The 41273-nt window shown below is 37.6% G+C and carries 25 protein-coding genes; 10 read left to right on the forward strand and 15 right to left on the reverse strand.

The annotated features are described in order from the left end of the window. Positions 1 to 192 precede the first annotated feature (192 nt). Complete coding sequence (locus ACIQXI_RS20800) at positions 193 to 2121, forward strand: S-layer homology domain-containing protein (RefSeq protein WP_402928278.1); 1929 nt, start codon at positions 193 to 195, stop codon at positions 2119 to 2121. Positions 2122 to 2287: 166 nt separating this feature from the next. Here ACIQXI_RS20800 and ACIQXI_RS20805 read toward each other — a convergent pair whose 3' ends face one another. The 3 genes from ACIQXI_RS20805 to ACIQXI_RS20815 form a co-directional block, all read right to left on the reverse strand. After that, positions 2288 to 4177 (reverse strand): N-acetylmuramoyl-L-alanine amidase, encoded by a 1890-nt coding sequence (locus ACIQXI_RS20805; RefSeq protein ID WP_402928281.1) that lies wholly within the window; start codon positions 4175 to 4177, stop codon positions 2288 to 2290. Between the two features lie 243 nt (positions 4178 to 4420). Further along, positions 4421 to 5365 (reverse strand): C40 family peptidase, encoded by a 945-nt coding sequence (locus tag ACIQXI_RS20810; RefSeq protein ID WP_402928283.1) that lies wholly within the window; start codon positions 5363 to 5365, stop codon positions 4421 to 4423. A gap of 672 nt (positions 5366 to 6037) precedes the next feature. Continuing rightward, positions 6038 to 7222 (reverse strand): ATP-grasp domain-containing protein, encoded by a 1185-nt coding sequence (locus tag ACIQXI_RS20815; RefSeq protein ID WP_402928285.1) that lies wholly within the window; start codon positions 7220 to 7222, stop codon positions 6038 to 6040. Positions 7223 to 7698: 476 nt separating this feature from the next. On the opposite strand from ACIQXI_RS20815, the gene ACIQXI_RS20820 reads away from it, so the two are divergent. Beyond that, positions 7699 to 8583: a helix-turn-helix domain-containing protein gene (locus ACIQXI_RS20820; protein ID WP_402928287.1), complete on the forward strand. Its 885-nt coding sequence runs from the start codon at positions 7699 to 7701 to the stop codon at positions 8581 to 8583. 17 nt (positions 8584 to 8600) lie between these two features. Here ACIQXI_RS20820 and ACIQXI_RS20825 read toward each other — a convergent pair whose 3' ends face one another. From ACIQXI_RS20825 to ACIQXI_RS20835, 3 genes are all read right to left on the reverse strand, one after another. Then, positions 8601 to 9677 carry a CAP and S-layer homology domain-containing protein gene (locus ACIQXI_RS20825; protein ID WP_402928288.1) on the reverse strand — a complete coding sequence of 359 codons (1077 nt, stop codon included), beginning with the start codon at positions 9675 to 9677 and terminating at the stop codon, positions 8601 to 8603. A gap of 150 nt (positions 9678 to 9827) precedes the next feature. Beyond that, positions 9828 to 10475 (reverse strand): S-layer homology domain-containing protein, encoded by a 648-nt coding sequence (locus ACIQXI_RS20830; protein WP_402928290.1) that lies wholly within the window; start codon positions 10473 to 10475, stop codon positions 9828 to 9830. Between the two features lie 51 nt (positions 10476 to 10526). Continuing rightward, positions 10527 to 14018: a hypothetical protein gene (locus ACIQXI_RS20835; protein ID WP_402928291.1), complete on the reverse strand. Its 3492-nt coding sequence runs from the start codon at positions 14016 to 14018 to the stop codon at positions 10527 to 10529. Between the two features lie 374 nt (positions 14019 to 14392). On the opposite strand from ACIQXI_RS20835, the gene ACIQXI_RS20840 reads away from it, so the two are divergent. Then, the gene (locus tag ACIQXI_RS20840) at positions 14393 to 15070 is read left to right on the forward strand and encodes a hypothetical protein (RefSeq protein WP_402928292.1); all 678 of its coding nucleotides are present in this window, start codon (positions 14393 to 14395) and stop codon (positions 15068 to 15070) included. Continuing rightward, positions 15070 to 16323, forward strand: a complete 1254-nt coding sequence (locus ACIQXI_RS20845) for an efflux RND transporter periplasmic adaptor subunit (RefSeq protein WP_402928293.1) — start codon at positions 15070 to 15072, stop codon at positions 16321 to 16323. The genes ACIQXI_RS20840 and ACIQXI_RS20845 overlap by 1 nt, the downstream gene beginning before the upstream one ends. Before the next feature lie 93 nt (positions 16324 to 16416). On the opposite strand, the gene ACIQXI_RS20850 is transcribed toward ACIQXI_RS20845, so the two are convergent. The 3 genes from ACIQXI_RS20850 to ACIQXI_RS20860 form a co-directional block, all read right to left on the reverse strand. Beyond that, on the reverse strand, positions 16417 to 18255 hold the full coding sequence (locus tag ACIQXI_RS20850; protein ID WP_402928294.1) for a glycosyltransferase: 1839 nt from the start codon (positions 18253 to 18255) through the stop codon (positions 16417 to 16419). A gap of 263 nt (positions 18256 to 18518) precedes the next feature. Further along, entirely contained in the window at positions 18519 to 20012 is a 1494-nt protein-coding gene (locus ACIQXI_RS20855) for an S-layer homology domain-containing protein (protein ID WP_402928295.1), read from the reverse strand. 527 nt (positions 20013 to 20539) lie between these two features. Beyond that, positions 20540 to 23455, reverse strand: a complete 2916-nt coding sequence (locus ACIQXI_RS20860) for an S-layer homology domain-containing protein (RefSeq protein WP_402928296.1) — start codon at positions 23453 to 23455, stop codon at positions 20540 to 20542. A 600-nt stretch (positions 23456 to 24055) separates the two neighbouring features. Between ACIQXI_RS20860 and ACIQXI_RS20865 the strand changes: the two genes are divergently transcribed. Further along, a complete protein-coding gene (locus tag ACIQXI_RS20865; RefSeq protein WP_402928297.1) occupies positions 24056 to 25480 on the forward strand; it encodes an MBOAT family O-acyltransferase in 1425 nt (474 codons plus the stop codon). Positions 25481 to 25490: 10 nt separating this feature from the next. Then, complete coding sequence (locus ACIQXI_RS20870) at positions 25491 to 26672, forward strand: alginate O-acetyltransferase AlgX-related protein (RefSeq protein ID WP_402928298.1); 1182 nt, start codon at positions 25491 to 25493, stop codon at positions 26670 to 26672. 628 nt (positions 26673 to 27300) lie between these two features. Here the strand turns inward: ACIQXI_RS20870 and ACIQXI_RS20875 are convergent. After that, positions 27301 to 28299, reverse strand: coding sequence for an acyltransferase family protein (locus ACIQXI_RS20875; protein ID WP_402928300.1), 999 nt, complete (start codon positions 28297 to 28299; stop codon positions 27301 to 27303). 202 nt (positions 28300 to 28501) lie between these two features. Here ACIQXI_RS20875 and ACIQXI_RS20880 point away from each other — a divergent pair, with 202 nt between their 5' ends. The 4 genes from ACIQXI_RS20880 to ACIQXI_RS20895 all read left to right on the forward strand — a co-directional run bounded on the left by ACIQXI_RS20880 (position 28502) and on the right by ACIQXI_RS20895 (position 32867). Then, positions 28502 to 29194 (forward strand): response regulator transcription factor, encoded by a 693-nt coding sequence (locus ACIQXI_RS20880; RefSeq protein WP_402928302.1) that lies wholly within the window; start codon positions 28502 to 28504, stop codon positions 29192 to 29194. Continuing rightward, a complete protein-coding gene (locus tag ACIQXI_RS20885) occupies positions 29191 to 30165 on the forward strand; it encodes a sensor histidine kinase (protein ID WP_402928304.1) in 975 nt (324 codons plus the stop codon). Before ACIQXI_RS20880 ends, ACIQXI_RS20885 begins: the two co-directional genes overlap by 4 nt. A 100-nt stretch (positions 30166 to 30265) precedes the next feature. Next, complete coding sequence (locus ACIQXI_RS20890; protein ID WP_402928305.1) at positions 30266 to 31027, forward strand: ABC transporter ATP-binding protein; 762 nt, start codon at positions 30266 to 30268, stop codon at positions 31025 to 31027. Next, complete coding sequence (locus ACIQXI_RS20895; RefSeq protein WP_402928307.1) at positions 31017 to 32867, forward strand: FtsX-like permease family protein; 1851 nt, start codon at positions 31017 to 31019, stop codon at positions 32865 to 32867. Before ACIQXI_RS20890 ends, ACIQXI_RS20895 begins: the two co-directional genes overlap by 11 nt. Before the next feature lie 95 nt (positions 32868 to 32962). Here the strand turns inward: ACIQXI_RS20895 and ACIQXI_RS20900 are convergent, their stop codons facing one another. The 5 genes from ACIQXI_RS20900 to ACIQXI_RS20920 form a co-directional block, all read right to left on the reverse strand. After that, complete coding sequence (locus tag ACIQXI_RS20900) at positions 32963 to 34186, reverse strand: SH3 domain-containing protein (protein WP_402928308.1); 1224 nt, start codon at positions 34184 to 34186, stop codon at positions 32963 to 32965. Positions 34187 to 34251: 65 nt separating this feature from the next. After that, entirely contained in the window at positions 34252 to 34641 is a 390-nt protein-coding gene (locus ACIQXI_RS20905) for a hypothetical protein (RefSeq protein ID WP_402928309.1), read from the reverse strand. Between the two features lie 445 nt (positions 34642 to 35086). Beyond that, entirely contained in the window at positions 35087 to 35308 is a 222-nt protein-coding gene (locus tag ACIQXI_RS20910; RefSeq protein WP_402928312.1) for a hypothetical protein, read from the reverse strand. Then, on the reverse strand, positions 35295 to 35843 hold the full coding sequence (locus tag ACIQXI_RS20915; RefSeq protein ID WP_402928313.1) for a DUF3990 domain-containing protein: 549 nt from the start codon (positions 35841 to 35843) through the stop codon (positions 35295 to 35297). The genes ACIQXI_RS20910 and ACIQXI_RS20915 overlap by 14 nt, the downstream gene beginning before the upstream one ends. A 180-nt stretch (positions 35844 to 36023) precedes the next feature. Beyond that, positions 36024 to 40781: an endonuclease gene (locus ACIQXI_RS20920; protein WP_402928315.1), complete on the reverse strand. Its 4758-nt coding sequence runs from the start codon at positions 40779 to 40781 to the stop codon at positions 36024 to 36026. Between the last annotated feature and the right edge of the window lie 492 nt (positions 40782 to 41273).

Consider the following 41273-nt stretch of genomic DNA (forward strand, 5'->3'; position numbering starts at 1 on the left):
CACTATTATATTCTTTAGTTTTCCCTACAAAAACAAAAGTTATTATATCATAAATACCGCTAGACTTATAGAAAGGATTAAGTCGATTTTACATAAAACAGCTCAATATTTTCATTTTCACCTAAATCTCTACTAACTAGTAAATATTTAGATGTATGATAAGGATAAATAAAAAACAAGGATGTGGATTTATTGAAGAAATTCGCCATTGCACTTATTGCATTTTGCTCTTGTATGCTTGTTGTCGTTCTAGTACCGATGCAAACGCAAGCAACTACTCAAAAAATCGGTATTGTTTTCTCAGAAAGTAGTGAGAAATATGCCAACACTACTCACCCAGGTGGTACATATAATGGCCAAACGGTATCTCCAAAGCTCGACTATAGCTCAACATATAATAAGGAACTAAAAGCATACCTACTCTATCAGCAACAAGGCTTCCATGTAGAGAAAATTTACGAAAAGGACTTACGTAATTTAGATAGTTTAAGTCAATATGATGCCATCGTCTTTCCATATACAGTGATGATGAATCATCAGCAACGTGAAAATGTCAAAATGTACGTACGCAATGGTGGCGGTGCAATATTTGCGTTTCAAACTGGCCGTAACGAATCAGCAAAATTTCCGCAGGTTGGTCAAATGGATCTATCTCCCTTAATCTATGATGTCGACTCATGGGTCATGGAATGGGATAACCTTTCAGAAGTTTTTAATTCTCGCTTTATCGATGATATCGTGCTAGGTAATGCAACAATTAGCAATTCTAGTGCAACGCATCCAATTATTCAAAACGCGACAAAAGAGCTCGGCAAAAGCACCTTAAGTTTGACAAAATCCGATCATGAGTGGGTTGAGGTAATTAAACCATGGCAAGGTGGCGCTGCTTCACCGATTTTATATTTTACAAATTACGATTATACAGACAAGCCACAAACAATGAGGAAAAATGAGTTTGGTGCTGCACATGCCATTGACTATGGCAAAGGCAGAGTCGTACAAATCGGATTTAAAATTTATGATTACATTACAATTAATGAGCAAGCAGCTTGGCAAGATAATGAAAACGGTAGTGCCTACGCCACAACACGTGGCGATTTGGATGCTCAAGTATTTTTGAAACACGCTTTACATTGGGTTGCCGAAGACCATGATGGTCATGTGCCACGTCGCTATAATCTATCACTATCCTCTGACGGTGTGCAAAGTTATGTAGCGCCTTCTGGTCAATTCGTTTTCTACTCTACTGTAACAATAAAGAACAATGGCAATGTGCCCGCTCGTGGTACGTTGAAAGTAGAAATTCTTGACGCAAACGATCGCGTTGTCGGTAAAGGACACGAACGCTATATACCAGGTTTAGCTGCCGATGCGACAACAACGAATGCTGACCGCAAAGATATTAGTACCCACTCGGAAAAATATCAAATTTTCATGCCTGGAAATTTAGCCGCTGGAACATATACGATACGAACTTCCTTTATAGAAGGTCGCGATGATCGTCAAAATGTTGACGAAAAGTTTGCAACCGTGGCAGAAATTAAAACGCTCACACGCACAAAAGGTTCCAACAAGGCTTCGATTGGAGTCGCCCCATTTTTTCAAGATGTGTCAGCGTCAACTGATGCATATTATGATATTAAAAACTTACACGCACTTGGCATAGTGAAAGGTAGTAATGGGAAATTCAACCCTCAAGGCACATTAACACGCATACAAGCTACCGAAATGGTGTTACGTGCTCTAGGTATCACCGCTTCAAGTTCAGCTATGTTGAATGCCAGTGATATAAAAAAAGAAGACTATGGTTATGCAGTACTCGCAACAGGGGTACGCTATGGCATCATTTCTTTAGAAGATGGGAAAATCAATGCCCATCAACCAATGACGCGTGCTGCCATGGCACATGCACTTGTAAAAGGCTTTAAGCTACAAGGCTATGCTAAACATACCTTTATAGATGTCCCTGCATCACATATCTATTTTAAAGATATTCAAGCGCTTTATGCACTAGGTATTACAACTGGCTATGCTGATCAAACGTTTAAACCAAACAATACGGTAACTCGTCAAAACTTTGCTCAATTTGTCAATCGTACACTACATGCAAACGCTAAATGACTTTCGTGTTAGAGTTGATAGAATTTTTGTATCGCGGATAGAAGACCATGAATCGCGGGTAAGAACTCTTATAGCGCCACTGAAAACGGCTATGTGGCCTTTATAGTACGCAGCTATAAAAAAAGAGCTATATCGTTCATCAATTGAACGATATAGCTCTTTCATATTATTGTTTTGCGTAGTATTGATAAATTCCTTTGTAGATAGCTTCAGCAAATAATTCGATATATTGATCATCTGTCATTTTGCCTCGGTCTTCGCTATTCGTTAGGAATCCTAGCTCTACTAGAATCGCTGGAATTAGAGTGTTGCGGATAACATAGTATTGTTGTTCTTTCACTCCGCGATTTTTCATGTTTAAGTTATTAACAATTTGGTTATTTACAAAAGTAGCAAGATCTATATCTTCTTGATACATATCTCCTGTTGTCACAGCATAATATGTTTCAGTACCAGTTGCAGCGGTGCTAGATGCAGAGTTTACATGGATACTCACAAAGATTTCACCGAAGTTTGCATCGGTAAAGTCAACGCGATCTTGTAATGATGGGTACGTATCACCTGTACGTGTCATCTTTACATTTGCTCCAGCTGCTTCTAGTTTTTGTCTTACTAATGTACCAACTTTTAATGTAATAGCTTTTTCTGAATTGGAACCTACTACAGCTCCAGGGTCTTTTCCACCGTGACCAGGGTCAAGAATGATAATACGATTTTTAAGTGGATTACCGCTTTGATTTAATAGTTTTAAGTAAGATTTATGCACATAGCCTGTTTGACCATCATAAGTAACTTGAGCCCAGTAGCCGCTAATGCTATTAACATGGACATAATCACCTTTGCTTAATTTACCTAATACCGTAGAAGTATTGTTCGCTTCTTTACGGACATTTAAACTATCAACTGTTGTGCGGCCTAGTAAGTCTCCTGCAACTGGTGGAGGCGTTGGAATTGAAGGTTGTTCTACTTCCACATCTTCTGTACTATTTGCCACAATATATCCTGGCAAACCATTCACAACTGTTAAATAGTAGCCATTAACTGTTTTGTAGACAGGCAGTTTGACATTGCTATTGATTGTTGAAATGATTTTAGAAGACGAAGTAGCCTTCACATAAAGATTCATGCCTTGTGTTGTCTTTACTTCTTTTTGAACTTTGCCTAATGCATTACCGTCCGCATCTAAAAACTGAGCGTACGTTTTATAAATATAAGCATAAGCACCTTTATACGTTACTTTTAACCAGTCTCCTTCTACTGCATAGACTGATAGTTTGCCGCCTTTATTGACTGTACCTACAATGTTGTTACTAGAAGTTGAATCTTTTGATTTACGAATATTCAAGCCATCTGTTGTCACTTGAATTAATCCAATCACCTGTGTTGTATCCGGAACAGCAGTACCTTTTACAGGTAGCTCTAAGCGATATTTTTCACTTTTAGCGCGCGCAACAAATAATGCAAACTGCGCACGTGTCACTTGACTATTTGGATTATAGTTTTGACCACTACCCTTTGTAATACCATTATAGTAAATAGTATTAATGTATTGAACGTATGGGTGTGTAATCCCAACGTCAACAAAAGGAGAATCAATGTTTTCATATTCACTAATATCAAGCTTAAATGCCTTTGTTAAGACATAACTCATTTCATCGCGAGTTAAAGGCTTGTTCGGTAAAAACTGTCCAGTTGTATTCGTTTTAAAGAACCCCAATTGGATGGCACGTTCAACGTAACCTGAAAGCTCGGTACCAACCGTTACATCCGAAAAGTTGGACTTGCTAACAGTTAATGGTTTGTTGCCTGAAGCGACAACTGCCATTTTGGCAACTTGTCCACGCGTTACGTTATTATAAGGCTTATAATACGTTTTACCGTTTTCCGTATATCCTTTGATTACACCTAAACTAACTAAATAATTGATCTCTTCATAAGCTTCATGCTTTTGGGGTACATCTTCGAAACCACCACTTGCATTGGCACTATGTATCGTAAACATAGAAGCTGAAATGAATAAGACGCATAATATAAGACTGATTTTTTTAAAGTACAATGTCTTATTTCCTCCCTTCATGTCTCGTGTTCTGTGTTCATTTTAACAAAAATTCACATGTAAAACTATCATAGATTGCAACTATTCGACAATTTTTTATATCACCTCATTTCATAAAAGATTCATAAAAAGAAGAAGAGCCTGCAAGTGCAAACTCTCCTCCATTTATACGTTATTTAAAAGAACTTCCATGCATTGCTTCACTTCAAACGTAGCCCTTGTCCGAAGCGAAGTAGAAATTGATTACTTATTCACTTGCTTAGCACGCTCGATAAAAGTCTCAAGTTGAGAAATTTTTAACATATCATTATAACCGAAGTCACCATTATCTTTGCCTGCTGTAATACCATTTGATGCGATAATTGAAATATATTCTGAAGCCCAGTAATTTTCAGGAACATCTGCAAATGTCACTACATCGCCCTTATGCTCAAGACCAAATGCAACAACTAAAACTTTTGCAATTTGTGCACGAGTCATCGGAGAAGATGGATTGAATTTGCCGTGATCATCACCTGCAAAAATGCCTAACTTCGCTACAGCAGCAATTGCCCCTGCATGTGCATAAGTAGGTTTAACATCTGCAAATGTTGTATTTTTATCTGATGTATCTAAATTTAAAGCTTTTGCAATTTGAACAGCAACTTCAGCACGTGAAGCATATACTGTAAAATCGATAGCAGCGTCTTTTACTTCAGACGTCGCAACTTTTGTCACTTCTGCTTGTTGTTCAGCGTCAAATTGTGCAACGCGTTTTGCACCAACGTAACGAGAGCCCCAATAATAAGGATCATTTACATTAGAGTAGCTAACACCTTTACCAGTTTGAGAGTGAATCATTTTACCATCACCTATGTATATCGCCACATGTGAGATACCACTACCACTCGTGTTAAAGAAAAGTAAATCGCCAATTTGTAGATCACTCTTTGCAACCGCAGTGCCTTGCTGATATTGTGAGCTTGATGTACGGTTTAATTTAATGCCTAAATCACTGAAGACTTTAGATGTAAAGCCTGAGCAATCTAATCCGCTAGTAGTTGTACCACCGTAAGCATAAGGAATACCTAAATATTTCGAAGCTGTTTCAGTGACATCAGAAGGAGTCGCTGCTTCAGCATTATCTATTTGAACTGTTGAAAATAACATAAAAGATGCAAAAATCGGTAATAACCATTTTTTCTTCATTCGTTTGTTACCCCTCTCAAGGAACTTTTTAGCCTATACATAGACTATCACAAATGAGGGTATTGTAATTTTTCAATTGTGTAACGGTTTTGAAAGTTAGAAAAAACGTTGATATACCAATGTTTTTTGGTTTACAAACACTAAAATATGGGTATTAATTAATGGGTATTACGGCTTTTTGTAACATTGCTGTAATATTAGCCATGCTTTGTTACAATAGAGTACTTACTACTAAAGTTTTATGTCTACCCCATTGGTGGACAACTTAATAGAGAAAAAGTGTTAAATTGATTCCAGTCGATTTAACACTTTTTTGCTCATGCGGTGCTTACACGAAATCACTATCCCCAGCCTCTTATTCGTCTTACTCATTGACGACATTTCCTACATATTGCGCACTGCCAATCGTATTGTGTTAGTGAGACATTGCAATTCTCTGTAGTCGTCACCAACTGATATGCCTATCCTATCTTAATAAGAAGGTAATACTTGAACGTTAGTGCAAATATGTCCGCCATTTTTTTCGTTTCTGCAATATCCCCTAGTCATTTACATAGGAAGACCTTATATTCTGTAATGCTACGTATTTTTAAAATCTTCTATAGAAGGCTTTGAGCAGTTGGCATGCCAACATCTAAGTTTTCACCCAACATCCTGTAAGTGTCAAAGCACTTACAATGAATGGTGGCCAAGCTCCTCTGCATATGCAATTTGCATATGTTGAATTGCTGAATTACAATGCACAACAGCCTCTTCGACATTATTCCCTATAGCCATAAGATAACCATGTCTGTCCTTTGAGCATTTAATGTTCTTTAGTACGTCCCCATTTTGAAAATTATATTGATAAGTAATTATAGTTTCATCTAGTGTAGCTATTTTTTTATTCGGTTCAAAATTAAAAAAGCGGATAGCAGCTGCAGGATACTTGTCCTCAAAATAGGAAGCATGCCAATTGTTCGTATAGATGGCCTCTAAAGTCCATTGTCTAGTATCAATGCCAAAAACAAGTCGATGCAAATCAACAATTTGGTCATCACCCGGTCTACTATGCGCTTCTATAATTTTCAGGCCATTCGTAGTAACTTTAATTTCTATATGACATGGACCGAAGACAACACCTGTTAAAGTTAAAAAATCCACAACAAATCGGTTAATGTTATTTACTAAATCATCCTGTAATGTTGTTGGCACACTGTGACCGAATGCCATAAAATTTGGCCCAAAACAATTATCTGTAATGCCTGCTACTATATGCTTGCCATTATAAGTAAATGTTTCAACACTGATTTCTATCCCTTCTAGATAGTCCTCAGCAAGTTGTGCTGTTGGATCTTCTTTATCCAACAATTCGTATACTTCCTTAAATGTTGAGATTTTTTTTATATTTGTGCTACCTGTTCCAATACATGGTTTAAGGATAAAAGGAAATCCATTTTCATTGGCGAATTCGATGAGTGCTTCTTTAGAATTAATGAGTTTCGCATTGACATAACTAAAATCATGACTGTTAAGGAGATGACGTAAGTTATATTTATTCTTAAATAATTTTATTTGTTCTGCTTGGTTATAGTTGTTGAATTGAAATTCCTCTTGTAAAGCGACGGCAGCAATTTGTCCATCCCCTGAAAATGACAAAATAGCATCGACGGGGAATCTATTTAACAAATATCCTACTTCCTTTTTTAGTAATGCTATGTCTTTATAATCGATTTCACAGTATATATCTTCCGAATGCAATAATTCCTTTATTTGGATTTTGCATTTATTTTCAATACATATGACGTTTATGCCTAATTTTTTAATTGTTTTTAACGTATTCACACTACAATCAATAACCATTATCCTTTTTCTCATATTTTTTCTCCTTTTACTCCGTTTGTTATGAAAAAACATCTAAAAATTAAATAATAGTTACATCTCTGTATTTGAAGTTTTGTTCATAATATCTTATTAATCGTTATTTGCTGATAAATGAAAGGGGGCATATGGCAGGATTATTTGAATTTTTTAGCAAATAAAGTAAGGCATAGTTAAAAGGCCTGAGTCGATACAATACCGATTTCAGACCTTACCTTACTTCCCAATTAACGTTTTGCATGTATTTAAAATTCCAAAGTTGAAAATTTTCTTACTAAGTTTGTCTAATACTTAACTACCGATTAAGTCCCAAATGTAAGTAACAATAGTTGAAGTGTTAGCTGCAAAGATTTGTAATCCTGCCCACATAATTGTTCCCTCCTGCCATTTAATTTTCTATATTATCTTATCTTTTCAATTTTATTTGTTAAAATGTAAACAAAAGTTAACATTTTTTTCAAAGGGAGACGTACATGAAAATTGGAGAATTAATTCGTGAATTGCGCGTACAGAAAAATTTACGTGCGAACGTTCTATACAAAGATCTACTGAGTAGACCAGCTATTGTTAAATTTGAGCGAGGCGAAAGTGATACAACAGCTGAAAAATTTTTAGAGATGTTAGATCACTTAAACATTACATTAGAAGAATTCAGTATTATTTATAATGATGGCAATAAAGACTTGGATTACAGAAGAAAGTATGTAGAAGCTTTCTATAACCGAGATGTAGATGCGCTATACTTGGTTGCCAAACAAGTGGAAAATGAATTTAAATTAACGAGCAATCATAAATTTTTGCATTACCGATCTTTAATTTTGTTATTAATCGATGACCTGCGAGGAACCGAGGAGCATATTAAAGAAATTGAAGTGCTTCAAGAATATTTAATGAACTGCGAAAGCTGGGGTTATTACGAAATTACTTTATTCGCTAATAGTTTAAGTTTCTACTCAATCGAATTAATTGATCTTGTCTTTGAACGTGCTAAAACAACATTGCAACGCTATCAAAATCTTACGCGTTATCGCAATGAGATTGCGTTAATGATTTTCAATATTTTAGAGAAAAAAATTATGTGTAAAGATGTAGAAGGCGCTAAAATCTATCTCGCTGAGTTAGAAAATATTAAAGTAAGTGTCGTTGATAATATGTACATGCAGACAATGATAAAATTTTTCTCTGCCATTATTGCGCTTATTGACGGTGATCAGACGAAAAACAAAGCAATACTTCAAATTATTGAAGTGTTCTCTTTATTGGAATTAAAACTGAAAGCAGCACAATGCCGAGAATTTTATGAAAAAGTTAATAGAATTTATCATTTAACTAGTAAAGAGGACAGCTTCTCCTATTAAGTGCCCTCTTTTTCTATTTATTGACTTGAAAATAGCTGTACCCAATAGTAAATGCCCTTGGCATCGACTGCAATGGCTACACCGGTATTTGTATAATGTTCTCGCAAAATATTTTCACGATGCGACGGTGATGCCATCCATGCTTTTACAGCTGCTTCTGGGCTCGGAATATTCCTTCCGATATTTTCACCTAAGCTCGTATAAGGGTAATCGAATAATGTCGCTAAATCCCACGGCATGCCGTAATATGGGGATTCATGTTCAAAATAATTGCGATTAACCATATCTTGTGCCTTAATAACGGCAACTTGTGTTAAAGCTTCATCAAAGCTCAGCACTTGTAATTTTCTCTTTTGTCTTTCGTTATTCACTAATTTTATGACGTCCTTAGACATCGAGAGTGAATAGTTTTTTGTCGGAATATAGGATTTCGATAAATAGTCATAAGCTACTTCCAAATTTGTGAGGTTTGTTGAAAAGTCCAAACTCCGCTCCACTAAAGAAGCAAATTGTCCACGTGTGACCATTTGATTAGGAGCAAATTGTTTCGTGTCGACCCCTTTAATGACACCTACATCTGCAAGTGATTCAATATAATCTTTTGCCCAGTGCCCCTCCGTTACATCACTGAATTTACTATTATTTTGAGAGTCAACTTCAATTTTATATGCAAGCGTTAACATTTTAGCGACTTGCATACGTTTTAATGGTGCATCAGGATTAAAACAATCACCATTTTGTAAAATGCCCAACTCCACAAGTGCACAAATTTCCTTGTAATACGGATGATCCGCCGCTACATCTTTAAAATTTGCTTGCGTTGTCATTGTTAAATGCATCGAGCGCGCAATGGCGGCAGCTGCTTCTGCTCTTGTAATCACCTGCTCTGGCTTAAACGTTCCATCCTGATAAGTTGTCATATATTGTTTATCTAACATGTGGTGAATTGAGCTACTCGCCCAATGGGAAGATGGAACATCCTTCGCCACCTCTGCTGCTGACGCAACGTCCAGTAGGTTTGGTAAAGATAAAGCAGATGGTGTAGCCAGCAAAATAAGCGACAATCCGATAATTTTAGATACTTTTTTGAACATAGCTACCTCCCTATATATGTATAAATAATGTAGTACTATACCCGCATTTCTATATATATAAACATACCATTATTACCTGTTTTTTCCTACAACGAATTTAAAAAAATCACTCTAAAGATTCTTACTTTCCTAAGAGTGATGTTTGTCATGCTATTCAACCCCAATAATGTAAAAGCCATCATTGTTTTTTTGTAATATGCGATAAAGAAATAATGCCATTTGACCACGTCGTACATCCATATAGGGTGAAAATGTGGTTGCGCTAGTACCTTGTGTAATCCCATAATTTAATAACGTTTGAATATAGCGATCGGTTTCCATATCCTTTGTAAAATCTGTAAAAGGTGCCGATAAGGATGTCGCTTGTTGTAATTGAAAGCCTAGTGTCAACATTTTAGCCATTTGACTTCGTTTAATTGAAGCATCTGGATGATAAGAACTACCTGTTTGAATAATACCATTCGCTGCAAGTGCTGCAATGGATTTATAATATGGATGTGATGTTGGGATATCGCTAAAGCCTGGGTTGTCAACATGGTCTGTCTGTAATTGCAATGCTTGTGCTAAAAAATAGGCCGCTTCCCCACGCGTTAATTGTTGGTAAGGACTAAACGTTGTCGTCGTTGTACCAAAAATTATCCCTTTATTGTATAGGTCATTTACTGCATTATATAACTCTGTATCTTTTGTTATATCTGAAAATGGCATTGTAGCAGCTTGCGTAGGAATGACGGCAATGCAAGGGGCTACTACGCATGCCGTGGTAAACGCCAATAAGTACTTTTGCTTTTTTTTCAATGTCCTTCCCCCTTTGAACAACGAAAAGAGGGACATGCCCTCTTTCTTCGTTTATTCTAATCCCAATGCTTTTATATGCTCTTCTAAAATGCGGTAATTATAAACTAAATCTTGTTGCTCCAGCGTCAGTGAGCTGTATAATTTTTGCGCCGCAATTACTTTCTTCTCAAATGTTTTGGCGTCCGGATCTAGCTCGGAAATAGCATCTACTACTTTTAATACGGTTGCTGTATCTTTCTCTGCATTTTTTAGCTTATCGTAGTTAATGACTTGTCCTCTCACTTTGGAGTCAAGAGCTTTATAAGCTGCTACTGCATTCGCTACATCTTGGATGTAAGTACTCGATGTTGGTGAAAGGTTAGCGATTAGCTCTACTACTTTCTTCACTTCGCTCATATTTTTCTCCGCTTCTAGTAAAAGCGAATAATTGGATACTCTTTGTTTATCTGTTGTATTAAGACTATCGTAATCTTTACGCACTGACTCAATCATTCCAAAATACAATTTATCACTTGGTTTTAAAGCCGCAATACTTTTGTACACTTTAATAACATTATCTAAAGACAGAAGCAGCTGCTCATTATAGACGTATTTACGTTGTGTAGCCGTTAAATTATCATAAGCCTTTAATATTTTTTGATATTGGCTGTCCATATTTTTTGAAGTCATTAGCTTATCAATTTCATTGATCACACTAATAACGGGTTTAATCAGTCTTTCTTGGTCTTGTAATGTTTTATAATTTTCTACTGCCAATTGTTGATCTTTCGGTAATGCATTATAGGCTGCACGAATTTCCTCAATACGTTTTACATATTGGTGTGGCTCGACAGACGGAAGCTCATCAATCATTCGTTGCACATTTCCTGCTCCCAAAATACTCGTTTCAGCCGCTTGTAACAACTTATAGTTTGTAACATACTGCTGCATTTCTTTGCTCAGAGCTTCGTATAATGCACGTGCTTCTACCGTATCGGCTTGGAATGTTTTGCTCGATGCTTTCAGCCTACTAATTAAGTCGATTACATTGGCTAATGGTTCAAAGCTTTGTAATGTCGCAATATTGTTAACAAACCCTTTTTGGTCTTTCGTCAATTTATCATATGCTTTACGTGCGGCACTCACCTTGCTTACAAAGCTGCTTGTGCTTGGATCTAAACTATCTATTTGCACCATGACAGATAAAATCGGTTTTACTTGTTTTTCACGGTCTGTTAACACTTTAATATTCGAAACAAGCTTCTTTTGCCCTGATGATAGTTTATCGTAGGCAATACGAGCGTTCATTAGCTTCGTTAAATAGTCTTCTGATGCAGGATCTGCCGCTTCAATTAAAGCAATCACGCCACTTGCTGAAGTTAGCTCAGCTTCTGCCGTTACAAGCTTGTCATAGTTAATAATCGCTTGCTGTTTTTCTTCTGGTAGCGCATCGTAATTCGCACGTGCCGTTTGTAAATCGTTTAAAAATGTCTTACTTGTTGGTTTCAATGTTTCGATTAAGCCAATTAACGATGCCACATCTTCAACAGCTGTTAACTGTTCATAGTTTGTCACACGCTTTTGGGAAGCTGTATCTAAAGCATTGTATGCTTTACGTGCTGCAATTACCTTTTTCGTATAGTCTTTATTTGTTGGATTTAAAGCAGCAATTAAATTAATCACTTTTACAACATTGGCATTGTTTTTCTCATACGTCGTTAATGTTTTATATTGTGTCACTAATTTTTTTGCATTTTTGTCCATTGCTTTATATTCAGCAGATAATGCCACTACTTTTGCAACAAATGAAGCGTCCGGTTCATTCGCTAATGCGATGATTTTATCATCGAACTGCTGTGCAGTTTCGATGTAGCCTTGTGCAGTTATAAGCGCTGGGTAATTCGTTACTAATGCTTTCGCTGCTGGTGATAGGTTCGTATAGGCTTCGAGCAATTTGGCTACTGTTTCCTTGTAGTCTTTGCGTGAAGTACTTAAAGCGAGTATTGGATCAATGATGTTCATCGCAGCTACTTTGTCTTTTAAGCTATTGTTTTTATAGCTTTTTACAGACTCTTGCTTTGTGGCATCTAGCTTTAAATATGCTGTATTAGCAGCTTTCGCTTTTTTTGTATAATCTCTCGCTGCAGGATCTAATTTTTCAACTAACGTAATAACATTTAACACTGCTTTATGTGAACTTTCCCAGCTCGTTAACTCAGACAAATTGTTGACAATTTTTTTGACACTTGCTGCGTCAATATTTTGCCCTTCAAGTACAGGCGTATTATATGCTTTACGTGCTTCATCAATTTTGGAGATTTTATCGTCCGCTGTAGCGATGCCCGCAATAAGCGTTTCTATTGCTTCTGCAGCTGCTATATTTGCCTCAGCTAATTGTAAATCCGCGGCGTTTTTCACAAAGCCCTTTGTAGTGTCTAACGCTTCATATAAATCTTTTGCCGCATTCACCGCCACACGGTACGCATCACTATTAGAAATACGGAGCGCCGTAATTTGCTTAGACACATTGGCCGCATCTTGGTATGGTTTGAAATCGCCATAATTGGAAACTAAACTTTTTGTCGCTTCGTCCTTTAAATTGTTGTAAGCAGATTCAATGGCTGTGACAGCACTGATAAAGCTTGCGGCAGTTGGGAAATCTGCTGGCTTTTTAACTACTAATTGTTCAATGCTAACGCGTACTCTATCTGCAACAGATAAGTTCACTAGCACATCAGTATATTTTTTATAGGGTGTTACAGCTACATTGTTTGGATTGTAGGCTGTAATAATTTTCTTTTGGTCTGTTGTTAGTTTGTTATAGCTTTCCGTAACAGCACTTGCTTTTTGTTCAATTAGACTAGCAGTTGATGACGAATCTTCTAGTGTGCTTACAAAAGCATCTAATTTGTCAGTTGTTTCTTTTGCCGCTGTAGCATCGCCCGTCATTTTTAAAAGCTTAGCGATATCTGCACCGTTCTTTTTAAAGTAGTTGTTACGTTCAGCATCGTCGTAACCGTATTGCAGAGATGTACCGCGAACTGCTGAGACAATACTTTTTGCTTCATTGGCTAAGGCTGTATCGACAGCATCTTTGAAGTCTTTTTGAACAGCAAGATAGGAATTTGGTTGTAACGTAGAACCTAAGAAGTCATCATAAGCTTTCTGAACTTTATCAACTTCGACTATAAACGTTTTGTTTGTATATGATAGGGTATTAATACTTTTAGCGATCTCACTTAAGTTTTTAAGGAACGCTCGCTGTGCGACTACATAATTATACTTAGCTGTAATAAATCCGATCTCATCATCATTAAAATCATCCGTACTTAACACTTGGACGTCACCATCTGCAATGACCATGTCATTTGCTGATGATGTTTCTGACAGTTTACCAAACTGCTCAATCGTTTTATTTCTTGCATCAGTTGCTGCTACGGTATTCATATAAGCAACTTGTTCAGCTTGTGTTTCCGTTTGTGCTTGTGCTTCTTGTACATTGGCAAGTGCCGCTGGTGTTAATAAAAGGCTTGTTAGGACACCTACTTTTAAAGGTTTTTTCAACTTGCTCATCCTTTCTGATTACATTATATAGGAACATAGATATGTATCATTTATTGCGAATCTACTATATTAAGTATCGGTTATCATCATTTGATTTCAAGCTATTCTAGTAAACTCACGTACTTCCTTTACTAACTTACAGATAATTGCTATTTTTAGATAGAATAGACTTTTTAAAGGAAGTTATTGTTAGAATACTATATAATTATGGTAGACGCATTTATCCCGCTTCGGACGTTAATATTTTAGCTCATAAAAGTCCTGCCATATTGAGAAAATTCCTTAAAAAAACTAGCATTTATACTATGTCATTCATGTGAAACTAGGTGTATACTACATCTTTAATATTTAATTTACTAGAAAGGGAGCTAGATATGTTTTATCACTACAAGTTTTGGCATAGCTTAACGCACCCCACGATTTTTACACAGGCTATGGAAGCAGGAGAAATAAGAGGCTATAAAAAAAGAGCCATCACGGTTTTCATACTCTTTATGCTCCTTTTTGCGATACGAGAGTTTTGGGGAATGGGCACTGAAAGCTTAACATCTTTATTTGCAATGAATCAGCAAGATGAATATTATACAGCTCGTTTGCTGTCAATGGTCGGAGCCATTGTGTGGGGAATTATTTATTATTGCTTCCACTATTACGGCGTTACATATATTTTATATTTATTAACGGACATACCTTATAAATGGATACAAAAAGTGCAACTGTATGTGATGGCATTTTTACTAATTGAAAAGACGATTTTATTTGCCGTGTTCTACGCAGTTGGCTACTCTACAACGTTCTCCTTCTTGTCACTTGCCCCTGCTGTTCAGCAAGTACTCGATAAGGATGTAGTATTATTTATTATTAATCAATTAACCGTCACAACTGTGCTAACAATTATTGTGCATTTTACGTTCCTTTCCAAGTGGGAGGAAGCGTCCGATCGTAAAGCACTGTTAGTCAAAATTATTGTACTGCAAGTGATAATGGCTGTGTTTGTTGGACTAATTAGCGTGTTACCACTACAAGAATGGATTACAAGGGGGTTAGGATGATGCGCTTTATTAAATCCAGACCTTGGACTAGCATTAGTATTATCGTGATGGCACTTTTAGTTGGCGTCAATGCCTTTTTCGTTTTCAAAGACAATAGTAAAGTAGCCCGTTCGTATTTCGTCGATGAATTTCAACGAGCTACTACTGGTGACCGTGTAGAAACGGTAAAAAAGGATGCTATTGTTGCACCTGCACAAACGTATACTATCGCGGCCGATGCAAAAAGCTTGTCCGCAGTAAACGTGAAGCGTGGACAGAACATTACAGCATCGGATTTACTCGCTACTTATAAAACAGAGGAAGTTGACGATGAGTTAACGAAGCTTGAGGCTGAACGTGATGCCTATGAAAGCGAATTAAGCGATTTAGAATCTGCTTTATCCGACGTGGAATCAGATTTTGGCGATAAAGTAAATCCTAAAAGTTCCATTAATACCGATCAAATTAGTGATAAATTGAATGTCACAGTTAAGTTAGAATTAGCTCAGCAAAATACACCTTCTACGGCAGTGGCTATTTTAAATCGCCATATTGCCGAGGCCACTCGTCAAATTGCGGTCATGGATGCACAAATTGCACAAATTCAGGCACGTCAAGGTGTCATAAGCCCAGTTGACGGCGTTATTTCCAATATAACGGATGAAGCTGGTACGGTGACATTTGAAATTTACTCTACAGAAAAAGCAGTGCTTGCATACTTATCGGAAGATGAATGGCAAAAGGTTGCGGCTGGACAAAGGGTCGATATTAACTTACAGCATGTTAAAGATGAGCTCACTGGTGTTGTCCTTGAAAAGCAAATGATTGCAACAAATGAAGACACGCTCTGGGCAAATGAATTAGCCAAAACGGCAAATCTGCCACAGCCAACGAATTATGAAGTAACGTTACAGCAGGACGATCTGTTAGAAAACATTCCGTTTTCAACAGTTGGCCAAGCTTCAATTGTTGTGAATGAAGCTTTCGATGCGTATAAAGTGAAGTCTTCTTGGGTCAAAAAAGTAAAAGGTGCCAAGAGCGTTTATATTATCGATGAGGATGGAAAAATCCGCCTTGAGGATATTGATGTTTCCTTTACAACGAAAGATTCAACGATTTTCAAAAGCTACTTCGACGAAGGTACACCAATGCTAGCAAATGAAAAACGCAATATTTTAGCACGTACTTTCTGTTCAATGCCTGTGAAAAAAATTGACTGGCACCATTTCAAAGAAGTCGGTTGGAAAGATTATGTGAAATATATTATTTTTTAAATAATAAAAGTGTTAGCGTGACTGTTGTCACGCTAACACTTTTTTGCTGTTGAATTGTGTGAGAATTGTGTAAGTTCCTGGCACGCGAACAATTCAGAATTGTTCGTGTGCCAGGCACCGATATTCTTGTGCTTTGTCATGCTGCCCTAGTCGTTCATAGCACTCAGCTAGCTGACTAAACGGTAACCAAGTCCAAGCTGCATGTTCAACTAAATTCCCTTGCATAGCCTTGTTTTTCACGTATGTCGCTTGTTCATACCAATAGATAGCTTGTTCATATTGTTCGTCTTGTAAAAACCTTGCACCTAAGCGACAACAAATTTCGGGGCGTGGTATGCCATAGGATAATGGCTTTACTAAAAATTGCAACTGCTTATCACGCACATTCAGCATTTCATAACACTGTGCTAAATTTAAACAAGCAGCAATTTCATCCTCCATCCAACCTTGTTTTGTAGCTAAAAATTGCTTGTATTTTTTAATCGCTTCTTCGTAGATCCCAAGTTCTTTACATTCATTGCCATAGTAAAACAAATCACGTGCGGATAGCGGCTTTCCTTGCTCTTCTTGCTGTTTATAGATGTTCAAATTACGGTCTGTGTGTGCTTGTTCTTTGCAATGTGTAATGGCGATATTGCTTTGAATAACACTCCCATGGACGGACAAGTATTCATGTACTGCGCCAACCCAATGAAAATAACAAGAACGTTTGACGAGTCTGTTTCGTTTAAGGCTGAGTGTGGGATTTCCGTGCTGATCGACTGCTAAAAAATAATCCATTATTACACTGTCCGCTTTAAGATTAGCTAGTTCTTTTTTTAAGTTTGAAAAATTGGGTCTTTCCTTTTCATGTAAAACATCATCTGCATCTAGCCATAAAATATAATCTTTTGTCGCTTTGCTAAATGAAAAATTGCGCGCTTTGGAAAAATCATCGACCCACTGAAAATCATAAATGTGATTTGTAAACTGCTTAGCAATTTCCTTCGTTTTATCTGTGGAGCCTGTATCAACAATAATGATTTCATCTACTAATCCTTGTAAGGAAGATAAACACCGAGCTAACACTTGCTCTTCGTTTTTAACAATCATACATAAACTAATTGTGGCATTATTCTTTTTAGGCATAATGATATCATTTTTAAATTTTTCAGCACCGTCTAAATCTGACTCACGATAAATGTGAAAGGCAGGCAAACGAGTATCTACAAATAACCCTAATTCTAAAGCCGATGCTCTGATACAAAAATGTCGATCTTCACCCCAAAAAGATAGATTTTTCATCTGTTTAAACCGAACACCCTTTAGTAGTGCTTGTCGACTTATTAATGTACAAGCCCCTAGCCCCCCTACTTCATAAACGCCCGGTACTTTTAATTTTTCAATAAACGTGGAAGTTCGCTTGGCAATTTCTATAGCATCTAATTTTTCCCCATTGTTTATTTGGTATAAAGTATATTCGTCCATCATCCAAACTTGCGGCAGTGCGTCATCGTTTTTATTCCATTGCGTCCAGAATATATTTGAAATAATATCTTTTTGCTCGCCCCATAAGTTTTGCACTGTACTTGGGTACAACAGTAAATCCGAATCAATTAGAAACAATCCATCATATTGTAATTGAATGGCGTGTTCAATAATGGAGTCTTTCATTTTTGCAACTTTTTCAATGAGTGAATCTGTCCAATAATGTGTCTGTTCATCCTTCATATAAAGGTCATTTTTTTGATCATTTTTAATAATTTTTACGCGTTCCATTTTGGATTGGAATAACTTTAATAGCTCTGTGGATTGTGAATCATCATTATCATCGATAAATAAAAAATCCAGCTCAATTTCTTCTTGCTCTAACGATTGAAGTGAAAATAGAAAATAAGCTAAAATAGAAGGTTTTTGTCGCACAGGACTAGCAATTAAAATGCGGGGTTTCATGGCGTCCTCCTTATCGGACAATTTATAGAATAAGGGAAATTAGTCATCGCTCTATCCATATTCATATTTCACAAAATATGTTACAACTACGCCAAAAAGCCCTTTGTATGGTTAGAAATACAAAGGGCTTTAATTAGGTATCATGAATATTTGGCGATTTCTCCAAGGTTAGTGGCGGTTCCTATGGTTTTTGTGGCGGTTTCTTCAGATTTACTGGCGATTCCCGAGGTTTTCGTGGCGATTCGCACGAGCTTACTCACAATTCACCAAGCATTCTCCATATCTTGCTGTGTTGCTAATTCATAGTACAAAGATGATATTCCGCATAGCTCGTACATCATGCCGTGTACATAGAGTTTTTCACCATTTGTACCATTGAGACGAATGGCAAAAAGCGCATCTCCATTGCCAACTTTTTTAAGTGTTACACCGTCAGCTGAAGTTTCAACATCCACAATTTTGTCATCAATCATTGCTCCTGTGTATTGCTCGATACTTACGTCCTTAACAGTAAAACCTATATCACTCGTTGGAATGAATGCACTACTTTTTTCAAGTGCTGCTGATGTATACATATCATAGCCGTCGGTTTCAGCTCGTATGCCTACGCGCACAGAATTCCCTTTATCATCAGACAATGTTGCAATGTAGTCTCCTGCTTGCAATAACTTCAACTCATAATTGCCGCCTTGTGGAATACTTTCTTGCTCCCAACCTTCAAAATCAAATGGTTGATAGACAAAGACTTTGTCACCTACGTCGTACCCTTTCGCAGTAGTTAATTGAATATGAACTGGATCAAAACCTAGTTCCTCTTCAAACAGCAGTGCAGTACCAGGTGTTATTTCATCCGTTTGCTGACATTGAAGCTGAAGCTTGCCGTCCACTTCTGTCACAACGACTTTATACTTTTGGGTATCGACGACCTCATAGTTTTCATCTTTATCAATATTGTAGCCAATTAACATAAAGTAGCCCGAGCCTTCTCGCAATGCCTCCACCGTTATGCCATTCGTTGTATGGTGAATTTTGAAAAATTCCTGTTCCCCATCTGTCGCAACATTGTCATAAGAATAAGCATCCAATTGATTTGCACCTAAATCACGAGCAGAAAACTTTTGCATGACACGATTTGCTTGCATCGCTTCAATGCGCTGAATAAATAATGCCAGCTGCGAACGTTTCACTGTTTCTTTTAAGCCAAATGTAGTTGCAGTAATTCCCTTAGTAATATTTTGTTCAAACAAAGGGCCAACCGCATAATAGGCATCGGAATATTTCACGATATCTGTAAATGGCAGTGTCCAATCATTTGTATCATTCTCTAGTTGATAAGCAGCCGTTAACATCGTCGCTAACTGTTCTCGTGTAATGGCTTGATTGATAGCGAAGCTACCGTCCGCAAAACCGGAGGCAATTCCTTCATTGGCTAATGCCGCAATCGCGCCATAGTATTCATCACTTTGGTGAACATCCGTAAATTTTGGATCTACCACTTTTTGTGTATCTAAATTCAATAAGTTCGCTAAAATTTTAGCAACTTGTCCACGTGTCACATCTGCAAACGGCTTGAACGTCCCATCTGCATAACCATTAATAATGCCTCGCCCTGCTAAATCTTTGACCGCTGCACCATATTCTTTCGACATATCCACATCGCTAAACCCTTCAGCCGCCTGCGCTGTCGGCACCACGACAATAGCACTTGTCGCTAATGCCGCAACCATTGCCCCATGAAATAAACTGTTTCGCTTCATCCGCTCAACCCCCTACCCATTTTATCTATCATACTATGATAATACGTGGGATTAATAGGAAAAGTTTCATAATGATTCTTTGTTATGTATTGCTTTTATTTCCATTTAACCCTAAATTAATTTGTTTATCTGTTCCTAAAACAATCTCTTTTAGAAATTGTTCGTAAATGTATGTCATTTATTAAAAATCTTTTACTTGTAGATTTCATTAAAAAATGAAGGGATTATGTAAAGGAATGATTTTATAAACAACTCAGACAGGTATTTCATGTATACCCACAAGCAACGAAAAAAGGTAATTTCTTTTTAGGTACTGTACGTTTCTACGAGAGCATTCATTCACATTCCCTCCTAAAGATATAAGCTCTCATGCACGCATACATGAGAGCTAGAATTCAAGATAATAATATATTAAAAAAGAGAATCCAAACGATATTAATCAAAAAAACTCCTATCTTCCGAAGAAGATAGGAGTTTTTGAATCCGTTCGCCTCATAAAGGAAGGCGTGGATTAATAATCGTTAAGATTATTGCGCAGAGATACCTGAAATAGCACCAATTTTATTGTTACCACTTAAATCAGTTAATGTTAAATCAGTTGCTGTTGCAGAAGTATAAAGAACAACATTTGAAGCTGCAAGTGTTAAATTACCTGCAAAGCTTAATGTTAATACATTGTCATCAGCTGCATCAGTACCTGCTGGTGCTGCCATTGTATACGCAACATTTGTTGTACCTTGTTTAATTACGAATGTAGGGTTAGTTCCGCCATCTAAAGTAGAATCATCTACATTTTCAGAGAATGTTAATTTAAGACCTGTCGCTAATCCAGTTGCAGAATCTTTAATGTATTCTACTTTTGTAACTGTTGGAGCAACATTATCTTTTAACGTTACAACTTGTTCAATAGATTTAGCTTCAGTTGCAGATGAAGAAATCACTTTACCATAATCTGCACTAGTAGAATCTGCTACTTTAACTGCATTTGCATTTAAAGAAAGTTTTGCAGAAAGATTGTCTAAACCAACTGTATAAGAAGCTGGTAATTCAATTTTCACTGTATCTTTAGCTGAGCTTGTGAAGTAAACAACTGAACCACTTGGAAGTGCTGAGCCGTTTAATGAATAAGATGAAGCTGTTGCAGCAGCATCGTCAACTTTAACACCATATGTTACAGTAATTACATTTTTACCGTTTTCCGCTACTGCAGTAGTACCGAAAATAGTACCATCTTTTACTAAAGTTGCAACTGCATTTGATACAGTTGTAGATAATGTAGTAGCTTCATTTACATTGTTGCTACCATCTTTAACTAAACCTTTATCAAGTACTAGGCTGTAATTTCCATCAGTAAGACCAGCAGCATCGTCAATTGTGATTACAAGGTTCTTTCCATCAACAGTAGGTGTTGCAGCTACTTTTACTGAACCACTAACAACTGTTAATTTAGTAGCATCTGCTAAAGTTAAAGTTTTGTCAAATGGAACTGTAATTGTTTTTGCAGTTTTATTGAAAGTAATTAATTTAGATGAAACTACTTTTGGAGCTGCTACATCTTTAGATAATGTAACTGAACCAGTATATTCTTTACCTAAAACTGTGCCATTTTTATAACCTGATAAAGCTACTGATAAACCTACTGAAGCTTCGTCAGTACCATATAATGGATTAGCTGTTGTAGCTTGAGTAGGAACTGTAACTTTAACATATTTAGTAGCAGCTACTGAATCTGCACCTTTAGCGTCAACATAACCAACAGTTAAATCATTAGAGTCAAAAGTATAGTTACCTTTTTTAACTGTGAAGTTAGTTTTAGCGATTGTATCAACAGCTTTGTTTAAAGTTACGATGAATGAAGCACTATCTTCAGCTTTAATAGAGCTAACTTCTGGAATAGAAGTATCAGCAACATAATCTACAGTAGTAGTTGTTAATGCTTCTTTATTCGCTGCAAAGTCAGCATAGTTAAGAACTTGAACTGTGTTAGCACCTGATTTTAATTGAGCAACTGTGAAGCTATAAGTATAGTTTCCAGCTTTTGTTGTGTTAGCACCAGCTACTAGAGTTGCACCATTTACTGAAATACCACCAACATTAGTTGTCCAATCAACTGGCTCATCAAAAGTTAATTCAACAGTTGTACCATCTGTAGCTTTTGCAGATAAAAGTTTTGGAGCTTGATTATCAACAAATTTAATGTCAGAGAAAGTAGCACCTTCGAATTTATCATAAGCACTTGTTAAGATAGAATCTTTAGCAACTACCACTTTAACAACATCATTATTGCTTAAACCAGCATCTAATGTGATTACAGCTGAACGACCGTCTTCAGCAACTGTAATTGCATCAGAAGCAGCAGAAATTGCTACAGCAGTACCATTGTTTTTAGTTACAGTGAAATCTGCAGCTTCTACAGTTGTAGCTTTAACAGGTTTGTTAAATGCAACTTTAATTTCTTTAGCGTTAATTGCAGTAACTGAAGTAACTACAGCGTTTGTTGCTTCAACAACAAATGCAGGAGCTGCAACTTCGTTTACAGTGTAAACAACAGATTGTTCAGTAATTTCTTGAGCTGCTACTTTATCAACTGTTAATGTAACAGTTAATCCGTCAGCTGAAAGTACTGCTGCTGATGCTTTAACTTCTGTAGCTTCGCCACCGTTAATAGCTTGAGTTACTGTGAAGTCTTCAGCTTCTACTGCTTCAGCTTTTTCTGCTAATTTAACAGTGATTGTACCGTTTGTAGCGTTAGCTGATTCTACTTTCACTGGTGCAGGTGTAGGTGCAACGTTAGTGATTGTGCGGTTTAAGAATGATGCGAATTGACCACGTGTTAAAGAGTTTTTAGGGTTGAACGCTTTAACGTTTGTAAGACCAGCATATTCTAAAGCAATGATTGCTTCGCGGTTTTCAGTTGCTGTAGTGTTGTCTAAATCTGTGATTGCAGATTTGAAATCAGATTCTTTGTAATCTGCTACTAAATCTACACCGTATACAGTTTTGATAGCACGTACTAATACAACAGCCATTTGTTCACGAGACATGTTGTTTGTGTGCATTAATTTGTTGTTAGAACCTTTGAATACGCCAGCGTCTTTAACAAGTGCTGCATATTGTAATAATTCTTGGTCAGGAGTTGTAGTTGGAAGGTCAGTGAAACGAGCTTCTGTTTTGTAATCAGTTGGAATTTCATAACCTTCTGATACTAACCATTTACCTAAGAATTTTGTTACGTTACCACGTGTTACCACTGCGTTCGGTTTGAATGTACCGTCTGGGTATCCGCCTACGATGTTTGCGTCCGCTAATGCTAAGATAGCGTCCTTGTGATCACTTGATTCAATATCAGAAAAGCTTGCTGCGCTAGCTACTGGTACAATTGCTGATGCTACTAGAGCTGCTGATGCTGCGCCGACAACCCATTTGCTATATTTTTGTTTCATGTCTAAAAACCTCCTAGATAAATTAGCCACTTTTATGACTACGATTCTATTATAAGAGAAGTAGAACATATATTTCCATGTGAAATATCTGGAATGAAAGATGTGGTAACGGTAATACTTCACTGGTTATAAATACAAAAATTAGTTGATTTATATATTAGATTCCACCCAATAATTAGGTAGAAAACGCGGATTTTATGCATAAAATATACCAATTTACCCACACTTACTGAGACTTTTTCCCTTCCAGGTTTTTTTTACTAAGCCAAACTACCCTGTTAATGGAATAGTGAACAATTCATGAATTTACGTTACAATAATATAGGTAATTTATTCATTTATTCCCTTGGAAAAATGGATTAAGTTATTTTGGAAACCAGAATATAGGCGAGTTTATTTTATTCTATCTGCAGTTACTGAGCTCCAACCCTTGATATAGCTGGGTTTATCTGCATTCAGGGTATTCTATCGGCGGTTTGCTCTGGTCTACCGGCGATTCATAGCATTCTATCGGCGGTTTACTCTGGTCTATCAGCGATCATAGAATCTATCAGCGATTCAAGAAGTTCTATCATTTACAGAGATGGGGATTTGACAGAAATGGTATTTAGTAGTCTTATTTTTTTATATGTCTTTTTGCCATTAGTAATTGTTTTGTACTTCATCTCTCCGAAGATGTTACGCAATACGATTTTACTGTTGGCTAGTTTGTTCTTCTATGCTTGGGGTGAACCGAAGTATGTGCTTTTAATGATGTTATCCATTGTGCTCAATTATGTGCTCGGTATTGTCATTGAAAACACCGCTTCACAATCAAAGCGCAAAACGCTCCTTTGGTTAGTCATTGTTAGTAATTTAGCGATTTTAGGCTATTACAAATACGCTGGCTTTTTCGTAGACATTATTAACAATTATTTGGCGCAACCGATTGAATGGCAGGCTGTGCCACTGCCAATTGGTATTTCGTTTTACACGTTCCAAGCACTTAGTTATGTCATCGATGTTTATCGCAAAGACGTCAAGGCACAGCGCAATTTCTTGGATTTATCACTTTTCATTACATTATTTCCACAGCTCGTTGCAGGACCTATCGTTCGCTATCAAACAGTCGCTGAGCAAATCAAAAAACGAATCGCTACATCTGAAGATTGGATGATTGGGACACGCCGCTTTGTGCAAGGCTTGGCGAAAAAAGTACTGATTGCCAATCCAATGGGCGAAGTAGCCGATCATGTATTTAGCTTATCAGGTGGAGATTTAACAACAGGTACTGCGTGGATTGGGATTTTAGCGTACTCACTTCAAATTTATTTCGACTTCTCAGGCTATAGTGATATGGCCATTGGGTTAGCTCGTATTTTTGGCTTTAAATTTGAAGAAAACTTTAACTATCCGTATATAGCACAATCTGTTACAGACTTTTGGCGTCGCTGGCATATTTCACTTAGCAGTTGGTTTAGAGATTATGTCTACTTCCCACTCGGTGGTAGCCGCGTAAGTCACGAATGGAAGCTATATCGCAATTTACTTGTGGTATGGACACTAACTGGTTTTTGGCACGGGGCTAGCTGGACTTTTATGGCTTGGGGCTTTTACTATGGGATATTAATCTGCCTGGAAAAATGGGTACTGCTGAAATGGTTAACGCGTATTCCACGTGTATTACGACATATGTATATTTTAATTATTGTCATGATTGGCTGGGTTTTCTTTAGAGCGAATGACTTTACATATGCATTTGCATTTATCAAAACAATGTTTGGTCTAACGGATGCTCCTTTGTACAATTATGAAACGATTTTACTGTCAAAGGATTATGCTATTTATTTTGTTATCGCGATTATTTTTGCGATGCCAATTTATAAGATTTATCACAACTGGAGCGAGCAAAAGGCTAGCACTTCCCTGTCATTTGATTGGAGCCTACGCATTACGCAAACCATTTACTATGGTGCTCTTTTGTTATTTATTACGATGTTTTTAGTGAACGCAACACATAATCCATTCATTTACTTTAGATTTTAGGTGGGACATCATGCGAAAAATTCAAACGTATCTATTACCAATTACATTTTTTTGCATCATTTTCGGTGGCTTCGTCGTGCATGTATTAACTGTGGATCGCCCGCAATCAGAAATGGAAAACCGTGCATTAGCATCTGCCAACATCACGCCTAGTCCACAGGAAATCTTTTCAGGTGATTGGTCCAAACAAGTTGAAACTTATATTTCGGATCAGTTTCCTGCACGTGATACATGGATGCGCAATTATGTTAATTTTCAGCGGATTGTAGGCAAAACGTATATAAACGATAAGTACGCAGTCGATGATAATAGCGGTTGGATTATTTCCAAACCAGCCGCAGCCAAACCGGAAGAAGAGCTAGCTTCCTTTGCCTCAGACTTACAGCGCTTAAGTGAAGGACTAGCCGAAAAACATATTCCGTTTACGTTCTACTCACTACCTGCAAAGGCGACTTACTCACGTGAGCCTAGTCCAAGCTATATGCCTGACGATGCGGGGATTGCCAACAATACAAAACTGCACGAATTGGTGACAGCAGCTAGGGTAGACAATGTTCGTCTTTATAATGACATGCAGGATGATTTTTCTGCTGAGCGCAACTTCTATAAAACGGATCACCACTGGACAATCCGTGGTGCGTACTCTGGTTACGAAGCACTTATTCACACACTAAGCGAACGACTTGGGGAAACGATAGCACCCATTCCTTATGATGAAGAGAAGACATTTTGTTTACCAAATCAGTTTGCCGGCTCATGGAATAAAATTCTGTATATGACCGTCGATAATGATGAACAAATCTGCTACAATGAGCCCGCTTCGTTCGCATCACAATTTACAATTTACGACGGTACAATTGAAGATGGCGTCACTGCCCCGTATGAAGCAGTGTACGGACGCGCCAAACAAATGAGTGCCGATGCAGTCGTGAACTACGCCGAAGCCTACAGCCGTGACTTTGCCGAGCTCACTATCGTCAATAAAAACTATGACAGCGATAAGCACCTCGTCGTCATTAAAGATTCATACTTTAACACGATTCAATTTCATGTAGCCAGTCACTTTAAAACGTTAACAATTTTAGACTTACGTTATTTAGAGAAAGATATTATTCCTTACTTGCAAAACATGCAACCGGACTATGTTATTCTTGCCTACAATGACCGTAATTTAAAATTAATGCCGGAGTAATCATCGTTCGTGAAGCAAGAGCGATGATTTGCAAGGTTCTATCAGGGATTTCTGCAAGAGTGGGGAGCCATTCTTTCTGGGTTAGTGGCGATTCTGCCGGGGTTTGTGGCGATTTGCCAGGGTTTAGTGGCGTTTTCTCATAGGTTTGTGGCGTTTCACCCGAAGTTAGTGGCGATTCGCACGAGGTTACCCTCGATTCCGAGGATTCTATCAGCGTTTCGCACGAGTCTATCGGCGATTCCGGGGGGTCTATCGGCGTTTCGCACGAGTTTATCGGCGATTCTGGGGGTTCTATCGGCGATTTCTGCTGGGTGGTGGCGTTTCTCATGAGTTTTGTGGCGATTCTCCCAAGTTATGTGGCGTTTCCCATGGTGTTCGTGGTTTTTGCGCGAGTTTACCCACGATTTCCAGGGTTTACAGGGGATTCCGGGGTTCTATCGGCGTTTCGCTCGGGTTTATCGGCGATTCCAAGGGTTTTACCCGCGTTTCGCACAGGTCTACCCGCGTTTCCCGGGGTTCTACCCGAGTTTCACACAAGTCTACCCGCGATTTACCCAACTTTACCCGAGATGCCAACGCCCGACCAGCAACAAAAAAGCAGTGATTTCTACTATAGAAATCACTGCTTTTAACGTTTCTTCAGCTTGCCGACAACATATTGGCTAAATGGTAGGACTGACAACAGCTTTGTCAGTCCGATACAAACAACAAGCGTCCACAGCAACAGCATTGGAACACGAGTTATGGTGCTGTCAAAATGCGCCACGAACCAGCTTGTGGATAGGCGCAGCACTTCCCAATGGATAAGGTAAATCATAAAGGCATATTGACTTATTATACGAACAATCTTCGTCGATGGCAGCGACTGCCCCCAGGCAATTACGCAAAGTACAATACTCACCACAAGGGGCACTAAATCTAGCCGTCTTGAATGCACTTCTATATAGCCAAGTTGCACACGAATATATAAGAACACCATAGATAGCAACACAAATACTACTGTTGCACCGCGATATTTCTTCGCCAACTCCGCAATCTGTTCATAATAAACACCAAGCGCATAGGCCACAGCAAAATACCCGAGCCATCCTGTAAATAGTAAACGGATTACCATGACATTGTCCTCAAAAATAGGATATGGCAATCGAATGACCGCATGATGCACAAGTGTAATTAACACACTCAGCGGTAAAAACCAAGCAATCGACCACTTAAAGCGCTTCATCAGCGCTATGATCACATAGAGTTGCATAATGACAACGACAAACCAACCGACAAACTCACCAGACACCACGTTATGATAGTACTTGTCCCATAGCAAACCTTTTCGATAAATCGACTCCACTAATAACGCATCTAAAAAAGCCCACACTAAAAAAGGTACAAAAATATATTGAATACGACTCGACCAAAAATTACTTGGTAGTCGTTCACGATATCGATTCGACATTATTAAAATGGATAACACAATAAACGTCGGTGTTGCATAGCAAAGTGCAATACGTAAAAATAAGTAAAACTGTTGCTCCGGCTCTACCCCAACCTCCATAATAATCCACGATGATGTATGCAATAGTAAAATAGATAGGCATGCCACCACACGTAGTAAATCCCATTCTTTTATCACTACAACATTCTCCTAATACTTTCTCTCTCTATTAAGGATGTCATAGATTGTCGATGTTTGCAATGGTGATACTTGTAATCTACTTTGCTAGCAAACAGCAAATGCTTTCATTTACAATAGCCAATATGCAATATTTGGCGTATATTGAAATCGATTCATGATAAAGATAAAAGAAAGCTTCTAGCTATAAGAGGGGTATAAAATGTATAAAATATTAATCGTTGAAGATGACATAGATATTGCACAAACATTAAAAAACCAACTTGCTAAATACGGCTATCAAGGCTCGATTGTGCAAGACTTTGATAAAGTACTCGAGGATTTTCAAACATATCAACCGCACTTAGTTTTAATGGACATCAATCTCCCTGCCTTCGATGGCTACTATTGGTCACGAAAAATAAGGCAAGTTTCGAACTGCCCCATTATGATTTTGTCCGCTCGGATGAGTGATGCCGATCAAGTTTACGGGATTGAAAACGGCGCAGATGACTTTATTACAAAGCCATTCTCTCTCGAAGTGGTGTTAGCAAAAATTAATGGACAAATCCGACGAATATATGGTGAATATGCGGTAGATGCACAAGCGCGCATCCTTCATAAAGGTAATACAACGTTAAACATCGATACAGTCCGATTAAGCACAGCCGAAAATGAAGAACTACTTACGGTCAAAGAACTGCGACTTTGTACAATCCTTTTTGAAGCATATCCAAATGTCGTGACGAGACAGCAGTTACTCAGTGCTATTTGGGATGATGAAACCTTTGTTGAGGAAAATACGCTAACGGTCAATATTGTAAGGCTACGTAAAAAATTAGAGGCCATTCAATCATCATTAGCAATACAAACCATCCGTGGCATAGGCTATCAACTATCGGAGAAGCAAATATGAAGCTATTTTTACAAGACCACCTAAGTATTATTGTTTTATATCTCTTGACGTTTCTATGCTTCCCTATTGCTATGCAACTGTTAGATGGCTTTGACAACCATTACGGTTATTTTGTATTTTTAGCGACTGTACTGTTAATTGTCCTATTGTATGTTCGTTATGTACGCCGTAAAAAAATGTATGCACATATTGAAGAAAATACACTACAAGCTATTTATCGTCCTCTTGCTCCGTATGAAAAAGCATACGCACAGCAAGTACAATCGATACAAAACTTACTGCTAGCTCACGAAGAACAATACAAGCAGTTCTCACAGGAGCAGCAAGTGCTCATTTCCCATGCTGTGCATCAAATGAAAACACCCCTTTCTGTCATTCAACTACTGATTCAGTCCAACCAATGGAAAGATGCGACTTTACTTGTTGAATGGCAAAAGGTGAAAGCCCAATGTGACAAGCTGAATTTTTCGTTGAATCAACTACTAACTTACAGTCGCTCGACGAATTTATTGGCAGATGTAAAGATTGAAGCTATACAACTAAAAGTAGTTGTACAAGAAGTAATTAATGATTTAAAAGATTACTTTATTGAAGCAGAGCTATTCCCCAAATGCACAATCCAAGACGACGTGTTACTCTATTCCGATCGCAAATGGCTAAAGGTCGTTATTTATCAATTATTAAGTAACGCCGTTAAATATGGCGAACGGCATTCTTCGGTAAACATCCATTATGAAGATGGCCATTTACTAATAAAAAATCATGGTGAAACTATTCCCCAAAATGAAATTGCGCGCATTTTTGACTTGTATTACACAGGTTCTATAGGGCGCAAGAAAGGGGAATCCACTGGTATCGGGTTGTATTTAGTGAAACGAATACTCACAACGTTAGACCACCCATTCCAGTTACAGTCCGTAAATAATGAGACGACGATCATCATTGATTTCTCAAACAGTATAAAAAAGTAGTATGACAATTTTGTCATACTGCTGTCATGTATAGCGATATATGCAATTCACGAAAGTATCTATACTAAAAGTACAACAGATACACAAGGAGTGATGATACATGTCAAACACAATACTACAGGTCCATCAGCTTCACAAAGAGTATACGGGAGAAGTTGTCTATAAAGCATTAAAGGGCATCGATTTTCAATTAGCTGACAATGAATTTGTTGCCGTGATGGGTCCTTCCGGTAGTGGTAAAACAACCTTCCTTAATTGCATCTCTACAATTGACCGCCCGACAAGTGGCAAAATCTCTATCAATAACAAAAATCCATACGAGCTTAATGACGATGAACTAGCAAAGTTCCGCCGCAATGAGCTGGGCTTTGTATTTCAAGACTTTAATCTTGTTCACACATTGACAGTTGAAGAAAATATTTTACTACCATTAGCATTAGACTCAGTTGATATCAATGATATGCACAAACGTTTAGCGAATGTAGCTCAACTATTAGGTATTGAAGGGATTTTAAAGAAACGCACATTTGAAATTTCAGGTGGGCAAAAACAACGGGTAGCCATCGCAAGGGCTGTTATTCATGAACCAAGCTTATTGCTAGCCGATGAACCGACTGGAAACTTAGATTCCAAAGCGGTCAATGATGTGATGGCATTATTGGAATCCATTCATCAAACATTGAAAACAGCGATTTTAATGGTGACACATGATGCCTATGTCGCAAGCTTTGCACAGCGTGTGGTTTTTATTAAGGATGGCTCTCTCTATAACGAAGTAAGGCGCGGCAACAATAAACAGCAATTTTACCAAGAAATTATGGACACACTTGCGTTTTTAGGTGGTGGACAGCATGAAATTTAATGATATTGTTGTACAAAATATTTTACGTGATAAATGGACTTATATTTCTTATTTTTTAAGTAGTGTCTTTTCCATTTTAGTGTTCTTTCTATTTTCCATTACAGCATTCCATCCAATGCTTGCTGCTATTGATCAAAATAGTACGCTTGGCATTACGATGATGTTTGCTAGTTTCTTTATTTATATTTTCTCGTTTATCTTTATCATTTACTCTATTTTTGCGTTTTTGAAAAAGAAAACAAAAATACTCGGCACGTTTATGATTACAGGTGCATCCATGAAGCAAATTCGCACAATGATTTTCAGAGAAAATATGCTGATTGGTGGTGCTGCCATTATGACAGCAATCACACTAGGGCTTATTCTTTCACCTTTATTTTTAATGATTGCAAAACGTGTGCTGCGAGCAAATACATTCGGAATGTATGTACCATTAGCAGCAATCTTGTTAACCGTCGTTCTGTTCAGCATGTTGTTTTTAATCGTATCGAAAATTATTACACGCTTTATCAATCGGGAAGAAGCAATTCAACTATTAAAAGCTGATGTGACAACAGAGAAAATTATTGCCTCCTCGCCTGTTAAATTATTGCTATCAGTGATCGTAAGTAGTGTTTTATTGCTTGCAATGAAATTACAATTTACTTGGGTTGAATCATTCGGCATGCTGTATTATATCGCCTTAATGATTAGCTCACTGTTAACAATTTATTTCATCATTACCCAAGGCATACTATGGATAATAAGAATGAAAATCAAGGGCACTTCCTATTATAGAAAAACCAATATGCTTGTTGTTTCTAACTTACAGGCAAAGGGTCGCTCCCATGCACATATAATCTACTTACTAACGATTTTATTGCTCGGTGTATTTTTATGTACAAGTGTCCTCTACAGCTCTTACTACAATGTAAAAGAGAGAACGGAAAGCTTGTACCCTTATAGTTTCCAATATACTTCCCTTCCTGGGAATTCACTTGCACAAGAACGACAAGATATTAGCTATATCCAATCGGCTTTAGATAAAGCAGGTCCGTATGATGCTTATTATTCGGCATTCAAAACAGATGCACAACGACGAATTGCGTTTATGTCTGTAAGCAATTACAATGCACTCGCTTTTCATGAAAGCATTACAATAAAAGATAATGAATATTACGTTGCAGCAGGCCATCAAGGCGTACGTCCTGCTATTGACACGATCCATGAATACGCACTACCAAAACTGCAATTTGCTGGTTTACAAGAACAAAATATTTTACTAACCGGCCTTCAAAATGTTTATTATATCGTGCCGGATACCATTTACGACAAGCTGGATTTCCCTGTCTACAAAGTGTTTGCTTTTGAGCTTCAAGATTGGACAAACCACATCGATGTAGCGGAAACTATTTCTGCTACTATCTCATCTAATGATACGCATTTAATGTCATCGAAAATTGATTTATACGCTACAGAGAAGTTTGTAAAAAGTATCATGTTCTTCATCGGCTTTATGCTTAGTCTAATTTTTTTAAGTGCGGCAATGAGCATTTTATACTTTTACCTACAAACATCACTTGAAGGTGAAAAAGCAAAATATACAGGCATTCGCAAAATCGGCCTATCTATGCGTGAAGTAAGTTCCGTCGTTACACAAGAATTAGCTATGCTAGTTTTTATCCCATTTACATTGGCAAGCATGCTACTTGTTTGCGTCGTGTTAGCCATGCGCGATTACATTTCTTCGACATTTTATGAAATGACCGCAATCGGCATTAGTATTTTTTTACTATTATTTATAGGCAGCTTCTTTATTATCCGTCGAAGCTATTTGAAGAAATTATTAGACGTGCAGTAAGCGTGCCTGTCACCTTTTTTTTAAAATAAGTATAAAAAGGACCTTAATATAAAGAGGCAAGAATACTGTTATATTAGTATTCTTGCCTTTTGTCGTTATAATTCTACATAATGATACCAAGCATGCCAGTAAAATTGTGTTCCTTGATATATATATTCTTTTCCGATTACAAAGTCGCCTGCAAAGATTGCATTTTCCACAGTAGAAGTTGAATAATGTGGTGTATATGTCTCAAGAATTTTTTCAATCTTATATTTTTTCCCGTTCACTTCAATCGCATCTCCAACCTTAACTGGAAATGCAAGTTTAATTGTCATATCATCAATTTTATAAACAATTTCTTTATCGGTGACATTCGCTTGAAACATGCTTTTCTTAAAAAATTCAACATCACCATCTGTTGAATAAATGGTGCCTTCTAGCGAATTTGGAGACACGGGTTTATATAGCCCGGATGTCGTCACACCGCTCGTAGCTGGACTATCACTAGTTCCATAATTTATTTCTTTTGTTGTATCAAAAGCGATGTTAGCTGACACATCAATTTTTTGAAGTGGCTTGTCTATAACTTTATCATTTGAAAGTGATGTCGTTTTTACAAAGCCAAATACATTTCCTATAGAAATATAGGTATAGCCACTCACCGTTGTAAAGTAAGTCGAAACTTTTTGACCACGTGGATAATTCCCCATATGAGATGTCGCTTCAATTTGTTTCCCGAAACGCACTTCTTCCGTTAAATATTGAGTTGTTGCTGTTGGTATTGCTGAGACAAAATTTTTAGGGACATAACCTTCTACTACATAATCTGAACCTTGCCCTGGGTCATACATTACTTTTACATAATCCCCTTCTGTTCCAATGACTTGTAATATCGCACCGTGTTTTGTATGTCCGATACTGTCAACGTCAATTCTCGGCTCAGGTTTAATGGCCACACCGCCTTTAGAAGAAACAAAAATGTTCGATCCTTTTGTAAAACTCGTGCCAAGCTGCTGTTGAATAGATAAAGGTACTTCACGATAAATGACTAAATCTGTAGCTTGTACACGATAACCACCACTCATAGTATAAACTTTACCAATGGAGGTTTGTTCCACCCCATATACACGGAAAAAGTTCCCCTTCTTCACAACGAGTGATGTAAACGTCTCGTCTGTATTTTGTTTATATACTTTCACATCTTTAGAAAACGTCATTTTTCCAACTTGCCCATAGTCAACTTCAGCGCCATCCCAAACGACTGCTTCCTTTGCAAGTGCGTCTGTTGCAAAGAAGCAACTCCCCGCAATTGTTAAACTAAGTAACCACTTTTTCATTTTAGACAAACCTTCCTATTCATGACGAACAATAATTTATGTATATGTTATAGATTCTTTTTGCTTTATTGTACTTCATTAGTATTAACGCCCCTATATACAAATTTAAGCAAATAATCAAATGTTACAAATATAAAAATATAAATACTTCCCAATAAAGCACTAATGTACAGCGTATCCTTATAAGTATTAATATCAAAATTTAGTAGAGTGAACAACAGTGAAAAAATGAATGCATAACATAAATGTTTACTATACATAAATAATATATTTTTATTTTTACTATATTTCTCAATAAGTAAGGAAACTACTAAAGCTACAATCATAGAAGGCGCAGTGAAAATAGTACCATAAATCCCATATACTATGCTGTAAGCGGAAGTAATAAATAGTGGAATAATAAATATCCCCGTAATGATTGTAAGCACAGCAGCAATTGCTTTGATTTTAAACAACACATTTCACATCCTTTGCACATAGAGAAAAAACGAATCTACTAAATACCTTAACACAAAAATAGGAAATTAATTCTTTCTTTCGTAGAAATACCGAGGAAGTACAATAGATAGTTGAGATAGAAATTATAAAAGGTGAACTAAAAAATTCACGATTAAATAGGATCGATGAAAAAGAATTAATTTTGTTAGATTCAATTCCTTAAATATACAGTTTTAATAAAACTAGCCTGTTGTCAGTGATGAGGCACCGACAACAGGCTAGTTTTCGCACTTTACTGTCTCTTTCATATCCTAAATGGAGGCAGTATCATATGCACACAGATTATCGACAAGACCAAGCAACGAGCACTCGTAAATCAATAGGTGGTATTGGACAAGGACAAAAGATAACTGTCTAATATCCAGGAATCCTCCCAATAGTTTTCTTAAATCTTTTTTTCATCTAACCCGCTATCGATTTTTGAAATCGTTTTATAATATGGCTCACCCAATAGTCTTCATCAAAATGATGAACATAGAGTGGATCCTCTTGCAAACGATGGAGGAAACCAGAAGTCATAAGCGCTTCATCAGCTTTCTCACCTAACACTTTTTTTAGTTCATCTCGAATCGAAAAGACAAGTTCCAAATCTAATTCATTAAATGTGTATTCATTCCATTTCAATTTCCTTCACCCCCACTATTTTCAAACATTCAATTGCTGCTTCTGTATGTAACGCTAACTGAGAATTCTTACTATACAGTGGCTTGATACTATCAAAAAATTCATCAAGGGTAATCATTCCATTAAGCATTTTACGCACTAAAATGTTGGTGCGCCCATCTGCAAGTGGGCCGAGCGTACAATCATAAGAATGATATAATTCATTCATAAAACCAGTACTTCGGCAATTGAAAATAAACTCTGCCCACTCCTTTGTAGGTTGCTCAAATTGCTTAGTAGTTAAACTCAACAACTTTTTAACATCTAATTGAAAATATACAACTACTGGCTCAGTACCATCAGGCAATCGACCATCTATCATTTCATCTTTAGCTCTTCCAATCGCCCAATTTTCAGCTTGCTTCAAATTATTTGTTACATAGAAGCCCTTCCCAAAATCTGTACGAAAACGCGCCTTCGACAAATCTATACGCTGTTCAATATTTTCTCCATCACGTTTTGTTGTACCGTGATAACAAAATAAATAAGATTCCATATTTCTACCCTGTAATAACCGTTTTTTACGAACGTTAACCACTCGTATTTTGGCTCTTATTATATCATATTCTGAAATACTTCTTAAATATCATACAAAAAGAACAGGAATTCACTTTAATAGATTCTTATTGATAAAAACCCACTTCATATCCAAATGAAGTGGGCTTCTTATTAGTGGTTAGTTCACCATTTTCAGCGCTGCTTTGTTACTGTAAATCGTTTCTACCCATTCCGGGTGGTCGATAAATGGATTGCGGTTGCCTTGGATTTCGTAAATTCTTTCGTTTCTTCGTTTTTCAAAGTCATCTACAGGATCTTGTTGATGCCATTGTAAAAGAACCGACAGTTTACCGTGGTAAGGATTGGTGCCGTTGTTGACTTTGTCATTTAGTTCAAGATCCACTTTATCGCCTGCTTCATAACGCGTTGCCATATAAAATAAGATACGAGCGACATCACCTTTTACATTATTAGGCGGCTCGAATGAATCGGAGTCTTTAAAGCAACCATTACAGCCAGCGACTGGGCTGCCACCGTTGTCAAAGTCTAAATTGCCTCTTGCGCTATTCACTTGTACATCGGTTGGGCGTAAATGATGGATATCTGTTCCTGGCCCTTTGCTTGTCCCAAAATTACCATGTGATTTTGCCCACGTATGCTCACGGTTCCAGTTGCCTACATTGCCGCCGTTATTAGTTTTCGGGCTTGATTTACCAGAGTAAAATAATAGTACATTATTGACATTATTCGGGTCTTCATCCGTATATCTTAATGCATCCCATGCATCGTCATATGACAGTACTTTTTGATTGGAAATAATATCGTGTAGCGCCTTTTTGAGTGCTAGCCCTTCTTTGTCATAGGCAGCAGCATAATAGTCATTGTTAGCCGTTACGCTAACACTAAAGTTAGTAGTAACACTTTTCTTACCATCAGATGCCGTCACACCTACAATATGACTACCCGCTTCTAAATTTAGCGTTAATAGATTGCCATTAATTGACCCTTTCGTCGCTGTAAATGTCAGCTTATCATTATCAGGATCAGCGAAATGTTCCGTTAAATCAATTGTAATTGCTGTGCCTACAGCTACTGTCTGGTTTGAAATAGGTTTTTTTACGATTGGTTGCTTGTTTTCAAATGGTACAATGATGTCCCCTTTTGAATTCGTGAATTTTATGCTCTCTAACGTTGCACCTTTCGTTAGTTCAATCAATTTAAAGTCGATATTGTCCGCGCCGCGAATTTCACTGACATTTTTACCTTCAATTGTGATCTTTTTAAAAATGTTGCCTTTTAAATCTACAATGGAACCTGGATGATTTGGCGTAATAATGACATCTGTGTTTTTAAAGCCTTCACCGTGTAACTCTACATACTTCCCTTTAAGATGTACGCCTTTTGTAATATAGGAATTCGCATCTAAATGCAATGCCACACTAGGCTTTGTAATGTTTAAAATATTTTTCTTAAAGTTCTCATAGTAATAAGTGATTTCAGGTACAATCGGCTCCACAGTTGAACCTTTTTTCAAGTCCATTTGCACCATAACAGGGTCATGGTCACTTGCACGTCCTGCCATATCTGTAAAGTCGGCATTAATATGAAGAATATCAATCACTGTTTTGTCTTTCAGGTTATTAGAAACTAGAATATGATCTAATACTTGCGAATTTCCTTGATATAAATATGTGTAACGATCAGCGTCTTCTGCTTTATTAATCATATTTGTCATCAATTCGCCCTCATGAATTTTAAGCGGTGCAGCAAATTGATAGTCGTTAAAATCACCTAAAGATACAACATTTGCATCTGGATTTTTTGATTTAATATCTTGCACAAAGCCATAAACAATATTGGCGATTTTTTGGCGTTGCACTTCACTTTTATATTGCGGTGGTTGAATCGCACCGAACAATGGCGTGTCGCCTGATTTAGAATTCCAGTGGTTGGCAATCACGATAACATCTTCACCTTGGAATTCAAATTGTGCAGCTAACGGTTTTCTACTATTATCAAATGCTTCATTTGTCGGGTCAATGCGACCTGGGTTTAACGTTAATTGACCGTCTTGATAACCAACAGCCGTCGTTGCATCCCCTGCTGGGCTACCTTCCTTCAAGTTCACCCTTGCTGGATTGTAAAGGAAACCAACGCGAATATTAGCGTTCGGAGCACCACCATCTGCATTATTTACCGGGTCAATATTGACATACTTATATTCAACACCACTTGCCGCTTTAATGGCGTCAATTAAACGTTGATAGCTTTGATCTGCCTTTGAATCGCCAGCAGATTCACCGTTATTATCTTGTACTTCTGTTACCCCAACAATGTCTGGTGTTTGCATATCAACAGCAATTGCTCGCGCTAATTTACGCGCCTTGTCATCTGAAGTAGATGATTTATTATTAGAGAAGTTTTCTAAATTATAGGAAGCAATTGTTACTTTATCTTCTGCTTTAACAATTTTTGTTGTCTCAGGTGTTGCCGCACCTTTTACATGTGCTTGCTTCATTTGATCTAATGGCACATAAATTTTAAAGTTTTGATAAGAGTAGCCAACAATACCCGTAATCGGTCCATTGAACTTATCGCCTGTTGCCACTTCAAAATCACGAGCTGTTCCGTTCGGTTCTAATCTAAATTGGATACGATTCGGGTTTGTTTTCCCTTCTTCATATAACACGCCACCATGAAGCGTATTCGTTGGTTCACTTTCAAGAACCGTTACTAAATCACCATGTTCTTGTGGACCGACAGCTTTGACATTGCCCACTTCCACGCGCATGCCTTCAATACTTTCCCAGAAATCGATGGCATCAATTGTTGGGTTGAAAACTTGCAGATTGTCACTATCAATTTGGCTAAATGACATTTTTAATTTATCGATTTGAATGGCTTTTGGTAAGGCTACACTACTTTTTAGCACTTCTACTTTGCCACCTTGGTCATTTCGTACATTGATTTGCGTTGTTTTTAAATCTGTTTGGTTGGCATCACTATAGCCATCGTACGCATATTCATCAACTTTACCTTTGATCGATACTAAATTCCCTACTTGAATTGGCCAAGCATTTTTTCCACTATAAAGTAAAATACCTTCCGATGTATTCGGATTATTATCCGCCAATTCATCAGGCGTTTGAATCGTATAATAATAACTACCATTTAAAGAAAATGAATACGTTACGATCCCCTCAATGCCCTCAATCGTTTTACCAGCATATGGTGAAGCATGCCCTTCCCCTTGAATATCATGGATTTGCAATGCATCAGTAATGTTATAGTCATAGGTCATCACTTCACTAAACGTGCCATCACTAGCTTTTACAACTGTTTTTAATGTTGTATTTGCCGTAATGTCGATTGGCGTTGTGTATTTCGTACCTGCTACAGTTGGATCAGTACCATCTACTGTGTAATAGATTTCACCATTTGCTGTAGATGTCGATAATGTAACAGTCGTTTTACCTACAAATGTTCCACTGCCAGGAGATGCGATTGCTGGTTTTAATGCTTTACTATCGACGACAATATCATTTACAGAACGTGGAATCACTTGGTAATCATTATCGAACTGTTGGACAATGCCTGTAATCGATTCATAGGTTGTGCCTGCTGTTAAACCAAGCGTAGCAGTTTCATCACGCACTAAGAAAGTGCTGCCATCACTCGCGCTGAAGTTTGCCCAGCCGCTTCCTGTTTGAGCATTCGTCAACGTGACATTTTTTACCGTAACGAGTTGCGATTCATTTGCTTCTCCGACCTCTGCACCTGTTACGACTTTCGCAGTGGGTGCACCAACGCCTGCGACTTTATCGATGATTTGAGCTGCGTCTAATTGCAGTAATCCTCGATAATCCGCTAACTTCCCTTTCAGCGTTACTTCGAGACCAATTTCTACATTAAGGCTAGATGGACGTACGGCAATACCACCTGTGCCATCCTGCACCGAAATCGTATTTTTCAGCTTTCCTGCTACAATCCCTTTAATTGTAACAGTCGTACCGTTTGCTTCTTTCCGTGCATCAGCGATCGACAGCACATCTGCTTGTCCAATTACTGTGTAACTATATGTTTGGACATCGCTATTTTCTAGTCCATCTGCTACTGCGATTGCTTTTAGCGTCGTTGTTTTATCAATGATAATTGGTTGCGAATAAACAGCACTTTCCACTGTCGGCTCTGTACCATCTGTTGTGTAATAAATCGTTGCGCCATCTGTTGCAGAAGATAAGGCAATCGCTGTACCAGCCGCAACAGTTCCAGATGGTGTGGAAGCTGTTACTGCTTCAGCCTTTGTAATCGGCCCTACTTCTCCGCTATCCATTACATGACTACCTAAGTGATCAAATGTATCGATTGGATATTGCTGCCATTCTAACGAAGGATCAAAGACATCGCTTGGATTGTTGTCACCTAACGTCACGGCACTTTTTCTAACCAATGTTTTATCAACAGTGGATACACCATTTACATCCCATGCTTTCCCTGGATCGAAGCCTACTTGACCGAAGGAATCAATCACCTCTTCGCCCTTTTTCAAGACAATGGCATCATTGCCATTGAACGAAGTAACTGCTGAGGCAAATCCACCTTTATCTTTGATTGCTGCCACGGCACTAGCATTATAAATAATAACTGTCTCATTATGTGCTAAAGTTCCGCTTAACGTCTGTTTGTTCGTAGGAGTAGTCCCACCGTTTGTATAAAGTTCAAGTCTATATTGGCTTAAATCAATGGTTGAACCCGTTCCATTATAAAGTTCAATCGCCTTGTTATTACTCGACCCTTCAATATATTCTGAGATAATCAAATCAGCTGCTGGTCCGGCAGCGACAGCTTGAGCAGGCATTACTGGAATCGATACACTAGCAACTAAAGTTGATGCTAGTAAAGCATTAAAAGACTTGTTCCATTTCTTTTTAGACATTGTCGTTTAGCTCCTCTTTAAGTATTTGCTTAAATCAAGTGAAGAAAATCTACTATCTACCTATCTCGTCTTTCGGTTTGAACTTACACCGCAAGCGGCTTTTCTCACATACTCCGTACCATCAATACTAGTAAAACGATTTTTCTACAGTACATATATATGAAACCATAATAGTGTTAATACACTATTTACGTAATGTAAATTATACTATTTATAGAAATCTATTACCAAATGAATATAGGTAATGCAAGGCTATGGAAAGCAATTTGAGCGAAAAGAACGAAAATATTTTCCGCTGCGACGGGGCTTTCCGCTCAGCACAGTAAGCCATAAGCCTCGCTGGCGCGAGGCTTGTGGCTTACAATTTTTGTATTGTGAGCTGGAGTCCCCCACCCTCATTCGTAGCTACGGCTGCAACGGCAACATTAGTAGCATCTGCAATCGTACCAGTGGCATCTGCAGCAGGCTTCACAGATGTAGCAGGAAACGACC

Source organism: Lysinibacillus sp. NPDC097195 (assembly GCF_044762075.1).
GTDB lineage: Bacteria > Bacillota > Bacilli > Bacillales_A > Planococcaceae > Lysinibacillus.

Bases quoted from the DNA above. Each gene is read 5' to 3' on its own strand.
- ACIQXI_RS20810 (WP_402928283.1), bottom strand. From the start codon at position 5,365: ATGAAGAAAAAATGGTTATTACCGATTTTTGCATCTTTTATGTTATTT.
- ACIQXI_RS20815 (WP_402928285.1), bottom strand. From the start codon at position 7,222: ATGAGAAAAAGGATAATGGTTATTGATTGTAGTGTGAATACGTTAAAA.
- ACIQXI_RS20820 (WP_402928287.1), top strand. From the start codon at position 7,699: ATGAAAATTGGAGAATTAATTCGTGAATTGCGCGTACAGAAAAATTTA.
- ACIQXI_RS20825 (WP_402928288.1), bottom strand. From the start codon at position 9,677: ATGTTCAAAAAAGTATCTAAAATTATCGGATTGTCGCTTATTTTGCTG.
- ACIQXI_RS20840 (WP_402928292.1), top strand. From the start codon at position 14,393: ATGTTTTATCACTACAAGTTTTGGCATAGCTTAACGCACCCCACGATT.
- ACIQXI_RS20845 (WP_402928293.1), top strand. From the start codon at position 15,070: ATGCGCTTTATTAAATCCAGACCTTGGACTAGCATTAGTATTATCGTG.
- ACIQXI_RS20850 (WP_402928294.1), bottom strand. From the start codon at position 18,255: ATGAAACCCCGCATTTTAATTGCTAGTCCTGTGCGACAAAAACCTTCT.
- ACIQXI_RS20855 (WP_402928295.1), bottom strand. From the start codon at position 20,012: ATGAAGCGAAACAGTTTATTTCATGGGGCAATGGTTGCGGCATTAGCG.
- ACIQXI_RS20860 (WP_402928296.1), bottom strand. From the start codon at position 23,455: ATGAAACAAAAATATAGCAAATGGGTTGTCGGCGCAGCATCAGCAGCT.
- ACIQXI_RS20865 (WP_402928297.1), top strand. From the start codon at position 24,056: ATGGTATTTAGTAGTCTTATTTTTTTATATGTCTTTTTGCCATTAGTA.
- ACIQXI_RS20870 (WP_402928298.1), top strand. From the start codon at position 25,491: ATGCGAAAAATTCAAACGTATCTATTACCAATTACATTTTTTTGCATC.
- ACIQXI_RS20880 (WP_402928302.1), top strand. From the start codon at position 28,502: ATGTATAAAATATTAATCGTTGAAGATGACATAGATATTGCACAAACA.
- ACIQXI_RS20885 (WP_402928304.1), top strand. From the start codon at position 29,191: ATGAAGCTATTTTTACAAGACCACCTAAGTATTATTGTTTTATATCTC.
- ACIQXI_RS20890 (WP_402928305.1), top strand. From the start codon at position 30,266: ATGTCAAACACAATACTACAGGTCCATCAGCTTCACAAAGAGTATACG.
- ACIQXI_RS20895 (WP_402928307.1), top strand. From the start codon at position 31,017: ATGAAATTTAATGATATTGTTGTACAAAATATTTTACGTGATAAATGG.
- ACIQXI_RS20900 (WP_402928308.1), bottom strand. From the start codon at position 34,186: ATGAAAAAGTGGTTACTTAGTTTAACAATTGCGGGGAGTTGCTTCTTT.
- ACIQXI_RS20915 (WP_402928313.1), bottom strand. From the start codon at position 35,843: ATGGAATCTTATTTATTTTGTTATCACGGTACAACAAAACGTGATGGA.
- ACIQXI_RS20920 (WP_402928315.1), bottom strand. From the start codon at position 40,781: ATGTCTAAAAAGAAATGGAACAAGTCTTTTAATGCTTTACTAGCATCA.